Source organism: Bradyrhizobium sp. LeoB3, assembly GCF_055456055.1.
Genome location: NZ_JBVBEF010000055.1, coordinates 1 through 56372, shown reverse-complemented (window position 1 = coordinate 56372; position 56372 = coordinate 1). Strand labels below are relative to the sequence as shown.

The 56372-nt window shown below is 63.7% G+C and carries 56 protein-coding genes (1 of these 56 running past the window's edge); 21 read left to right on the top strand and 35 right to left on the bottom strand.

Going from position 1 to position 56372, the window contains the following annotated elements:
- The 3 genes from ACZXDY_RS28925 to ACZXDY_RS28915 all read left to right on the top strand — a co-directional run.
- Positions 1-687 carry the 3' end of an amidase gene (locus ACZXDY_RS28925; protein WP_464347840.1) on the top strand. 723 nt of this gene lie to the left of the window's left edge, so the window shows 687 of its 1410 coding nt (coding positions 724-1410); its start codon lies off the left edge, out of view; the stop codon is at positions 685-687.
- Positions 688-1445: 758 nt separating this feature from the next.
- Positions 1446-2819: a cation diffusion facilitator family transporter gene (locus tag ACZXDY_RS28920; protein WP_464347845.1), complete on the top strand. Its 1374-nt coding sequence runs from the start codon at positions 1446-1448 to the stop codon at positions 2817-2819.
- A gap of 197 nt (positions 2820-3016) precedes the next feature.
- Positions 3017-5332: a sensor histidine kinase gene (locus ACZXDY_RS28915; RefSeq protein ID WP_464347839.1), complete on the top strand. Its 2316-nt coding sequence runs from the start codon at positions 3017-3019 to the stop codon at positions 5330-5332.
- Between the two features lie 42 nt (positions 5333-5374).
- On the opposite strand, the gene mdoH is transcribed toward ACZXDY_RS28915, so the two are convergent.
- From mdoH to ACZXDY_RS28900, 3 genes are all read right to left on the bottom strand, one after another.
- Positions 5375-7510: a glucans biosynthesis glucosyltransferase MdoH gene (gene mdoH / locus ACZXDY_RS28910; protein WP_464347838.1), complete on the bottom strand. Its 2136-nt coding sequence runs from the start codon at positions 7508-7510 to the stop codon at positions 5375-5377.
- Positions 7498-8952 (bottom strand): glucan biosynthesis protein G, encoded by a 1455-nt coding sequence (locus ACZXDY_RS28905; RefSeq protein ID WP_464347844.1) that lies wholly within the window; start codon positions 8950-8952, stop codon positions 7498-7500. Before ACZXDY_RS28905 ends, mdoH begins: the two co-directional genes overlap by 13 nt.
- A 306-nt stretch (positions 8953-9258) precedes the next feature.
- Positions 9259-10173 carry a LysR family transcriptional regulator gene (locus tag ACZXDY_RS28900; protein ID WP_028167966.1) on the bottom strand — a complete coding sequence of 305 codons (915 nt, stop codon included), beginning with the start codon at positions 10171-10173 and terminating at the stop codon, positions 9259-9261.
- Positions 10174-10410: 237 nt separating this feature from the next.
- Between ACZXDY_RS28900 and ACZXDY_RS28895 the strand changes: the two genes are divergently transcribed.
- The 5 genes from ACZXDY_RS28895 to ACZXDY_RS28875 are packed head-to-tail and all read left to right on the top strand — an operon-like array spanning position 10411 to position 16362.
- A complete protein-coding gene (locus ACZXDY_RS28895; protein WP_464347837.1) occupies positions 10411-10887 on the top strand; it encodes a formate dehydrogenase subunit gamma in 477 nt (158 codons plus the stop codon).
- Positions 10884-12440, top strand: a complete 1557-nt coding sequence (locus tag ACZXDY_RS28890) for a formate dehydrogenase beta subunit (RefSeq protein WP_464347836.1) — start codon at positions 10884-10886, stop codon at positions 12438-12440. Before ACZXDY_RS28895 ends, ACZXDY_RS28890 begins: the two co-directional genes overlap by 4 nt.
- 10 nt (positions 12441-12450) lie before the next feature.
- Entirely contained in the window at positions 12451-15327 is a 2877-nt protein-coding gene (fdhF, locus tag ACZXDY_RS28885) for a formate dehydrogenase subunit alpha (RefSeq protein ID WP_464347835.1), read from the top strand.
- 2 nt (positions 15328-15329) lie between these two features.
- A complete protein-coding gene (gene fdhD / locus ACZXDY_RS28880; protein ID WP_464347834.1) occupies positions 15330-16160 on the top strand; it encodes a formate dehydrogenase accessory sulfurtransferase FdhD in 831 nt (276 codons plus the stop codon).
- Positions 16150-16362 (top strand): formate dehydrogenase subunit delta, encoded by a 213-nt coding sequence (locus ACZXDY_RS28875; protein WP_028167971.1) that lies wholly within the window; start codon positions 16150-16152, stop codon positions 16360-16362. The genes fdhD and ACZXDY_RS28875 overlap by 11 nt, the downstream gene beginning before the upstream one ends.
- A gap of 200 nt (positions 16363-16562) precedes the next feature.
- Here ACZXDY_RS28875 and ACZXDY_RS28870 read toward each other — a convergent pair whose 3' ends face one another.
- The 10 genes from ACZXDY_RS28870 to ACZXDY_RS28825 all read right to left on the bottom strand — a co-directional run bounded on the left by ACZXDY_RS28870 (position 16563) and on the right by ACZXDY_RS28825 (position 31196).
- Positions 16563-19523 carry a bifunctional [glutamine synthetase] adenylyltransferase/[glutamine synthetase]-adenylyl-L-tyrosine phosphorylase gene (locus ACZXDY_RS28870; protein WP_464347833.1) on the bottom strand — a complete coding sequence of 987 codons (2961 nt, stop codon included), beginning with the start codon at positions 19521-19523 and terminating at the stop codon, positions 16563-16565.
- Positions 19520-20980 (bottom strand): ATP-binding protein, encoded by a 1461-nt coding sequence (locus tag ACZXDY_RS28865; protein ID WP_028167973.1) that lies wholly within the window; start codon positions 20978-20980, stop codon positions 19520-19522. The genes ACZXDY_RS28870 and ACZXDY_RS28865 overlap by 4 nt, the downstream gene beginning before the upstream one ends.
- A gap of 84 nt (positions 20981-21064) precedes the next feature.
- On the bottom strand, positions 21065-21745 hold the full coding sequence (locus tag ACZXDY_RS28860; RefSeq protein WP_027581499.1) for a response regulator transcription factor: 681 nt from the start codon (positions 21743-21745) through the stop codon (positions 21065-21067).
- Between the two features lie 324 nt (positions 21746-22069).
- Entirely contained in the window at positions 22070-23653 is a 1584-nt protein-coding gene (locus ACZXDY_RS28855; RefSeq protein WP_028167974.1) for a Do family serine endopeptidase, read from the bottom strand.
- A gap of 230 nt (positions 23654-23883) precedes the next feature.
- Positions 23884-25227 carry a methyl-accepting chemotaxis protein gene (locus ACZXDY_RS28850; protein WP_464347832.1) on the bottom strand — a complete coding sequence of 448 codons (1344 nt, stop codon included), beginning with the start codon at positions 25225-25227 and terminating at the stop codon, positions 23884-23886.
- A gap of 269 nt (positions 25228-25496) precedes the next feature.
- Positions 25497-25994, bottom strand: coding sequence for a cytochrome c-type biogenesis protein (locus ACZXDY_RS28845; protein WP_464347831.1), 498 nt, complete (start codon positions 25992-25994; stop codon positions 25497-25499).
- Positions 25994-27976, bottom strand: a complete 1983-nt coding sequence (locus ACZXDY_RS28840) for a heme lyase CcmF/NrfE family subunit (protein ID WP_464347830.1) — start codon at positions 27974-27976, stop codon at positions 25994-25996. The genes ACZXDY_RS28845 and ACZXDY_RS28840 overlap by 1 nt, the downstream gene beginning before the upstream one ends.
- Positions 27973-28461, bottom strand: coding sequence for a cytochrome c maturation protein CcmE (gene ccmE, locus ACZXDY_RS28835; RefSeq protein ID WP_130227469.1), 489 nt, complete (start codon positions 28459-28461; stop codon positions 27973-27975). Before ccmE ends, ACZXDY_RS28840 begins: the two co-directional genes overlap by 4 nt.
- Before the next feature lie 29 nt (positions 28462-28490).
- Positions 28491-29597, bottom strand: coding sequence for a c-type cytochrome biogenesis protein CcmI (gene ccmI, locus ACZXDY_RS28830; RefSeq protein WP_464347829.1), 1107 nt, complete (start codon positions 29595-29597; stop codon positions 28491-28493).
- Between the two features lie 195 nt (positions 29598-29792).
- Positions 29793-31196, bottom strand: coding sequence for a hypothetical protein (locus ACZXDY_RS28825; protein WP_028167980.1), 1404 nt, complete (start codon positions 31194-31196; stop codon positions 29793-29795).
- A gap of 149 nt (positions 31197-31345) precedes the next feature.
- Here ACZXDY_RS28825 and ACZXDY_RS28820 point away from each other — a divergent pair, with 149 nt between their 5' ends.
- From ACZXDY_RS28820 to ACZXDY_RS28810, 3 genes are all read left to right on the top strand, one after another.
- On the top strand, positions 31346-31606 hold the full coding sequence (locus ACZXDY_RS28820; protein WP_464347828.1) for a hypothetical protein: 261 nt from the start codon (positions 31346-31348) through the stop codon (positions 31604-31606).
- A 134-nt stretch (positions 31607-31740) separates the two neighbouring features.
- Positions 31741-31989, top strand: coding sequence for a hypothetical protein (locus ACZXDY_RS28815; protein ID WP_464347827.1), 249 nt, complete (start codon positions 31741-31743; stop codon positions 31987-31989).
- A gap of 17 nt (positions 31990-32006) precedes the next feature.
- Complete coding sequence (locus ACZXDY_RS28810) at positions 32007-32207, top strand: hypothetical protein (protein ID WP_464347826.1); 201 nt, start codon at positions 32007-32009, stop codon at positions 32205-32207.
- An 80-nt stretch (positions 32208-32287) separates the two neighbouring features.
- Here the strand turns inward: ACZXDY_RS28810 and ACZXDY_RS28805 are convergent, their stop codons facing one another.
- The 4 genes from ACZXDY_RS28805 to ACZXDY_RS28790 all read right to left on the bottom strand — a co-directional run bounded on the left by ACZXDY_RS28805 (position 32288) and on the right by ACZXDY_RS28790 (position 34031).
- Complete coding sequence (locus tag ACZXDY_RS28805; RefSeq protein WP_464347825.1) at positions 32288-32467, bottom strand: hypothetical protein; 180 nt, start codon at positions 32465-32467, stop codon at positions 32288-32290.
- An 81-nt stretch (positions 32468-32548) separates the two neighbouring features.
- Positions 32549-32968 carry a hypothetical protein gene (locus ACZXDY_RS28800; RefSeq protein WP_464347824.1) on the bottom strand — a complete coding sequence of 140 codons (420 nt, stop codon included), beginning with the start codon at positions 32966-32968 and terminating at the stop codon, positions 32549-32551.
- Complete coding sequence (locus ACZXDY_RS28795) at positions 32968-33195, bottom strand: hypothetical protein (protein ID WP_464347823.1); 228 nt, start codon at positions 33193-33195, stop codon at positions 32968-32970. The genes ACZXDY_RS28800 and ACZXDY_RS28795 overlap by 1 nt, the downstream gene beginning before the upstream one ends.
- Positions 33196-33197: 2 nt before the next feature.
- Entirely contained in the window at positions 33198-34031 is an 834-nt protein-coding gene (locus tag ACZXDY_RS28790) for a glycoside hydrolase family 19 protein (protein WP_464347822.1), read from the bottom strand.
- A gap of 107 nt (positions 34032-34138) precedes the next feature.
- Between ACZXDY_RS28790 and ACZXDY_RS28785 the strand changes: the two genes are divergently transcribed.
- Entirely contained in the window at positions 34139-35185 is a 1047-nt protein-coding gene (locus ACZXDY_RS28785) for an FkbM family methyltransferase (protein ID WP_464347821.1), read from the top strand.
- On the opposite strand, the gene ACZXDY_RS28780 is transcribed toward ACZXDY_RS28785, so the two are convergent.
- The 16 genes from ACZXDY_RS28780 to ACZXDY_RS28705 form a co-directional block, all read right to left on the bottom strand.
- Complete coding sequence (locus ACZXDY_RS28780) at positions 35182-36804, bottom strand: pectate lyase family protein (RefSeq protein ID WP_464347820.1); 1623 nt, start codon at positions 36802-36804, stop codon at positions 35182-35184. The two genes, ACZXDY_RS28785 and ACZXDY_RS28780, sit on opposite strands and share 4 nt — an antisense overlap.
- A gap of 70 nt (positions 36805-36874) precedes the next feature.
- Entirely contained in the window at positions 36875-37456 is a 582-nt protein-coding gene (locus tag ACZXDY_RS28775) for a DUF4376 domain-containing protein (RefSeq protein WP_464347819.1), read from the bottom strand.
- Positions 37437-38789 carry a hypothetical protein gene (locus tag ACZXDY_RS28770; protein WP_464347818.1) on the bottom strand — a complete coding sequence of 451 codons (1353 nt, stop codon included), beginning with the start codon at positions 38787-38789 and terminating at the stop codon, positions 37437-37439. Before ACZXDY_RS28770 ends, ACZXDY_RS28775 begins: the two co-directional genes overlap by 20 nt.
- Positions 38790-38804: 15 nt before the next feature.
- Positions 38805-39569: a hypothetical protein gene (locus tag ACZXDY_RS28765; protein WP_464347817.1), complete on the bottom strand. Its 765-nt coding sequence runs from the start codon at positions 39567-39569 to the stop codon at positions 38805-38807.
- A gap of 10 nt (positions 39570-39579) precedes the next feature.
- Positions 39580-40128, bottom strand: a complete 549-nt coding sequence (locus ACZXDY_RS28760; protein WP_464347843.1) for a hypothetical protein — start codon at positions 40126-40128, stop codon at positions 39580-39582.
- An 18-nt stretch (positions 40129-40146) separates the two neighbouring features.
- A complete protein-coding gene (locus ACZXDY_RS28755) occupies positions 40147-40494 on the bottom strand; it encodes a hypothetical protein (protein ID WP_464347816.1) in 348 nt (115 codons plus the stop codon).
- A gap of 18 nt (positions 40495-40512) precedes the next feature.
- The gene (locus ACZXDY_RS28750) at positions 40513-40899 is read right to left on the bottom strand and encodes a phage tail tube protein (protein WP_464347815.1); all 387 of its coding nucleotides are present in this window, start codon (positions 40897-40899) and stop codon (positions 40513-40515) included.
- A gap of 24 nt (positions 40900-40923) precedes the next feature.
- Positions 40924-42435 (bottom strand): phage tail sheath C-terminal domain-containing protein, encoded by a 1512-nt coding sequence (locus tag ACZXDY_RS28745; RefSeq protein WP_464347814.1) that lies wholly within the window; start codon positions 42433-42435, stop codon positions 40924-40926.
- Positions 42436-42438: 3 nt separating this feature from the next.
- Positions 42439-42684 (bottom strand): DUF2635 domain-containing protein, encoded by a 246-nt coding sequence (locus tag ACZXDY_RS28740; protein ID WP_464347813.1) that lies wholly within the window; start codon positions 42682-42684, stop codon positions 42439-42441.
- 12 nt (positions 42685-42696) lie between these two features.
- Complete coding sequence (locus ACZXDY_RS28735) at positions 42697-44271, bottom strand: hypothetical protein (protein WP_464347812.1); 1575 nt, start codon at positions 44269-44271, stop codon at positions 42697-42699.
- A gap of 12 nt (positions 44272-44283) precedes the next feature.
- Positions 44284-45948, bottom strand: coding sequence for a hypothetical protein (locus tag ACZXDY_RS28730; protein ID WP_464347811.1), 1665 nt, complete (start codon positions 45946-45948; stop codon positions 44284-44286).
- Between the two features lie 68 nt (positions 45949-46016).
- On the bottom strand, positions 46017-46313 hold the full coding sequence (locus ACZXDY_RS28725) for a hypothetical protein (RefSeq protein WP_464347810.1): 297 nt from the start codon (positions 46311-46313) through the stop codon (positions 46017-46019).
- A 22-nt stretch (positions 46314-46335) separates the two neighbouring features.
- Positions 46336-46755 (bottom strand): hypothetical protein, encoded by a 420-nt coding sequence (locus ACZXDY_RS28720; RefSeq protein WP_464347809.1) that lies wholly within the window; start codon positions 46753-46755, stop codon positions 46336-46338.
- A gap of 17 nt (positions 46756-46772) precedes the next feature.
- Entirely contained in the window at positions 46773-47870 is a 1098-nt protein-coding gene (locus ACZXDY_RS28715; RefSeq protein ID WP_464347808.1) for a hypothetical protein, read from the bottom strand.
- Positions 47867-48274: a hypothetical protein gene (locus ACZXDY_RS28710; RefSeq protein ID WP_464347807.1), complete on the bottom strand. Its 408-nt coding sequence runs from the start codon at positions 48272-48274 to the stop codon at positions 47867-47869. Before ACZXDY_RS28710 ends, ACZXDY_RS28715 begins: the two co-directional genes overlap by 4 nt.
- Before the next feature lie 21 nt (positions 48275-48295).
- Entirely contained in the window at positions 48296-49072 is a 777-nt protein-coding gene (locus ACZXDY_RS28705) for a major capsid protein (RefSeq protein WP_464347806.1), read from the bottom strand.
- A gap of 379 nt (positions 49073-49451) precedes the next feature.
- Here ACZXDY_RS28705 and ACZXDY_RS28700 point away from each other — a divergent pair, with 379 nt between their 5' ends.
- From ACZXDY_RS28700 to ACZXDY_RS28675, 6 genes are read left to right on the top strand one after another with little or no spacing between them, the layout of a single operon-like run.
- Complete coding sequence (locus ACZXDY_RS28700) at positions 49452-50015, top strand: hypothetical protein (RefSeq protein WP_464347805.1); 564 nt, start codon at positions 49452-49454, stop codon at positions 50013-50015.
- On the top strand, positions 50008-50376 hold the full coding sequence (locus tag ACZXDY_RS28695; protein ID WP_464347804.1) for a hypothetical protein: 369 nt from the start codon (positions 50008-50010) through the stop codon (positions 50374-50376). The genes ACZXDY_RS28700 and ACZXDY_RS28695 overlap by 8 nt, the downstream gene beginning before the upstream one ends.
- Complete coding sequence (locus ACZXDY_RS28690) at positions 50373-50597, top strand: hypothetical protein (RefSeq protein WP_464347803.1); 225 nt, start codon at positions 50373-50375, stop codon at positions 50595-50597. Before ACZXDY_RS28695 ends, ACZXDY_RS28690 begins: the two co-directional genes overlap by 4 nt.
- Positions 50594-50785: a hypothetical protein gene (locus tag ACZXDY_RS28685; RefSeq protein WP_464347802.1), complete on the top strand. Its 192-nt coding sequence runs from the start codon at positions 50594-50596 to the stop codon at positions 50783-50785. Before ACZXDY_RS28690 ends, ACZXDY_RS28685 begins: the two co-directional genes overlap by 4 nt.
- A gap of 11 nt (positions 50786-50796) precedes the next feature.
- A complete protein-coding gene (locus ACZXDY_RS28680; protein ID WP_464347801.1) occupies positions 50797-51810 on the top strand; it encodes a tyrosine-type recombinase/integrase in 1014 nt (337 codons plus the stop codon).
- Entirely contained in the window at positions 51803-52252 is a 450-nt protein-coding gene (locus ACZXDY_RS28675) for a GIY-YIG nuclease family protein (RefSeq protein WP_464347800.1), read from the top strand. Before ACZXDY_RS28680 ends, ACZXDY_RS28675 begins: the two co-directional genes overlap by 8 nt.
- A 122-nt stretch (positions 52253-52374) precedes the next feature.
- Here ACZXDY_RS28675 and ACZXDY_RS28670 read toward each other — a convergent pair whose 3' ends face one another.
- Positions 52375-53748, bottom strand: a complete 1374-nt coding sequence (locus ACZXDY_RS28670) for an ATP-binding protein (protein ID WP_456645068.1) — start codon at positions 53746-53748, stop codon at positions 52375-52377.
- A gap of 116 nt (positions 53749-53864) precedes the next feature.
- Positions 53865-54536 (bottom strand): response regulator transcription factor, encoded by a 672-nt coding sequence (locus ACZXDY_RS28665; protein WP_028167982.1) that lies wholly within the window; start codon positions 54534-54536, stop codon positions 53865-53867.
- A gap of 235 nt (positions 54537-54771) precedes the next feature.
- Here ACZXDY_RS28665 and ACZXDY_RS28660 point away from each other — a divergent pair, with 235 nt between their 5' ends.
- From ACZXDY_RS28660 to ACZXDY_RS28650, 3 genes are all read left to right on the top strand, one after another.
- On the top strand, positions 54772-55173 hold the full coding sequence (locus tag ACZXDY_RS28660; protein ID WP_464347799.1) for a VanZ family protein: 402 nt from the start codon (positions 54772-54774) through the stop codon (positions 55171-55173).
- Positions 55174-55335: 162 nt separating this feature from the next.
- Positions 55336-55545, top strand: a complete 210-nt coding sequence (locus tag ACZXDY_RS28655; protein ID WP_028167983.1) for a hypothetical protein — start codon at positions 55336-55338, stop codon at positions 55543-55545.
- Positions 55546-55670: 125 nt separating this feature from the next.
- Positions 55671-56372 (top strand): phosphohexomutase domain-containing protein (locus ACZXDY_RS28650; RefSeq protein WP_464347798.1); only part of this gene is annotated, 702 nt, incomplete at its 3' end.

Here is a 56372-nt window from a genome sequence, read left to right as displayed (position 1 = left end):
GCAACGAGCACCGCGCAGTTCGATGCGGGGGTCGGGCGCTCGCCCCATCGTCAGCTCCGGGTGGGCTGGCTGGTCGAGCCCGGCTTCGGGCCGGTCGACCCCGAGGTCGCCGCCACGGTGAAGGGGGCCGCCGAGGCGCTCAAGGACCTGGGCTGTTTCGTGGAGCCGGTGCGCATCCCGGCGCTCGAGCGTGACTTCGCCCTCGACGTGTTCAACCGCCTTCACGTGATGGAGATGAAGCCTGCATTCGCGGAGGCGACCGCCGGCCGCAGTCAGGACGAGCTCTATAAAATGGCCAAGACCATGCTCTCGCTGCCCGATACGTCCATGAAGGACTACATCGACGCGGAACAGGCCGCCGAGCGGCTGCGCGACGGCTATGCCGACTATTTCAGGACATACGACGCGCTGATCACCCCGGTCCTGCCGATCCCGGCCCACAAGCATGGCGTCGCAAAGTTCGTCATCAACGGCAAGACCGTGGACGCCACCTACCTCCAAGGCGCCACCGTGCCGCTCAACGTCACCGGGTTGCCCGGGCTGTCGATGCGGTTCGGCACTAGTAAGGAAGGACTGCCGATCAACGTGCAGCTCGTCGGAAGCTGGCTCGCCGAGTCGACTATCCTGCATCTTGCCTCCCTACTCGAGAACGTGAGCACCGTGCGCGACCTGCATCCGAACCTCTGAGAAGAAGACCTCTAACCGAACGCGAGCGCCGGCATCGTGTGACTCCGTAGCGATGCCGGCGTTAGCTGAATCAACAATCGACTGGAAGTCGGAGTTTGCGCCGTCTCATCCGTCCTCTCTTCGACGGGCAAATCAGCAAAAACCTGTCCAGTCCGCGCGGAAAAAATATTTCTGTTTTTCCGAAATGCAAATCAGTCTATTAATCCGCGCGTCTCACCCGATTGAGGGGCGCTTCGCGATCGTCACGAGTGTTGCGGTGGGATGCGGTGGACGCGGATTGCGCGACGGACGAGTGCGCATGAGGCGGACGGCGAAGTCGTGTGGTCCTGACGCCCCGACGCTGGCGTCAAGTCCGTGAGAAGCCAACGCTTCTGGCGGGCGACGGTGGCAAGAAGCCCGGTCTCACCGAGGAGAGCACGATATAAGCCGTAAAACCATTGCGCAGGGAATGCCGGAGTGCCTCCGCTGAACCTGTATGCTCGTGTGCGCTTCTTTGTGCACTTATGCACACGAGACCGCGGGTGCAGCGCGCGCCCGGCGTTCCCTGCGCCCTCTTGGTTCTGGGCGAATGATTTTGCAAAGCTCGGGTGAAACACGCCGCGAGACTGTGGACCTGCATCTGAAATGTGTCTGGTGAACTCACGCGAAACATTTTCTGGATTCGGAATAATTCGCAACAACCTGCTGCTGCGAGTGAGTGGCGATTGCGACTGCGATCGGCGCTTGATGTTGGCGGGTGGGCTGCTACACCGCTGGCGATGAGCGCTCACAACGTCAAATCCTCGGTCGCAGCGATCTCGGTCTTTGCCAGCGGTGGCATGGCCGTGGCGAAACTCGTCGTCGGGATCGCGATCGGATCGCTGGCGCTGATCTCGGAGGCCCTGCACTCCTCGGTCGACCTGATCGCGACCATCATCACCTGGGCAGTGGTGCGGGTGTCCGACCTGCCCGCGGACGAAGAGCATCACTACGGCCACGGCAAGCTCGAAAGCATCTCCGCGCTCGGCGTGATCGCCCTGCTCTACGTGCTCGCGGGCGGCATCCTGGTCGAGGCCTATAGCCGGCTGAGCGAAGGCGCGCCGCCGCCGTCGATCTCCGCGATCCCCTTCGTGGTCCTCATCATCGACATCGTCGTCAACCTCTGGCGAGCGCGGGCGCTGCATCGTGCGGCGCGCGAGACCAAGAGCCAGGCGCTCGCAGCCGACGCGCTGCATTTCGCCTCCGACGTGATGGGCTCCTTTGCCGTCATCATCGGCCTCATTCTCGCCGGCCTTGGCTTCTGGTGGGGCGACGCTGCCGCGGCCGTCGCCGTCGCCCTCATGATCGCGCTGCTCGGCTTCCGGATGGCGCGCTCGACCGTGGAGACGCTGACCGACCGGGCTCCGGAAGGCGTGCTTGAGAGGGCGACCGCGGCGATCCGGAACGTGCCCGGTGTGGTCGAGGTCGAGCGGCTGCGCGTGCGCATGGTCGGGCCGACCTATTTCATCGACGCCATCGCCAAGGTGCCGCGCACCATTCCGATCGACCGCGTCGAGGAGATCAAGCGCAGGGCCAAGGCCGCAGTCACTGAGGTGCTTGGCGATGCTGACCTCACCTTCGCCGCGGTGCCGGTCGCACGCGACAATGAGAGCGTGCGTGAGCGCATCATGGTGATCGCGCGCAATTCCGGGCTTGCCATCCATCACGTCACCGTGCACGCGCTCGGCGAGAAGCTGATCGTCAGCATCGACCTCGAGGTCGACGGCGAGATGGAACTCACCGCGGCCCATGCCATCGCCCACGATCTCGAACGCGCGATCCGCGAGGACTTCGGCGAGGACGTCGAAGTCGACACCCACATCGAGCCGCTCGAGCCGGAACTGCCATGGGGCAGCAACGCCGCGCCTGATCGCGTCGAGACCATCAGACAAGCGCTGACGCGCTTTGCCGCCGATGGCCCGATCCATGACATCCACAATGTGCGCGTCCGCGACTCCGACGCCGGCGAGATCGTCAACTTCCATTGCCGTGCCGCGCCCTCGATGAGCGTCATCAAGGTGCACGAGGAAGTCGACGCGATCGAGCGCGCGCTCCGCCGCGCCTTCCCCACCATCAAGCGCGTCATCAGCCACGCCGAGCCGCCGCACAGGTAGGAACACACATCGACGTTCTCGTTTCGGACTCGATTTGCGAGCCGCGATTCTGTCTTGGGCAAGAATTATTTCGCATTAACGAATCGTTGACTCTCGACACGCCGGGAAAACTGGATTCAAATCATAATGATTCGGGAGCAACGTGGGGTTGGCTTCCGAACCGTGTGGCAAATCAGATTGCGGTGGGGGTCTAGGGCATGACGCGTGCGCATGCGGCGAACGCGTGCGTTCAATCCGATTCGATCAAGGGATTGGCGCAATCGATCGCGAAACCAGACTACCACAGGCTCTTGACCGCTGAGCCTGCGTTGCGCCGAGCCGTGCCCACGCTGATCATCGCCTTCCTGGTCACGATCTGCCTCGGCGCCTTCGTCCAGGTGGTCGACCAGAGCCGGCAGAAGCGCGCCGCGCTGAAGCGCGACCTCTCCGCCCTCTCCGATATCCTCGCCGAGCGGCTCGATCGCCTGACCTCGAGCCGCCGCGAACACCTTGGCAATATCGAGCAGTTGCAGAACCTGTTGCCCGATCTCATTCCGTCCTGGGGCATCGCCAGGGGCCGCCATGTCATCGTCACCAGCGCCGATCATCGCGTGCTCGCCCGCGCCCCGATCGACGGGCTCGGCGAGAACGACCGGGTGTTCGACATCGTCTCCACCGCGCAACTGCTCGTCGCGCCGAGCCAGCAGGGCATCCTCGCCGACATGATCCTGCCGAACGGCGACAGCGCGCTGGCCATCTCGGTTCAGGTGAAATCGCCGCCCGGCCAGGTGGTCGTGATCCAGGAGATGAACGAGCCGATCTGGGGATCGGACGCCGCGCTCTCGGTCACGCTCTCGGCGACCACGGGCTTCGTCGTGCTCATCCTCGGCTTCGCCTTCCACTGGCAGTCGACCCGCGCCCGCGAGGGCGATCTCATCAATGACGCCGTCCGCGGCCGGATCGACACCGCGCTCAACCGCGGCCGCTGCGGCCTGTGGGACTGGGACCTCTCGCGCGGCCGCATCTTCTGGTCGCAGTCGATGTTCACGCTGCTCGGCCTCGAATCCCGCAACGACCTTTTGACCTTCGGCGAGGTCAACGCACTGGTGAAATCGGACGACATCGATCTGTTCGACATCGCCGACCAGCTCATCTCCGGCAAGATCGACCACATCGACCAGTCGTTCCGCATGCAGCACACCGAGGGCCACTGGATCTGGCTGCGCGTGCGCTGCGAGCTCAGCCACGCGTCAGCCGATGGCGGCCTGCACCTGATCGGGATCGCGGTCGACATCACCGAGCAGAAGAGCCTCGCCGAAAAAACTGTTGAAGCGGACCTGCGGCTGCGCGACGCCATCGAGACCATTCCGGAAGCCTTCGTGCTCTGGGATGCCGAGGACCGCCTCGTGCTCTGCAACTCGCACTTCCAGCGCCTGCACAAATTGCCGGATTCGGCCGTTGCCCCCGGCACCTCCTACGAGACCGTGATCGAGGTCGGCAGCATGCCGGAGGTCCGCACGCGGTTGCACGAGGCCGGCGTGCCGATGCCGGGCGCGCGCACCTTCGAGGCGCAGCTCGACGACGGGAAGTGGCTGCACATCTCCGAGCGCCGCACCAAGGACGGCGGCTACGTCTCGGTCGGCACCGACATCACCCGCATCAAGGCCCACGAGCAGAAGCTCGTCGACAACGATCTGCGCCTGCGCGCCACCGTCGTCGATCTGAAGCGTTCGCAGACCGAGCTCGAGCGGCAGGCGATCGAGCTCGCCGACCTCGCGGAAAAATATTCGCAGGAGAAGACCCGCGCCGAGGAAGCCAACGCCGCCAAGTCGAAATTCCTCGCCAATATGAGCCACGAGCTGCGCACGCCGCTGAACGCCATCATCGGCTTCTCCGAGATCATGGGCAGCGGCATGTTCGGCGCGCTCGGCTCGGACAAGTATCAGGAATATTGCCACGACATCCTCACCAGCGGCAAATATCTGCTCGACGTCATCAACGACATCCTCGACATGTCGAAGATCGAGGCCGGGCGCATGAAGCTCGATTTGGAGCCGCTCGATCTGTCGAGGACGCTCGCGGAATCGCTGCGCGTGGTGTCTGGACGCGCCCAGGCCAAGCAGCTGACGCTCGATGCCGACATCGAACGCACGATTCCCGTGGTGGCCGATCGCCGCGCGATCAAGCAGATCGTCGTCAACCTGCTCTCCAATGCGGTGAAGTTCACGCCCGACAACGGCCGGGTGATCGTGCGCAGCCAGGTGCTGGACGATCAAATCGTGATGCTGATCGCCGACACCGGCATCGGCATCGCGCAGGACTCGCTGCAGCGCCTCGGCAAGCCGTTCGAGCAAGTCGAGAGCCAGCTCACCAAGACCTATCAGGGCTCGGGTCTCGGCCTTGCGATCGCACGCTCGCTGACCAGCCTGCATGGCGGCTCGATGAAGCTGCGCTCCAAGCTCGGCGTCGGCACCGTCGTCCGCATCGCCCTGCCACGCAACGCCTTTGCAGCGAGGATGCGGGAGGCGGCGTAGCTGTTCCGCTGTCGTCCCGGGTCAAGCCCGGAACGACGATCGTCAGGCGGCCTTGGCCGGCAACTGCAGGACGCTCTCAAGCAACGCCCGGTCGTTCAACACCGCCAACGTCTCGCGGGCGGTGAGAGAGGCGACGGCCTGCTCGAAGGTGTCGCTCGCCTCAACGCGGGCGCGGGCTGTTGCGAGCTGCGGGTCGATTTCCTGCGGTCGCCGGCGCGCCGGTGGTGGGAGCGAGCGGAGATGCTGCGTCAGGAATTGCGGGTCGCGTTGCAATTCGACCAGCGCGCGGCCGCGATCGACCGCAGGCGATGCGGCCAACTCGTTTGCGCGGGTCAGCACGGCCGGCGGCGCGACTTCCTCCGGTGTCGCAAACAGCGCCTTCATCCGCGGCTTCGCCGTATAGGCGCCGATCGGAATGGCAAACAACAGCCCGACGATGACCGGCGACATCCACAACAGCAGCGGCAGAGAGACGGCGTAGGCGCTCGCGGCCATCAGTACGCCGAAGGCCGTGGGCACTCCATACTTGCGATAGAGCTCGCGCCGCTCGACCGAGCCGTCGTCGCGGCGCTGCGTCTGCCATCCGGCATCACGGCCAATCAGGATCTCGATCACCGCGATCGACTGGAACACCATCATCGCCGGTGCGATCATGGCGGAGATCAGCACTTCGACGATGACACCGAGGAAAGCGCGAATGGCGCCGCCGAACCGCCGTCGCGTGTCCCGCTGCGTCAACAGCAACAGGAAGCCGAGCAGTTTCGGCACGATCAGAAGCGCCATGGTGGCGCCGAACACCCAGGCCGCGAGAACGGGGTCCTGCGCAGGCCAGTTGGGAAATAGCGCAAACCCCTTCGGAAAATATTCGGGGCGGACAAAGCGGGCCTGCAACGAGATCAGTATGCCGAGCAGCAGGAACGTAAACCACAGCGGCGCAGTGATATAGGAGCCGATCCCGGTCATGAAATGCAGGCGCGAAATCCAGTGCAGTCCGCGCGTCGGCAACACGGCGAGATGCTGCAGGTTTCCCTGGCACCATCGCCGGTCGCGCGCCGCGAAATCCAATAGCGAAGGCGGCACTTCCTCGAAACTGCCGCCGAGCGTCGGCGCCATATAGATGCCCCAGCCGGAGCGGCGCATCAGCGCGGCCTCGACAAAGTCGTGGCTCAGAATATGACCGCCGAACGGCTTTCGTCCGTGCAACTCCGGCAGCCCGGCCGCCTCGGCGAATGCCCGCACCCTGATGATGGCATTGTGCCCCCAGTAATTGCCTTCGGAGCCGTGCCACCAGGCTACGCCCGCGGCGATCATCGGCCCATAAAGCCGCCCGGCGAACTGCTGCAGGCGGCTGAACAGGCTTCGCGCATTGACGATGATCGGCAACGTCTGCAGCAATGCCGCCGCGGGGTTCGCTTCCATCGCATGAACCATCCGCACCATCGTCTCGCCGGTCATCAGGCTGTCGGCATCGAGGACGATCATGAACTGATAGCCGCTGCCGAAGCGGGAAACCCACTCGGCGATGTTGCCGGACTTGCGCGCGACATTGTTGGCGCGGTGACGGTAATAGAGCCGATCGGAACCGCAGGCTTGCCGCAGTTTCAGGAAAGCGCGCTCCTCGGCGATCCAGATGTCGGGATCGGTGCTGTCGCTCAGCACGAACCAGTTGAAGTGCTCACCATGCCCGGTCGCCTCGACGGACTCGTAGATCGCACGCAGCCGGGCCATCAACTGGATTTCGTTTTCATTATAGGTCGGCAACAGAACCGCCGTCCGGCTCGCGATATCAGGCAAGGAACCGCTGGCGGCGATTTGCAGCGCGTTCCCTCCTCTGCCGAGCAGGACGAAAAAGCCCGCAAGAGCGGAAGCAAACGAGAAGCCGATCCAGGCGAGCAAGGTCACGAACAGCGCGAGCACCATCCATTCCAGGACGGTCACGCCCCCGACTTCGAGCACCTTGTACATCTCGTACGCGCCGGCGCCGGTGAGCGCGATAGTGGCTGCAAAGACAAACGTCCGCCGCAGCCACATGCTTGACGCCACCGGTACAGGCTGCCGCGTCGCCTGCGGCGCGCGCGCGAAGTCCGATGTGATCATCTCGAGCGGATCTTCGCGTGGCAGGAACCCGCCCGCCAGCGCGTCCGGCGTCAGCGGCGACGACGTCGCTACGGAGCCCATCGATAAACCCACACTTCGGAAAGAGGTTTATCGTCTTGCACCAGCAACGCCCGAAGCTCGACGGGCGTATCCTTCTTCACCGCGCATTGGAAGCTGAGCCGCCATCCACCCGTGTCGGGGTTCGGTTGGGTGACGATGTTGGTGATCTCGGACTTCTCGGCGCTCACGACGCCCTTGATGCTGCTGGGATCGATTCCCTTCAGGTTGTCGCCGACCAGATCCAGCACGAACAATTTGCTGTCCTCGCCACGCGCGCCGATACCGGTGCGCACGAAGCGAGCGAGCGAATGAGGCTTCGGCATATCCGGGCCCCAATGCAGACGATAGGTGAAATTGTTTTCACTCTTGGCCTTCAGCGGCGCCTTGGGCCGCCAGAACGCTGCAATGTTATCGTGGATTTCCTCCTTGGTCGGAATCTCGATCAGCACGACGCCGCCCTCGCCCCAATCGCCGATCGGTTCGACCCAGAGGCTCGGGCGAGCCTCGAAACGCGACTCGATATCCTCATAGGCGGCGAATCTCTTCTCGCGCTGCATCAGCCCGAAGCCGCGTGGATTGAGGTCCTGGAAGGTGCTGACCTGAAGATCCCGCGGATTGCTCAGCGGACGCCACAGGCTTTCGCCCTTGCCGTTGAAAATCGCGAGCCCGTCGGAATCGTGCACCGAGGGGCGAAAATCGTCGACATCGTTGCGGTCATTGGGACCGAAGAAGAACATGCTGGTCATTGGCGCCAGCCCCGCGTGCTCAAGATCGACCCGCGGATAAAGCGACATCTCGACGTCGAACACCGTGGTCTCGCCGGGCCGCAAGGTGAAGCGGTAGCTCGCGGCGCAGCTCTTGCTGTCGAGCAGCGCGTGGATGACGAGTGAGGTCGCGTTGGCTGCGGGGCGCTCCAGCCAGAACGCCTTGAAATAAGGAAACTCCTCTCCCTTCGCCTCTCCAGTGTCGATCGACAATCCCCGCGCCGACAATCCGTAGGTTTCACCCTTGGCGACGGCACGGAAATAGCTGGCGCCGAGGAAGACGCAGACCTCATCGAAATAGTCGGGCCTGTTGATCGGCGCGTGGATGCGAAAGCCGGCAAAGCCGAGATTATCAGCGGCGAACGTCGGCACATTGTCGCCGAACGAGAAGTCGTCCTTGCGATAGCGGATTTCGCTCGCCTGGCCGTCGACGACTTCGAAGATGCTGACCTTGTTCTTGTAGAAGAAGCCGCGGTGAAAGAACTGCGCCTGGAACGGCAGCTTTTCGGCACGCCACAGCGCGCGTTCCGGCATGAAGCGGATCGAGCGATACTGATCGTAGTTCAGATCCTTCAGCTCGGACGGCAGCTTTTCATCGGGCGCCTCGAACGATTTGCTCGCGAGGCTGCGCGCAAGTTCCCGGACGGTGGACGGATCAAACGGGACGGCGGCGACGGTTTCGGTTCCCGGAAACAACATGAGTGTCGGCAGCACTGCCGAGCCTTGCAGTAGCTGGCGACGATTCACGGGAACTCCCAGATGTTTGAACCAAGCGTAGCATTGCAACAGTCGACCCGTCGGCAAAGTTCCCTTCGATGCTGCAAGGCGAGAAGAGATTTCAGTTCAGACAATCATCGCTGGGCTTTGGGGAAAATCAGCATTCTGCCGCTATTCGGCCGCCAGAACGGCCTGAATTGAGCGGCGATTGAAATGTGAATTGGAGGAGACAGTCAGGCGCCCTGACGGCCGCGCCGTGACGCGCGCGTCAACGTAGTGACACGTGGGTCACGCGCTGTGATTGGGAGATACCGACTCCAGCGTGGGCGCGACTTCGCGGGCGACCTGGACCAGCGCGGCAATCAAGGGCGTCATCGGGTCGCGCTGCGGGATCACCAGGCCGATGCTGTAGTTCACGACAGGGTCGACGATCGGAATGCTGCGCACGGCATCGGCGAGGCCGAGTGTCTCCGCAAGCTTTGCCGGCATCACGCTTGCCCAGCGGCCGGTCTTCACATGGGTGTAGAGCACGAGCAGCGAGTTCGACGTCAGCGTCGGCGTTGCTTCCGCGCCGACCGAACGAAGTGCGCGATCGATGATGCGGCGGTTCTGCATGTCGGGGGTCAGCAGGCAGAGCGGCACCTGGCCGACCTCTTTCCATGTGACGGTGTCGCGATCGCCGAACATGGCATCGGGCGATGTCAGCAAGCGGTAGCTCTCGCCATAGAGACGGATGGTGCGAACCTTGCCGATCGGCTCGTTCTCGATATAGGTCAGCCCGGCATCGACCTCGAGGTTCTCCAGGAGGCCCAGCACGTCGGACGAGGTGCAGGATTGGATGCGAAAGCGCACGTCCGGATGACGGGCGCGAAACGGCGTGGTCAGTGAAGCCACCATGCCGAGCGCGGTCGGGATCGCCGCGATCCGGATCTCGCCGGAGAGCTTGTGCTTCAGCCCATTGATCTCCTCCCGCATCGCGCGGGCATCGCCGACGATACGGCGCGCCCAATCGAGCGCGCGCTCACCCTCGGGCGTGAAGCCCTGAAAGCGGGAGCCGCGTTGCACCAACATCACGCCAAGGAGATCCTCGAGCTGCTTGAGGCTCGTCGACATCGTCGGCTGCGTGACGCCGCACGCCTCCGCCGCGCGGCCGAAATGCCGCTCCTTTGCGAGCGCCAACAGGAGTTCAAGCTTGTCGATCAAGAAGGCCTCATCAGCTCTGGCATGCCACTTCGAATATAACGATCACAACCGGCGCGAACACGAGAAAAAGCCGTAACGGACAAGGTGCCGTGCTACCAATTCTATTTGTATATCGATCGATTTCATATCCAAATCGATCGCTGTTCACGATCGCAGCATGAGACAGCTTTATTGATATCTAGATCGATTCCAACTCTCATAGGAGCGAGTAAAAACCCTCCGATTTGAGAGATGTGGATGACGTCGGCCTACGAACCCTGGAACGAAGCGCGCGGCGCCGAGATCATCGCCGAGCATGCCAAGCTCGAAGGCGCGACGCTGGTCATCCTGCACGCGCTGCAGGAGGCCTTCGGCTACGTGCCCGAGCCCGCGATCCCGATGGTCGCTTCCGCGCTTAATCTCTCGCGTGCCGAAGTCCACGGCGTGTTCACCTTCTACCATGATTTCCGCAAGGCGCCCGCAGGCCGTCATGTGCTGAAGCTCTGCCGCGCGGAGGCCTGCCAGGCCGCCGGCGGCGATGCGCTGGCCGCGCGCGCCGAAGCCAAGCTCGGCGTTGCGCTCGGCAATACCACGGCCGATGAGCGCGTGACGCTGGAGCCGATCTACTGCCTCGGCCTCTGCGCCACCGCGCCATCTGCGATGCTGGATGGCCGCCTGGTCGGCCGGCTCGACGAAGCGCGCCTCGATGCGCTGGTGAAGGAGGCGCAGCGATGACGATGCGACTCTTTGTCCCCCGCGATGCCGGCGCAGTCGCCGTTGGCGCCGATGAGGTCGTGACGGCGCTGGAGCTCGCCGCCGAGCAGCGCGGCCTCGTGATCGAGATTGTCAGGACCGGCTCGCGCGGGCTCTATTGGCTGGAGCCGATGGTCGAAGTCGCAACAGCGGCGGGCCGAGTTGCGTTCGGACCGGTGAGCGCTGCGGACGCGACCTCCCTGCTCGATGCGATGGCCGCCGATGGGCCGCATCCGCTGCGCGTCGGCATCGCCGACGATATCCCCTGGCTGAAGCGCCAGACCCGCCTGACCTTCGCGCGCTGCGGCGTGATCGATCCGCGCTCAGTCGAGGACTATCGCGCCCATGGCGGCTACAGGGGCCTGGAGCGGGCGCTGACGCTCTCCCCCGACGAGATCCTAGCCGACGTCACCAGCTCCGGCCTGCGCGGCCGCGGCGGTGCCGGCTTCCCGACCGGCATCAAGTGGAAGACGGTCGCGCAGGCCAGCGCCGACCGAAAGTACATCGTCTGCAATGCCGACGAAGGCGACAGCGGCACCTTCGCAGACCGCATGATCATGGAAGGCGATCCCTTCGTGCTGATCGAGGGCATGACGATCGCCGGCATCACGGTCGGCGCCACCAAAGGCTACATTTACACCCGCTCCGAATATCCACATGCGGTCGAGGCGATGAATGCCGCGATCGCAGCGGCCAAGCGCGCCGGCTATCTCGGCGCCCGCATCGGCGGTTCCGCGCACAGCTTTGATCTCGAGGTGCGCGTCGGCGCCGGCGCCTATGTCTGCGGCGAGGAAACCTCGCTGCTCGAAAGCCTCGAAGGCCGCCGTGGCATCGTGCGCGCCAAGCCGCCGCTGCCCGCACACAAGGGCCTGTTCGGGCGGCCGACGGTGATCAACAACGTGCTGTCGTTCGCCGCGATCCCGTTCATCCTCGATAACGGCGCCAAGGCGTACGCAGATTTTGGCATGGGCCGCTCACGCGGCACGATGCCGATCCAGCTTGCCGGCAATGTGAAGCATGGCGGTCTGTTCGAGACCGCATTCGGCATCACGCTCGGCGAACTTGTCGACGAGATCGGCGGCGGCTCCTTCACCGGCCGTCCGGTGCGCGCGGTGCAAGTGGGTGGCCCGCTCGGCGCCTACTTCCCGCGCGCTCTCTTTGATACGCCGTTCGACTATGAGGCTTTCGCTGCACGCGACGGATTGATCGGCCATGGCGGCATCGTCGTGTTCGACGACAGTGTCGATATGCGCAAGCAAGCGCGCTTTGCGATGGAATTCTGTGCGATCGAATCCTGCGGCAAGTGCACGCCCTGCCGGATCGGCTCGACCCGCGGCGTGGAGACCATCGAGAAGATCATCCGCGGCGAGCGCGTGGCCGAAAACCTCGCCCTCGTCGAGGACCTCTGCAACACCATGAAGTTCGGCTCGCTCTGCGCGCTCGGCGGCTTCACGCCCTACCCCGTGCTGAGTGCCCTCAGGCATTTCCGGGATGATTTCGGCCCGGCACCGGCCCGCTTAGAGGCCGCGGAATAGGAAAATCGCCATGTCATTGATCGAGGAAATCGACTTCGGCACGCCGCGCTCCAAATCGGAGACCATGGTCACGCTGACCATCGACGGCAAGCCCATTACGGTGCCCGAGGGCACCTCCATCATGCGCGCAGCGATGGAAGCAGGTCACCAGATCCCGAAGCTGTGCGCGACCGACACGGTCGACGCCTTCGGCTCCTGTCGCCTGTGCCTGGTCGAGATCGAGGGACGCGCGGGCACGCCGGCGTCCTGCACCACGCCGGTGGCGCCAGGGCTGGTCGTGCATACCCAGAGCGAGCGGCTGAAGAAGCTGCGCAAGGGCGTGATGGAGCTCTACATCTCCGACCATCCGCTGGACTGCCTGACCTGCGCCGCCAATGGCGATTGCGAATTGCAGGACATGGCAGGCGCAGTCGGCCTGCGCGACGTGCGCTACGGCTATGAGGGCGACAACCATGTGTTCGCCAAGTCCGCTGGCGCGGTCAATCCGGCCTGGATGCCGAAGGACGAGTCCAATCCTTACTTCACCTACGATCCCTCAAAATGCATCGTCTGCTCGCGCTGCGTCCGCGCCTGCGAGGAGGTGCAAGGCACCTTCGCACTGACGATTGCCGGCCGCGGCTTCGACAGCCGTGTCTCGCCGGGCATGAGCGAAAGCTTCCTCGGCTCCGAATGCGTCTCCTGCGGCGCCTGCGTGCAGGCCTGCCCGACCGCGACGCTGACGGAAAAATCGGTGATCGAGATCGGCCAGCCCGAGCATTCCGTGGTGACCACCTGTGCCTATTGCGGCGTCGGCTGCGCCTTCAAGGCGGAAATGCGCGGCGAGGAAGTGGTGCGCATGGTGCCGTACAAGGACGGCAAGGCCAATCGCGGCCACTCCTGCGTCAAGGGCCGCTTCGCCTGGGGCTACACCAACCACAAGGAACGCATCCTGAAGCCGATGATCCGCGAGCGGATCGCCGATCCCTGGCGCGAAGTGTCGTGGGACGAAGCGTTCTCGTTTGCCGCCGCGAAGTTCAAGGCGATCCAGCAGAAATACGGCCGCGACGCGGTCGGCGGCATCACGTCGTCCCGCTGCACCAATGAAGAGACCTATCTGGTGCAGAAGCTGATCCGCGGCGGCTTCGGCAACAACAATGTCGATACCTGCGCCCGGGTCTGCCACTCGCCGACCGGCTATGGCCTGTCGCAAACCTTCGGCACCTCGGCCGGCACGCAGGACTTCGACTCGGTCGAGGAGACCGACGTCGTGATCGTGATCGGCGCCAACCCGGCCTCTGCCCACCCCGTGTTCGCCTCGCGCTTAAAGAAGCGGCTGCGGCAAGGGGCAAAACTGATCGTGATCGATCCGCGTCGCACCGAGATGGTGGAGTCCCCTCACCTTGAGGCGCTGCATCTGCCGCTGATGCCGGGCACCAATGTCGCTGTCATGACGGCGCTCGCGCACGTCATCGTGACCGAGGGCCTCGTCAACGAAGCCTTCGTGCGCGAGCGCTGCGACTGGAGCGAGTTCGAGGAATGGGCGGCGTTCGTTGCGCAGCCGAACAACAGCCCGGAAGCCACCGCGATCCTGACCGGAGTCGACCCGAAGGATGTCCGCGAAGCCGCGCGCATCTACGCCACCGGCGGCAACGGTGCGATCTATTACGGGCTGGGGGTCACCGAGCACAGCCAGGGCTCGACCACGGTGATCGCGATCGCCAACCTCGCGATGGTGACAGGCAATATCGGCCGCCCCGGCGTCGGCGTGAACCCGTTGCGCGGCCAGAACAACGTGCAGGGCTCCTGCGACATGGGCTCGTTCCCACACGAACTGCCGGGCTATCGCCACATCTCAACGGATGCGGTGCGTGACCAGTTCGAGGCGATGTGGAACGTCAAGCTCAACCCTGAGCCGGGCCTGCGCATCCCCAACATGTTCGACGCCGCGATCGAAGGCACCTTCATGGGCCTCTACGTGCAGGGCGAGGACATCCTGCAATCCGATCCCAACACCAGCCATGTGGTGGCGGCGCTGTCGGCGATGGAATGCGTGATCGTGCACGATCTCTTCCTGAACGAGACCGCGAATTACGCGCACGTGTTCCTGCCGGGCTCGAGTTTCCTGGAGAAGGATGGAACCTTCACCAACGCCGAGCGTCGTATTCAGCGCGTGCGCAAGGTGATGACGCCAAAGAACGGCATGGCCGACTGGGAAGTGACGATCCGCCTCGCGAAGGCGATGGGCTTCGAGATGCATTACAACCACCCCTTCGAGATCATGGACGAGATCGCGGCGCTGACCCCGACCTTCGCCGGCGTCTCGTACGCAAAACTCGACGAGCTCGGCTCGGTGCAGTGGCCCTGCAACGAGAAGGCGCCCGAGGGCACGCCGGTGATGCATATCGGCGGCTTCGTCCGCGGCAAGGGCAAGTTCATCGTCACCGAATATCTCGCAACAGATGAGCGCACCGGGCCACGTTTCCCGCTGTTGCTCACGACGGGGCGCATCCTCAGCCAGTACAATGTCGGCGCGCAGACCCGCCGTACAGAGAATGTGGTCTGGCACAGCGAGGACCGGCTCGAGATCCATCCGCACGATGCCGAGCAGCGCGGCGTGCGCGATGGCGATTGGGTGCGCCTCAAGAGCCGCGCCGGCGAGACCACGCTGCGCGCGCTCATCACCGATCGTGTCGCGCCGGGCGTGGTTTACACCACGTTCCATCATCCGGACACGCAGGCCAATGTGATCACGACCGACTATTCGGACTGGGCCACGAATTGTCCGGAATACAAGGTCACCGCCGTGCAGGTCTCGCCGTCGAATGGTCCGTCCGACTGGCAGAAGACCTATGAGGCGCAGGCGAAGCATTCACGCCGGATCGCGCCGGTCGTGGAAGCCGCGGAGTGAGGATGCACGATCCCGTCACCAGCGCGAAGCGGCAGGTCTCGCGCGACGGCAGCCTCAGCGAAGGCACGCGCCAGATCCCCGAGGAGACGGCGCTGGCGCTGACCTATAATGGCGGCACCTACGCCGTGATGATGGGCACGCCGCAGGACCTGCGCGATTTTGCCGTGGGCTTCAGCCTCAGCGAAGGCGTTGTTCAATCCGCCGAGGAGATCGAGACGCTCGACGTCATCGAGCTCGACGACGGCATCGAGCTGCGGATGTGGCTGGCGCCCGAAAAGGCCGCGCTGATCAATGAGCGGCGGCGGCATATCGCGGGCCCGACCGGCTGCGGCCTCTGCGGCATCGACTCGATCGCCGAAGCGGTTCGTCCGGCGGCAATCGTGCCGAAGGGCCGCAGTTTCTCGCCGCGCGAGATCATGGCCGCGATGGCCGCGATCGCCCCGCTGCAGGCGATCAACCTCAGGACACGCGCAGTGCATGCCGCGGCGTTCTGGACGCCGGCGCGCGGCATTGTCGCGCTGCGCGAGGATGTCGGCCGTCACAATGCGCTCGACAAGCTTGCCGGTGCGCTGGCGCAGGCCAAAGTACCTACCAGCGACGGCATGGTGCTGTTGACGAGCCGCGTCTCGGTCGAGATGGTGCAGAAGACGGCAACCATCGGCGCGCCGCTGATGGTCGCGGTGTCCGCGCCGACAGCGCTTGCCGTGCGCATGGCCGACGCCGCCGGCATCACGCTCGCGGCGATCGCACGCGCCGACGGGTTCGAAGTGTTCACACATGCGGAGCGGATCGTTCCCCACGCCGATAGCAGGAAAGCCATCCATGTCGCCTGACCGACTGATCTACATGGCCAACCAGATCGGCAAGTTCTTCCAGAACCAGGGGCATGAGCGCGCGGTGCCGGGCATTGCCGAGCATATCAAGAAGTTCTGGGACCCGCGGATGCGGAAGGCGATCTTCGCCCATCTCGACGCCGGCGGCGCTGGGCTTGATCCGTACGTCCACGAGGCGCTCAAGAAGTTGAAGAAGGCATAGGCCACAACACTGAATGGTGGCACGCGTCGCTTTGCCCACCCTACGGCGCTGTCGTCCCGGCGAACGCCGGGACCCATAACCACAGGATCGCGTTGTGGCGCGCGCAAGCGGTTGCGGCGGAGCACATTACAAACGCCTGTGGTTATGGGTCCCGGGTCAAGCCCGGGACGACAGCGAATTTGTAGCGATCGGCGCCGCGCCTAACGTCCGCCGACGATCGCGTTGAACACGCGGCGGACTTCGCTCTGCGTCTCGCGCACGCCGGCTTCGAGGGCGGAGAAATCCGGCGTGTCGCCTGCGCGCGCCATCACGCGTAGCAGATCGTCACCGGCAGTTTCGGGATTGAATTTGCCAATCACGCAAAGGCGCAGGATCTGCGTGAGGTCGTGATAGAGCCGCGCGGCCGAGCGCAGCACTTCGGCCTCCGACTGGCCGAGCACGCCGAGCTTTGCGGCGTTGTCGAGCACCTGCAAAGTGGAGACGCTGAGAATGTCGGGCTTCTCGGCGGCGTGCACGAGTTGCAGATATTGCGCGATGAAATCGATGTCGATGAGGCCGCCGGCGGCGAGCTTCAGGTCCCAGATGTCGTCCTCGCCCTTCTCGAGCGCGATCGCGCGCCGCATCTCGACGACGTCGTTGGCGGTTTTGCCCGCATCGCGCTTGCGCGTCAGCACGCGGCGGATGATGTCTTCGATCTTCTCGCGGAACGCCGGCGATGACGAGATCACGCGCGCGCGCGTCAGCGCCATGTGCTCCCAGGTCCAGGCCTCGCGCTCCTGATATTCGGCGAAGGAATCGAGCCGTGATGCCAGTGGACCGGCGCGGCCCGATGGGCGCAGCCGCATGTCGACCTCGTAGAGCACGCCGTAATTGGTTCGTGTCGTGAAGGCGGAGATCAGGCGCTGGGTGAAGCGGGCAAAATACTGCGCGCCGTGCAGCGCGCGGTCGCCGTCGGAGTCCGGGCGCTCGTGGTCGTAGTCGTAGAGCAGGATCAGGTCGAGATCGGACGACGCCGTCATCTCGCGGCTGCCGAGCCGGCCCATGGCGAGGATCGCGGTCTCCTGGTCGTTGATGCGGCCGTATTGCGTGGCGAACTGGTCGGTGACAAGGCCATGCACGGTGTGCACGATGCCTTCCGCGACGTCGGCGAAGGCGACGCTCGCCTGCTGCGCCGACACCGTGCCGGAGAGGATCCTCGTGCCGATCAGGAACAGGCTTTCCTGGCCGAACAGCCGCAGGCGGTCGAGGAAGTCCTCGTAGGAACCGGCGTCCTTGAGCGTGATCGCGAGCCGCTCCGACAATTCGCGCTGGTCCGGCATCGCGCCGAAGAAGCGCGGATCGATCAGCCCGTCCATGATCTGCGGCTGCCGCGCCAGCATGTCGCCGAGCCGCGGCGCGGCGCCGAGGATCAGCGCCACCAGCGCGACCAGGTCTCGGTTCTGGCTCAGCAGCGTGATCAGCCGCCCGCCCCGCTGCAGCGCCCCAAGGAAACGGTCGAACGCCACAACCGCGGCGTCCGGCTCCTCGGCATGCGCGAGGCCGTCGATCAGGCCCGGAATGAACTCGAGGAAAGCATTGCGCGTCGCCTCCACGCGCAGCGCGCGATAGTCGCCTTCGATCCATTGCTGCACGGTCTTTGCGACCGCGACCGGCTTCTCGAAGCCGAGACTGACGAGATGCTCGAGCAGCCGCTGGTCTTCGGGGCCGGCGCCGTAGTTCAGCTTCGGCAGCTTTGCCGTGCCGGTCGGCTCGTCGCCCTCGAAAAGCTTGGCGTAATGGCCCTGCACGATGTTGAGATGCGCGAGCAATTCCATCGCAAAGGTGGCCCTGCTCGTATAGCCGAGGAAATGAGCAAAGCGCTCGATCGCCGCGGGATCTTCCGGCAGCGTGTGCGTCTGCTCGTCGGCGATCATCTGCAGACGATGCTCGACGCGGCGCAGGAACTGATAGGCCGCGGTGAGCTCGTCACGCGCCTCAAAGGTGATCCAGTTGCTGGAGGCCAGCATCGCGAGCGCCTCGAGCGTCGGCCGCACCCGTAATTCCGGATGCCGCCCGCCCGCGATCAACTGCTGGGTCTGGGCGAAGAACTCGATCTCGCGGATGCCGCCGCGGCCGACCTTGACGTTGTGGCCCTCGACCGAGATCTCGCTCTGGCCGCGGTAGGTCTGCATCTGCCGCTTCATGTCGTGGACATCGGCAAGCGCGGCGAAGTCCAGATGCTTGCGCCAGACGAAGGGGGCGATTTCCGCAAGCAGCACCTCGCCCGCCCTGCTGTCGCCGGCGCAGGGGCGCGCCTTGATCATCGCGGCGCGTTCCCAGGTGCGCCCTTCCCGCGCGTAATAGTTCAGCGCCGAATCGGTCGAGATCGCGACCTGCGTCGACGCCGGATCGGGCCTCAGCCGCAGGTCGACGCGGAACACATAGCCGTCGCCGGAGCGCTGCTGCAGCATGCGCGCCATCGACTGGGTGACGCGGACGAAGAACGGCTGCGGTTCGATATCCTCGGCCAGCGAGGTCGCAGCCGGATCGTAGAAGACGATGAGATCGATATCGCTGGAATAGTTCAGCTCGCCCGCGCCCATCTTGCCCATCGCGAGCACGATCAGCCCGCTGCCCTCTTCGGGACGGTCGGGGTCGGGCGCATGGAGGCGGCCGCGCGCCATCTCCTGGCGCAGCAGGTAGCGCAGCGCCGACTGCACGGACGCGACCGCAAGGTCGGTCAGCGCGGCGGTGACCCGTGTGACCGGCCACACGCCGCCAATGTCGCAAAGCGCGATCAGGAGCGCCGCCTCCGCCTTCATGCGGCGGAGCAGTTGCATCACTTCGGCCTCGCCTGAGGCGGCGAACACGTCGTGCGACGTCTTGTCGATCAGGTCGGCCAGATGCGGCTCCGGGTCGCAGGAGAGCAACCGGATCAGCCGCGCCGGATCGGCGCGCACGAGCTCGAACAGGAACGGCGAGCATTCCGCAATGCCGAGCAGGATGCGCTTGGCGAAGGGATAGCCGAGCAGTTCATCGAGCGCGGCCGATTGCGCCGGCTCGAGTTCGGCGAGCCAGTCTGTCAGGCGCTGTTCGGCTTGGATGGGCGCGGACACATACGGTCCGTCCGCGAACCGCGCGGCCAGACGATGTCCCGCGGAGCCCGGCGCGGAAGCGTTCATGCCGCCTTCTGTGGCACATCCTGCGTTTGGGCCGCAAGCCTGTCAGCCGCGCCGGCACGCGCCGGCAGCACCAGCGTCGCAACCAGCCCGGGATGGGCGTCGCCGAGCCTGAGCTCGCCGCCGTGCAGTGTCGCGACCGCCGCGGCGAGGCTGAGCCCAAGCCCGGAACCCGGCAGCGTGCGGCTCGCCTCGAGCCGGACGAATCGTTCCACCGCATGCTTGCGATCGGCCTCGGGAATGCCCGGACCATGATCGGTGACGCTGAGCAGCACGGAGTCGGACTCGCGCCGCGCCTCGATCAGGATTTCCTTGGCTGCGGCGGCCGCCTCCGGGTCGATCGGCTGCACCACCGGCTTGCCATATTTGATCGCGTTCTCGACGAGGTTGGCGAGCGCCTGGCTGATCAATTCACGGTTGCCGTGCATCGCGCTGGGCGCGGTCTTCACATGCAGGCTCATGCCGTCGTCCTCGGCGAGCGGCTCGTAGAGCTCATGGATGCCGGCGGCAACGTCGGCCGCGTCGAAATCATCCATGTTGCCGCGCGCCTGACCGGACTCAGCCCGCGCGATCATCAAGAGTGCATTGAAGGTACGGATCAGGCCATCGGATTCCTCGATGGTGCGCTCCAGCGCCGCCCGGTAATCGGCCTCGCTCCTGGCGCGCGCCAACGCCTCCTCGGCGCGGTTGCGAAGGCGCGTCAGCGGGGTCTTGAGGTCGTGGGCTATGTTGTCGGAGACCTCCTTCAGCCCCGTCATCAGCGCCTCGATGCGCTCCAGCATGGCGTTGAGGTTTTCGGCGAGACGATCGAGCTCGTCGCCGCTGCGGCCGACCGGCAGGCGGTCGGAGAGATCGCCGGCCATGATGCGCTGGGCGGTACCGGTCATGGCATCGATCCGCTGCAGCACCCGCCGCGCGACGAAGATGCCGCCGCCGATGCCGAGCACGACCACGACGAGGATCGACCATTGCGCGGCCTTGGCGACGATGCCGAACAGCCGCCGCCGCTCCTCGAGGTCGCGCCCGATCAAGAGCCGGAAGCCATTGGTCATCTCGGTGACCCGCACCAGCGCGCGGTGATCGGTGTTGTCGTTGTCGTCGAGCCGCCGATAGGCCGTCTCGGTCCAACCCTGCATTCCCATCACCCCCGGCGCCAGCGAGCCGACATTGCCGGCGATCGCCTGCCCGTTCGGTGCGGTCACGAGATAGAGGTTGGCGCCCGGCCGCAGCGCCCGATTGCCGATGGTGAACACAAGGCCGCGCAGGCCACGCCGGTTGTAGATCTCGGTGACTTCGCCGACCTCGGCATTGACCGTGGAGGTGATCTGCTCGGTGATCAGGCGGCGCGTATTCCAGGCGAAATAGCCGAGCAGCGACGCTGCGAACAGCGCAAACAAAAACAGATAGACCAGCGTCAGCCGGAACGCCGTGGTGCGGATCAGTTTACCGAATGCCGTCACGGATGATGCTACCCAAGATGTTGCTGTTGCGCGTTGCTATCCGATGCTCCCAAGCACCGATGCAGCTACGTCTTTCGGACTCAGCTACCGTATCCCGTCGCGGATCATGTACCCTGCCCCGCGGATCGTGTGCAGCAAGGGCCGCTCGAAGCCCTTGTCGATCTTGGAGCGCAGGCGCGAGATGTGCACGTCGATGACGTTGGTCTGCGGATCGAAGTGATAGTCCCAGACATTCTCGAGCAGCATGGTGCGCGTCACCACCTGCCCTGCATGCTTCATCAGATATTCGAGCAGGCGGAATTCGCGCGGCTGCAGCGTCAGTTCGTCCTTGCCGCGGGCGACGCGGTGCGACAGGCGGTCGAGCTCGAGATCGCCGACCCGATAGACCGTCTCTTCCGCCGGGCCGACATTGCGGCGCGACAGGACTTCGACGCGCGCCAGCAATTCGGCGAATGAATAGGGTTTCGGCAGGTAGTCGTCGCCGCCGGCGCGCAAGCCCTTGATGCGGTCGTCGACCTGGCCGAGCGCAGAGAGGATCAATACCGGCGTGCGGTTCCCCTTTTCGCGCAGCGTTCCGATCAGGGACAGGCCGTCCCGCTTCGGCAGCATGCGGTCGACGACGAGGACGTCATAGTCGCCGCTCTCGGCCATCGACAGACCTTCCTCGCCGTCGTCGGCGAGGTCGGCGATATAGCCGACTTCGCGGAACGCCTTGACGAGATAGTCGGCGGATTCGCGATCGTCTTCGATGATCAGGAGGCGCATCTGGGGTGCGGCTAAAGGTGCGGTGGCGGTCACGGGATTGGTTTCCTCTCAGCATGGCGCGACCGCCCTGCACATGCAAGACGGCCGCGCGCGTTCGCGTTGATTTGCATGATCCTTCCGGAAAACCGGCTTCCGCTTTTCCGGATCACGCTGGAGGGGAAAGAGTGGGCGGTGAAGCTGGGGGACTTCACCGCCCTAGGCCTTCCGACGGAGGGGGGCGCATTCCACCGGAAGGTAGCAAGAGGGGGCGAGCATTGAGGCTCGCTCCCCAGGAAGGGCCGTCGGCGGGGGCGACGATTGCCGGCGACGCCTTCCATCTCGTATTTAACCCTTCGCCAGCGGCACTGCCACAAAGCGCGACGAACCGCCGCTCTTTACACGCATCAAAACGCTGTTCTTGTTGTCGTTCCGTGCGGAGGTGATCGCATCGCGCACATCACCGGCGCTGGTGACGTTCTTGCCGGCGACTTCAAGAATGACGTCGCCTTCCTTGAAGCCGCGCTCGGCCGCGGCGCTCTTCGGGTCGACCTCGGTCACCACGACGCCGTCCTTGCCGGCGCCGGCCACGCTGTTGGCGGGGGCCACCGTCAGGCCGAGCTTCGGCACGTCGGTGCCGCGGGAGGAAGAGCCGCGATCGCTGTTGTCGTTATCGGCCTTGGCCTCAACCGTGTTCGGCAACTGGCCGAGCGTGAGGTTGACGGTCTTCTCCTGGCCCTTGTGCAGGACGTTGAGCTTCACCGCATTGCCGGGCGCCAGGCCGCCGATGGTGCGGGCGAGCTCGCGCGCATCCTTGACCGTTTCGCCGTTGACGGCGGTGATGACGTCGCCGGACTCGATGCCGGCCTTGGCCGCCGGACCGTTGGCCTGGGGCTCCGCCACCAGCGCGCCTTCGGCCTTCTTCATGCCGAGGCTGTCGGCGATGTCGGAGGTCACCGGCTGGATCTGGACGCCGATCCAGCCGCGGCTGACCGTGCCCTTGTCCTTGAGCTGGGCGACGACGCTCTTCACCGTCGCGGCCGGGATCGAGAAGGCGATGCCGACGCTGCCGCCGGAGGGCGAGTAGATCGCGGTGTTGACGCCCATCACCTCACCGGACACGTCGAACGCCGGGCCACCGGAGTTGCCCTTGTTCACGGGCGCGTCGATCTGGATGAAATCGTCATACGGGCCGTTGCCGATGTCGCGGCCGGAGGCCGAGACGATACCGGCGGTAACCGTGCCGCCGAGCCCGAAGGGGTTGCCGACCGCCAGCACCCAGTCGCCGATCCGCGGCTTGGTGTCGGACAGCTTGGCGAACGGGAAGTTGGAACCACCCTCGACCTTGACTAGCGCGAGGTCGGTACGCGGATCGGTGCCGATCACCTTGGCCGAATAGGTCTTGCCGTCATCGGTCGTGACCTCGACCTTGTCGGCGCCGTCAACGACGTGGTTGTTGGTCACCGCAAAGCCGTCAGCCGAAATGAAGAAACCCGAACCCTGGCCGGTCACGATGCCACGGCCACGCGGTCCGCCGCGCATGCCCGGGGGGAGCCCATCCTGTCCACCGAAGCGACGGAAGAAACGCTCCATCGGCGAACCCGGCGGGAACGGCGAGTCCTCGTTGCTGTCGTCCTTGGCGAGCTTCTCGCCGATATTGACCTTGACCGAAATCACCGACGGCTTCACGCGCTCGACAATATCGGCAAAGCCGACCGGCTGCTGAACCTTGCGGACCTCGTTGTTGACCTGCGCCTGCGCCGGGCTGGCGAACAGATCGCTCGGCGTGTGCTGCGGGCTCAAACCATAGCCGGCGACGCCGAGGCCGGCGACGACCGAAGCCATCAACGCAAATCTGCGGGCCGAGAACAGCGAACGCCGCGGCGCGCGGTAAGACGGCAGAGACGAAAGATCGGTGGGTCGTTCGGTCATTCTAAAAATCTCCAAGAGCCAGAACTCGAAAGGTGCGGGGGCAAGCACCGGACGTGTCTAAACATGGGGGCGTCAGCCTTACGGCGCGCTGGCTGCGGAATTAAACTTTTGTAATAGAGACGAGGCCGGGTGCGGCAGGATATCGCAGCTCCGCCAATGGGTTAGCCGCGAGCTGAAGGAGCTCGCGGCAAGTCCCGCCCGCAGGTTCCAGGTCGCAAAATCGCGAGCCGTCAGACTGCCCTGACGCTGGCAATGAAACCCTCGACCTCGCGCTTGAGGATGTCGGCCTGCTGCGACAGGTCGACCGCGGAATCCTTGGCCTCGCCGGCCATGCGGCCGGTGTCGGACGACGTCGTGGTGATCTGCACGATGTGGTTGGTGACGTCCATGGTTCCCCTCGCCGCGTCCTGGACGCTCCTGGAGATGTCCTGGGTGGCGTTGCGCTGGCGTGCGGTGTCGACGTCGATGCCCGACATGATCGAGCTGATTTCGGCGATCGTGTTCGAGATCCCGTCGATGGCGCCGCGGGTTTCCGCCGTAATCGCCTGGATGCTTGTGACCTGCTGCGAGATCTCCTCGGTCGCCTTGCTGGTCTGGCTGGCCAGGTTCTTCACCTCGGAGGCGACCACCGCAAATCCCTTGCCAGCCTCGCCGGCCCGCGCGGCTTCGATGGTGGCGTTGAGCGCCAACAGGTTGGTCTGCGAGGCAACCGTCTGGATCAACTGCACGACGGCCCCGATCTTCTCGGCCGCGTCCGAGAGCGCGTGGATGGTGTCGGCGCTCTGGCGCGCCTGCGCCACCGCCCCCTCGGCACGCTGGGTGGCGTCGGTGACGCGCTGGCTGATCGCCGCGATCGAGGTCGTCATCTGCTCCGCTGATGTCGCCACCGTCTGGACGCTGGTGCTGGCCTGGCCGGCTGCGCTGGCAACCGCGCTCGCCTTCTGGCTGGTCTCGTTGGCGGCGCGCGACAGCGTTTCGGCGTTGCCCCTGAGGCGGACGGCCGATGCGGCAACGCTGCCGACGACATTGGCGACGAGGCCGTTGAAGTCGCGGATCTTCTCGTCGAGATAGCGAGTCCGCTCGCGCTGGTTGTGGGCGTCGCGCAGTTCCTGGTCGGTCAGCCGCTGGCGTTCGATCCCGTTGGTCTTGAACACTTCGAGCGCGCCGGCGAGCAGCCCGATTTCATTGCTCCTGCCGAGACCCGGAATTGGCGTCTCATACCTCTGCTCTGCCACTTCGCGCATCGCATGCACCATGGCAGCCAGCGGCCGCATGACGCCGTTCCGAACCGCGAGATAGGTCGTGACGCAGACCGTAAGCGCGATCACGGCGATCGCACCGCAGGCGATCAGGAAATAGGAGAACGCCGTCTGCGCTTCCTGATAGATTTGCATGGCGTGCTCGCGGCCCGGGCCGCTCAGCGATTTGAACTCAGCGGCAAGCGCCGTGATCTCGTTGTTGAGGTAGAGCACGGCGATGAAGCCCGTGCCGCCGCCAATCCCCAGCAGCATCAGAAGTGCAACGACGACGGATGCGACGAGAAAGCGGATAGTCAAATTGCTGTTCGAAAACATCGGCTTGCTCAAGAGCGTTACGACGAAGCATCATCACGCTCGATCTCTTTGTGAGCACGATCTTCGCGGATCATGTTCTGGAGGAAGGGGCGAGCCTAAGTTCCGCACAAAAGGTCAAGATTAAATGAACGCCGCGGCAGATGCCGACGCGTGTGGACCTCGGTAACAGTACGTAGGTCAAAGCGTTTTCGAGCGAAGCATGCCCTCGGACTTGATCCGAGGGTGGGGACCGGTTCGCGTGAAGAAAACGCGTCGAAAGCAAAAATGCTCTAGCCGCGCCTTTCCTCTGGCGCTTCCTCCGACACCAGAGCGGCCAAACGGCTTTCTTCCTCGGGGGTGAGACCGGCACCGGTGGAGGCTGCCGAAGCGGCCGGCCGGCGGCGGCCAAACCGCCAAAGCGCCACGCCGCCTCCGACCAGGACTAGCGGCGGGACCAGCCAGAGCAGCAGCGTATGCGGATTGAAGCGCGGCTTCAGCAGGACGAATTCGCCGTAGCGCGCCACCAGGAAATCGATCACCTGCCGATCGCTGTCGCCGGCCGCGATCCGCTCGCGGACCAGGATGCGCAGGTCGCGCGCCAGCGGCGCCTCGGAATCGTCGATCGACTGGTTCTGGCACACCATGCAGCGCAGTTCGCGCGACAGCTCCCGCGCCCGCGCTTCCTTGGCGGGATCGGCCATGATCTCGTCAGGCTGCACGGCGAACGCCGCCGGTGCGCCGAGCGACACGGCGAACGCCAGCACACAGGCTGCAAGCGCCCTCCGCATCACTCCGCCGCCTGCAATGCGCGCGTGGCCTTGGCCGGCTTGGGCGCACCGACGCGCAGGCGCCGGTCGGACAGCGACAAGAAGCCGCCAAAGGCCATCAGCACCGGGCCGAACCAGATCAAGAGCACCATGGGCTTGTGATAGATGCGCACCGCGATGCCGCCGTCGGCGGCGATATCGCCGAGCGAGATATAGAGCTGGCTCACCCCGCGCGTCAGCAATGCGGCCTCGGTGGTGGACGCACCGCGCGTGGTGAAATTGCGCTTCGACGGCGTCATGACGCTGAGCGTCTTGCCGTCGAGGCCGACCGTGAACCTCGCCACCATCTCGCGGAAATTCGGTCCCTGGCGCTGGCCGATATCGTCGAGCTTCAATTCGTAGCCGGCGACTTTCGCGGAGTCGCCCGGCTTCATGGTGCCGATATATTCGCTATTCCAGGTGGTCTCGCAGACGATCCCGATCAGGGCGATACCGACGCCGGCATGGGCGAACGCCGTGCCCCACGCCGCCCGCGGCAGGCCGCGCGCCCGCTGCACGGAGGTGCCGAACGGAACCCGGAACAGCCCGATACGCTCGGCGAGGTCGGTGAGCGCCCCAGCGACGACGAATACCGCAAGCCCGATCGCGAGCGGCGCGAAGCTGGCACCGCCGCGCGTCCAGGCCCACAGCACCGCGATCGCAATCAGCGCGACGATCCCGGCCGCGGTCAGGCGCTGAGCGGCGCCAAGCAGGTCGCCGCGCTTCCAGGCCAGCAAGGGGCCGAACGGCACGGCGATCATCAATGGCACGAACAGCGGCCCGAAGGTCAGGTTGAAGAACGGCGCGCCGACCGAGATCTTGTCGCCGGTCAGGACCTCGAGCGCCAGCGGATAGAGCGTGCCGATGAACACGGTCGCACAGGCCGTGGTCAGGAACAGGTTGTTGAGCACCAGCGCGCCCTCGCGCGAAATCGGCGCGAACAGGCCGCCCTGCTTCAACGATGCGGCCCGGACCGCATAGAGCGACAGGCTGCCGCCGATGAAGAGACAGAGGATCAAGAGGATGAACACGCCGCGCGCCGGATCGGTCGCAAAGGCGTGCACCGAAGTCAGGACGCCGGAGCGCACCAGGAAGGTACCGAGTAAGGACAGCGAGAAGGTCAGGATCGACAGCAGGATGGTCCAGACCTTCAGCGCGTTGCGCTTCTCCATCACGACCGCCGAATGCAACAGCGCCGTGCCGGCGAGCCAGGGCATCAGCGAGGCGTTCTCGACGGGATCCCAGAACCACCAGCCGCCCCAACCGAGCTCGTAATAGGCCCAGTACGAGCCCATCGCGATGCCGAGCGTAAGGAAGATCCAGGCCAACAGCGTCCACGGCCGCACCCAGCGCGCCCAGGCGGCATCGATGCGGCCCTCGATCAGGGCGGCGACCGCGAAGGAGAACGAGATCGAGAAGCCGACATAGCCGAGATAGAGCATCGGGGGATGCACGGCGAGGCCGATATCCTGCAGCACCGGGTTCAGATCCCTGCCCTCGATCGGCGGATTGGCGATGCGCAGGAACGGATTCGAGGTGAGCAGGATGAAGAGATAGAAGGCGCTTGCGATCCAGGCCTGCACGGCGAGCACATGCGCGCGCAGGGTCAGCGGCAGGTTGTTGCCGAAGGCGGCGACGAGGCCACCGAACAGCGCCAGGATCGACACCCAGAGCAGCATCGATCCCTCGTGGTTACCCCAGACGCCGGTGATCTTGTAGATCAGCGGCTTCATCGAGTGCGAGTTCTCGAACACGTTGACGACGGAGAAATCCGAGGTCACGTGCAGCATCACCAGCGCGGTGAACGAGGCACCCACCAACAAGAGCTGGGCGAGCGCGGTGGAGCGCGCGACGTTCATCAGCGCCACATCGCCCCAGCGCGCGCCGAGCATCGGCACAATCGACTGGATCAGCGCCAGCCCAAGCGCCAGCACCAGCGCGTAATGTCCGGCTTCCGCGATCAACGCATCGCCCCCTGCACCGGCTGCGGCTCGGCCGAGGCGCTGGGCTTGCCGTAATCGTCCTTCCAGTGGCCCTGCTTCTTCAGGGCGTCGGCGACCTCCTTGGGCATGTAGGTCTCGTCATGCTTTGCGAGCACGGTGTCGGCGCGGAACACGCCGGATTGATCCAGCGCGCCCTCGGCGACCACGCCCTGCCCTTCGCGGAACAGGTCCGGCAAAATTCCCTTGTAGGCGACCGGCAGCGTGGCGCTGCCGTCGGCGACCTCAAACGTCACCGCGAGGTTGTCGCCGCGCTTGAGCGAGCCGGGCTGCACCAGGCCGCCGAGGCGGAACCGCTTCCCGGCGGAGATATGCTTTTCGGCAACCATCGAGGGCGTGGAGAAGAACACGATGGAATCGCGCAAGGCGCTGAGCACCAGCGCGGCCGCCACCGCGAGCACCGCGAGCGAGCCGCCGATCATCACCAAGCGCCGCTGCTTACGCGTCATGGTTCCCTATGGTCCTGTCTGTGCGCATGTCATCCATCCAGCCCGAGATTCTTCAGGCCTTCATTGAGCTGGCGCAAGCGTTCGGCGTCATTGGCAACCGCCTGGCGGGCATCGGTGAGCGCGGCAACCGCCTTGTCGCGCTCGCCCATCACTATATAGGCGCGCACCAGCCGCAGCCATCCCTCGACATCGTTGCCGTCCTGCTTCAGGCGCGTGGCGAGCCGGTCGACCATGCCGCGGATCATCGCGGAGCGGTCGTCCGCGCTCATGTCCTTGGCCGCGGCCATGGTCTCGTTTGACAGCGCGGGCGCGACGACACCGCCGCCGACCCGCGTCAGCGAGGCCTGCACCAGCGATCGCCACGGCGCATCCGCCGGCGCCTTGGCGAGCATCGCGCGCCAGATCGAGGCTGCGTCGTCCTTGCGGCCGTCCTGCTCGGCGGCGAGCCCGAGGAAGTAGTTCGCCTTGGGATCGTCGGCGTTTTGCGCCACGGCGCGCTCGAATTCGGCCTTGGCCTCCGCGGTGACGACGCCTCCGGCCACACCGGTCAGCGCCTCGCCAAGATCGGCGCGGCGCTCCGAACTGTCGCCGTTATAGGTGATCGAATTGCGATAGGCGCGCACCGCGTCGTCGTAACGGCCGAGCCTGGAGAGCACCGGCGCCAGCACGTTCCAGCCGCGGCCATCGGTCGGATTCTTCTCGAGATGCGCCTCCACCTGCGCCAGCAGATTGGCGAGCGGCTGATTGACGTCTGCCATGCGGCTGCGCGCGGCGAGCGGAAAATCGCCGAGCTGTGGCGAGCCCAGCGCAAGATAGAACGCCGCCGCCATCACCGGCAGTCCGACCAGCGCCGCCACGGCGGCCGACCGCCGCAGCGGCAGGTTGGCTTTTGGCGCCGCCGCAGCCTCGCCGTCCACGGCGGCAAGCAAGCGTCGGCCGATCTCGACCCGCGCCGCCTCGGCTTCCGACGCCCCGATCAAGCCCGAAGCAAGATCGCGCTCGATCTCGGCGAGTTGGTCCTTGTAGACATTGGCCTCGCTGCCGCCTGATGTCGCAGGCGTCGCGCGACCAAGCGGCCAAAGCACGGCGAAGATCGCCGCGACCGTCATCAGCGCGAACACAAACCACAGTGTCATCAACGAGTTCCCGGGCGAACGGCACCGAAAGCTGGTACCGATGTGCCGCTTTACACCACCGGCGGGAAGCGGAGCAATTGACAATTGCTGGATCGGAACCGCCCTCCGTAACCAACCGGAGGGAGAAATTGCGGGAGCAACCGAATTGCGCGACCCCGATATCGGATCGCAGAAGGAAAACCGTAAAAATGACGATCAGCCAGCGCGGGACGACTTGCGCTCGCCGGTCATCGCGTTCTCCGCGGCGCGGTTCATCAGCGAGGCGTAGTCATGGCCGAACAGGACCTCGCAGAACCGGATCGCTGCGCTGGCCTGCTGCTGCCGATAGCCGCGCACCCGGTGGTCACCAGCGCGCAAGGACTGCACCAGCGCTTCCGTCGACTTCTCGACATATTGCTGCAGGTCGGAATAGGTCCGCAGCGTCACCTCGTTGATCGCGAGCTCGCTCGCATAGGTGCGGCACACCGCGACGAAGTCGATGAGCGCGGCGACCTCCTCGACTTCGGTCGTGTCGATCATGGCGGCGGCGGAGATATCCTTGTCCGGGCGCTGGCGCAGGATGCGGCGGACCCGGCCGGGAACGCTGTCGATCTCCGATTGCATTGAATTGGAGATATCGGCCCGGATCGAGGCCAATTGCTTGCCCCAGGTGGATTCGTTGCGCAGGTCGAGCTCCGTGCGCAGGCCGCGCACACCGTCATGCAGCGTCTTCAATTGATCCCCGACATTGTCGAGATGACCGCGCCGGATATCGCTGCGCAGGCAGGCTGCGAGATAGGAGAGATCGTGCAAGGCGATCGTGACGGCAACACCATAGGGCGTGGCGGCGACGCGGATCTCGTCGTCGGAAGCCGCCATCTTGATCGCGAGGCGGATGATCTGCCAGGGCGCGACCAGGCGCTGCATCACCAGCGACAGCGCGAAGGGTAGCAATTGCGGCGTCTGCAGCGAGGGGACGTTGAGCGCGGCGGTGACAGAGGCGATCTGGGTGTCGCCGAACATCCGGAGTTGGCTCGGAAGCCGGCTGCCGAGCGTCTCCAGTGCCTCGCGCGCGCGCAGCACCAGCCCGATCGACACCAGGTCTTCGACCACATTGGGCGGGCCGACGCGCGACAGCGCCCGCTGTTTGTCATCACCGGGCACTGGCGTCGCGACCTTGACGATCGCCTCCGCTGCGGCGACCTGATATTTGCGGGCTGCGGCCTCGGCGGCCGAAGTTGCACCGCTGTCGTGCGCCTTCACAAGCGCGGTCTCGAATTCGCGGGTCGCATCAGGCGCGCCCTCGCGGCCGAGCCACTGCCATATCGGCAGCAGCGAGGTGCGGCGGACCTGTCCCGGCCGGATCGGGAAATTGCCTTCGGCGAGGAACGGCTCGAGCGGACGGAACAATAGGCGCGCCGGATCATCGCCCCGGGGGCGCGTCTCCTCCTCCTCGGCCCGGCGCACGATCTTGCGCAACTGCTCAAGCACCAGGGTGGCGACGCTGACGTCCTCGCCGCGCTCCACTGCGCGCTCGAACTCGCGCATCAGCAGCGCCTGCGATTGCGGCGGAAGCTGCGCGAGATAATCCCTCAGCCGCTCGGTTGGTGTCTGGCTCATGGGCCTGGGGTGATTGAATGCTCGTGATGGCGACGCAGGAAGGCATCGGCTCGGCATGATAGGAGGGCGCGCGTTAAGAAGGCGTTACCGTAAACTTAAGAAGAATCAAAGGCTTGTACTTCCTAACTGACACAGAGAGCCCAATTGAAATGATTGAGGAAAAAAGCCGAGTGACTAACGGCGGCATGAGCGAGAAGCCGCTTTTCATCCCGCTTAAAACCCAATGGTTTCGAGAGTTCGAAGCCGGGACCAAGGACACCGAATACCGGGCCTATGGGCCGCGGTGGAATGAGCGCACGTGTCGGGTTGGGCGTGAGGCGGTGATCTCGCACGGCTACAGCGGAGCGAGGATGCAACGGCGTGTGGCTGGCTTCACCAAGCTGCCGCGCGACCGGGCGCCGGAGGGATGAGCGACATTCCAGCTTGGGCCATTCGGCTCTACGGACTGATTTGCACCGTGATGGGTGGCCTCATTGGCTGGCTGCTTCACGCCACCCTGATCCCCTGACTTTCACCGCGCCAGATTGGAGATTGGAGAAGAGAAATGAGCGACAAGGAATTTTCGAAACAGGATCGAGCCGCGCTGCAGCCGTTCGCTGAGGAGTTCCACCGGATGGGCCAGATCGTGCGCGCCATGTCGGATGATGAACTGGCGAAGCTGCAAACCGCTGTGAACAATGCGGGCACTACGAATTGCTGGGCCAGCGCCTATCAGGCAGCGCAATTTCTCAGACGGGAGGTCGAGACGGAGATCTACCAGCGCAAGCTGGCTAGCGCCGCCCCGAGCAAATAGCAGGAGGAGATGGGGAGATGAGCGAACTCACCGAAATCGAGATCAACGTTCTCAAGCTAGTCAACAGCTATGGCGTCGATCTTGACTTGAGCGGGCCGCGGGTGAGCCGAACGGTTCAAGCCGCCGCTCGTGAATTGCTGCGCAAGGGGCACCTGACGGGACAGGTCAAGCACCTGACATTGACCGGCAAGGGCGAGATAGCCCTTCGAGATCAATAACGATGCCCCGCCTCACCCGCGTCGGCTCATGGACCTTGGAATCACCTCACCCGATACTGAGTAGCAGCACCGATCGGTCATCAGACAGAGGAGAATGACGCAATGGGATATCCTTGGGCCTGCTCTACGCTCTTGCGCCAGCGGCGGAGGTGGCTGAAGTCAGCCTTCAGCTCCTTGTAATCGTCCTCCTCAATGCCAAGGCGGGAGAGTGTTGCCGCAACGGTCTTGGAAACGATTTCTTCAACTTCTTCGTGCGTCATTCGCTGCAGCTCGCATTGAAAGGCCTTTCAGTGTGAGTCAGGCTCGTTGCGGGCGTTCCAGCGCCTGCGACGGGCCGTCCTTTAGTTCTTGCGGTTCACCCAAGCGGTAACCGCCGCGACGCCGCCAGTGGTGACGAAAATGCCTTTGATGATCGTGTCGCCCCACTGCACCAACAAATCGTATTTGATCATGGGCGTGGACCCAAGGCCGAGGCAGTAGTCGTAAACGATCACCTTGTTGATGTAGAAGATGAAGGGGAACGCGAACCCAACGACAACAAAGGAGAGCACGGGAGAGCCGGCGATAACCGCGAGCCAACCTACTTTGGTGGAGTTGGCTTGCTGCTCGGCGGCGAGCATCGCCTTTGCGGCCTCAACATCGCCACCGACGCGCGCGGCGTATATCTGCACCTTGGCGTCGTAGTATTTGTTGGTGAAGTTGGTGATCCCGCCCATGATTGACGGGATGGCCTGGAAGAATGCGAGGATGCCCGCCAGCATCAGGCCTTCGCCTTCCGCGCGTTGTAGGCCGCAACAATGCCCTTCGTGACCGCAACGCCGAAGGTGATCTGCATCGCACGCCGTTGCGTCATGACCTGTGTAAGGTCAATGCCTGCGATCTGGTCGAGGTAGTCAACCGCGATCGTCAGAAAGCCAAGGATCATTCCGACCAGAACGGTGATCCAGTTATAGATCCAGAGAGCGAAGGCTTTGAGCTTGTCAAGCATGATCATTTCCCTTTCTTCCAGATGAGGAATGCTGCAACCGCAGCAACTGCAACGGCAGCGACCACGGCGAGGATGATGTTGGGGTTCACGCCGGCCTGATGGGCGACGGTTGCGGCCGCGCCGCCGGCGATGACAACGGTGCCGCCGGTCTTGGCTGGGGTGGCTGGCTTGGCCGGTGCAGGCTTTGGCGCCTCAATCGTGGAAGAGGTCGGAACAGCCACATTTGCCGCCTTCCACTTGGCCAGCCACTCCTTGCGATCGGCGAGGCCGACCGTGCCGCCATTCAAACGCTTGGTGACATTGAGGATGTCGTCAGCCTTCGCGTAAGGCATGCACCCGCAGTTGATGAAGTCCGAGACGGCGCATTCCAGGAAGTATTTCGGATCGATCAGGATGTCGGGGTTATTGACGACATCGAGCCCGGTCTGCTTGGCGACGCGCTCATAACCTTCCCTGCCCGTCGTCTGGGAGCCGCCGCGGCCACGGAAATTCCAGCCATCGTCGGAGCCAACGCGGTTGCCCATGCGGCCGTTGTAGACTTTGTTGGCAAGAGCCTTCGGATTGTTGGCGTATGGCGCGGCGCTCGCGACGCTCGGGAAGCGCGAAGGCCAGACCTCGGTCATCCGCTGGGCCGAGTAATTCAGGTTCTCCACAACATCATGGCCCGCACCGCATTCATGGCTGATCTGCGCCATGACGTGAGCCAGAACGAGCGGAGAGGTGATGCCGTATTTGGCGAACACGGCCGGCGCTGTTGCGGCAATGCCGTCTCGCAGGCCCTTAACCTTCTGATCCCCGTTCGGCCACAGGTTATAGAGCGCGTTGATGAAGGCCATGGATTCTCCAAAGAAAAAGCCGCCCGGATGGCGGCTGGTTTCGGCTTGCACGGCGCGGTTGTGGCGGGTTAGTGTCCCACGCGCCGAAATTGGAATAGGAAGCTGGAATGCGCAGCCAATTAAAAGCCGCAGTTAAGCGGCTCGTCTCTCGTCTGTCCCCGCCCGCCAGCTATGAAAAGACACACCTGAACGATAATCAGGTGTTTCTCGGCTATCCTTTCGGCGATCTAGCCGCACTCACGAAATACATGGTGCCGGCCACGGGGGCTCACCCCGGCTTCCATGTCGATTGCTTTGGCATCAGGACGCGCTACTCGTACTTCCCGGGCGCCGACGATCGCCAGGCTGTCCAGCCCGGCCTGCCATTCCCCGACAATACCCTTTACGGTGAGGCGGTCGAATTTCTGTCCACCTGCCGCGCGGTAGACGCGGCGGTCGACGAAATGGTCGTATATGAGTTCGGTGCTGGCTTCGCGCCTTGGCTTGTCTGCACCGCCGCAATGGCGAGGCATCGATCCCTAAAGCTCAAGCTTGTTGCCGTGGAGGCTGATGCCGAACGGCTCCCGTTGATCGAGACGCATCTGTCCGACAACGGCATTCCACTTCCCGGCACACCTCACCCAACCATCTCGACCAAAATCATTCGAGGTGCGGTGTCGGACAAGCGAGAAACAATTAGCTTTTCCGCCCAAGGCATCAAGGATTGGGGCGGTGCCGCCTCAAAAGAAGACAGCGGGCCAGACTATCGCGGCGCGACCGGCAATCGCGTATCAGTACCCGCCTTTCCGGTCGCCGATTTGATCGAGGGCGAGCACGTCGTTGATCTCGTTCACATGGACATTCAAGGGGCTGAATACACGAGTATCGCAGCCTCGCTCGATGCCTTCTGCTCCAAGGTCAAGAGCGTGGTGATTGGAACGCACAGCCGCGTCATCGAAGGTCAGTTGATCAACCTTCTCCGTCGCAACGGCTGGATTCTGATCTATGAAAAGCCTTGCAGATTCCATGCTTCCAGTCAGTTGCCGGACGTCACCGGCGCGACCTACTTCGATGGCACGCAGTTCTGGATCAACACGCGCCTATGGCCTGCGAATTTCAAGTGGCGGCCAGAGCTTACGCCGCAAGCAGAGGAGGCTCTCGCGGCCATTAGTTAGAGGTATGGCGCGATACCAGTGATATTGGTGCCGGATATGACGCTGGCCGTGACGGCACCCGTAGACTGAAGCGGGCCTACAGTGCCATTGCTGGCCGCAGAACCGACAATAACCCTCTGAGTCGTGCCGCCAGCGCCGTTGGTAATGGTGACGGCGCTGACCGTGAACCCGATGACGCTATCGATCTGGGCACAAACATTCGCGCCGCCCGGTAGCCCTTGGTAGCTGCCGCCGGTCATCGACACATTGATCAGCCATGGTCCGTTGGCGTCATGCGGGATAAACAGTCCCTGCTGCCCAATGAGCTCGTTGCCGCTGAGGACAACCGCCTGCAGTTGCCCTGATGCGGTTTGCCTCGCGATTCTGACACACGCCCCCTGGATGCCCTCGATGCTGTTGCCGATCATATAGAAGCCGGTTGTGTTGACGCCGTTTTCGATCGAGACCTCTACCGCAGTTGGCGCTACATTGATCTTGTTGCCAATCATGCGGAGACCGCCAGAAGAAAGGAACCTAACGCCGGAGATGCCAGAGCCACCGATCTCGTTGTTCAGCATTCGGCTGTCGCCGCTGTCGCCGTTGTTCGCGTTCCTGATTTGGACGCCGACATTGCAGGCGTTAATCTCTGAGTTCTGCAGAACCCATTTCGAAGCTCGATCAAAGGATATGCCAGTGCTGCAGCCCACAATGAATAGGCAGTCGAAGACGCTGCCAGTATTTTCGGTGCCCGCCACCGAGGAAGTGACGAAGACGGCGGCAAATGTATTCGCGGTAATTGCCGTCGAGTAGATGCTGAAGTTTCTGAGGTAGACCGGAACGCTGGTATCGATGTTGATGGCGGTCGAAGGAGATGTCGGCTGGAATAGGATGCCGGTGCCTCGCCCTGCGCCTTCGATCGCAAAACTGGCGCCCGGGCTAATGTTTATCTGTCCGGTGGTCCTGCAAGAGCCTGGGAAATAAGCTACTCCGCCTATTGATGCGGCGGCATTGAAGCACGCCTGAATGGCCGCAGTGTCGTCTGTGGTGCTGTCGCACTTGGCCCCAAAGAACCCGACACTCAGCCTCTGGTTCTTTGACAGATTCCAGAAGGCGCCATCTGCGGATTGCCTAGCACCAAGCCCGCCCGCCACTCCACGCACGTAGATCGCGCCTGCGCCGGCATCGCCATCGGCGGCATAGCCGGATGTGACAAAAGATTTGACGGCTGAGGGGAAGGTTGTGCTCGCAATGGCTGTGGCAACTGCGCCTTGCGGTTCGTGTGGCAAAATCGATGGGTCGACCCACGCTGGGTCTCCCGACCCGTTCATTTGCAGCACATAACCCGCCGCTCCGGCCGGCAATCTTGTATTCGTCGTGGCGTTACGTACAATCAGATCGCCGCGCGTCGTGGTTGGGGCAAGCGCATTAAATGCGGCTGCCGTCGTGCCTTGGCCCGTGCCCCCGCGCGCCACGGCAAGGGTGCCCTTGTCAATATTGTCCGCATCGGTCGTATCGACGTTCTGGACGTTCTCGAGGCCCGTAACAACGTGGGACTCGTCCCATGCCGGGCCGTCAACCAACACTAACGCGTTAGCAGGCGCACCAGTAACCTTGTTGTGCCTGATTAATACGTCTGCCATTTACAAACCTTCATAAAGAAAAACCGCCCAGAGGGCGGCGGGGCGGGATTGGTGTTGACGCGGGGGTAGATCAGTCGAACGCGGCGTCGACCTGGATCTTGGTGGTGATTGTCCCCGCGGCGATGTCTGCTGCCACTTGCGCCTCGATCGCAAAGCAGGACTGAACATGCTCGCCGACCTGAGACGCCGCCGCCGTGATGCCGGCCGCATCGAGCTCGACGAATGAGCCATCGGCCACTTTCCACTGGAATGTGACGGACGGGTTGATCTGCCCAAGCATAACCGCAGCGGTCATCTTGGACTGCGTATCGCGATCCGACGGATAGACGACACCATTGACCTCAACGCCGCCGGTTTCCTTTCGGAAGCGGACGTCAGCCGCATAGGACGTCAGGTCGGCGAACAGGCCGTAACGCGTCAGGACATCTTGCAGCGCCGCGGCAGTTTGCTGTCCGGCTGCATCCCTCGGCCAAGCGGTTGCCGAGTTTCCGGCAGCAAGCCATGAGACAAAGACCGGATCGTTAGCAGAGACGATTGACGCTGACGCGCTGGCAAACACACGACCATCGTCAGCCAGCCAATACCAGTTGCGTGGATTATAGTTAGACATTAAGACACCCACTTCTTGTGATTTAGATGTATTGGCCACCACTGCTACTGTCCTCCACCCCGGCCACGGTGCCGGGGTAGAAGTTGACCCCGCTGCCGTCGGTAAGAATGACGCCGTTTGCTGTTGCGGAGAACTTCGGGCCGGATACGTTGGCCGCGCCCGTGATTGGCGTGTACTTCACATAAGAGATGCCGCACCCGGTCGCGAATACAAAGCCAGTGCTGAAGTTAACCGCCGCGGTGACGGCGCACGAGACCGGCGTTCCACCCTGCCTGATGTATGACCCATTGCCCGCGGCAATGTGGTCAGCGCCGCCGCCTGATATTGTGATCGGGCCCAAATAAGTGATGTTCGAGGCGCCGTCGGCCGTGCATTGATGATCAAGGACGCTGCCAAAGTCCACGTTGAAGACGGTAATAGACCCGCCCCTCACGGCCCAGACGCCATTGCTTGTTGCGCCGGGAGTGGCGCCGCGACTGGACGATGTGACCTTAAAGCCGGTGATAGTATAGCCCCGCCCTTCGGCCCCAAAGGCTGATCCGTCAGCCGTTGAGATCAGACACGAAGCGGGGGTCGTGGTGTTGCCAATGTAGTTGATGGTTCCAGCGCCGTTGATCGCCCCGCAAAAAACCTTCGCATAGGTGCCGTTGGCAACATGAATGTTGATGGCGAAGCCGTTGAGATTGAAGAGTGCGGTAGTGTCCTGCGCCTTCTGCAAGCTCGCGAACGCTGTGCTTGGAGACAGGCCGTTATTCGAATCCGACCCGGTGGCGCTGTTGACGTAGTAATCCCGCGGCGCCGTCAGAAAGACCGGACCACGCACGTTATTGATCTGGAAGTTGGTGCCGTCATAGACCAGCTCAACCACGTCAGCGGCCGCCCACTCGAGGCCGACGAGCGCCACGCCGCCGCCTTTGACGATCGCCTTATTGCCCAGTCCGTTCACATTGATGACGCTCGGGCCGGTTGGTGCGTTCGCCATTCTGATGCGAAGCGACATGCCGGCCTTGTATTCGGCGGCCGGCGGCGACAGCGCCACGGTCACCGTGTTTGCTGTGCCGCTGCTATCGAGGGCAAACTGGGGCTGGCCGCGCTGGATCATGTGCTGCATGGATTTCAGCAGCATGCTGTCGTCTGAGTTATCCTGAGTGACGATATCCGTGGATAGTGCCGTCAGCCCGTTGCCGCGTATGGCGTTGCGGAACTGCGCAATGAGTCCATTCAGGAAGCCGGCCTGAATCTTCGTGCCGTCATTGGCCGATGGCGAGGAGCAGTCCTTGGTCCACGTGTCACTCGCCCCAAAGGTTCGCGTATCCAGCGGGCGGAGCGTGGTGGAATTCGGCGCGTTTGCCGGGCCGACGATGTCGAGAGCCATTTTGTCCTTACCTGTTTATAGTTCAGGGCCCGTGTCAAAGACGGCGCTGTCAAACAAAGCGACGTCAAACACAGGCAGTTCAAAGGTGACGAACACTATCTTGACGTGCGCGTGCACAACGCGGCTAAGAACGCATTCCAAGGCGGAGATATCGGGATCGCAGTTGAGGCCCTGCCCGGTCTCGAAGTTGCCAACAAAGGGCCGGATGCCTTGCGGAGCGACGAAGGCGGGGCTTGCATTCAAATAGACGTTGATCTGCAGTATCAGGCCATCGGTTGGCAGCGGGCCAACCTGGTCACACCCAACTTGACTGCAGCCTGCCTGTGCCCCGCAGTTGTTGAGTGCGGCAACGCATTCGATCTTCCAGCCTGCCCGAGCAGCAATCTCCGCGTAGTATTCGCAGCGCGTGCCGCCGATCGCAGCTACCTTCGTGCATAGATCCGGAAACGGGTCGCAGTCGTCAGGAAGACCATACTCGATCATCCACTGATCGTGCGTTTCCGAGTGCGTCTGGCACCAGAACTCAAGCCGCAGCGCACAGAGCCGGGTCTCGATGTAGTTGCGCACCGCCGCGATGGCCGCGGTATAGCCCGCCTGCACAAAGCCGGTTGGCCACGACAGCGGCAATCCGACGAGAGAGCCAAGCCAAGCCAGATAGTTGCTGACGGTGGTGCCGCCATCGTTAACCGGCCATGCGCGCCCGCGCGGCCATAGCGCTGCGGTGGCGAGGAAACTCTCGATAAATGTCGGGCAGTGGAATGGCTTCGGCTCCTTCGCCATCACCGCCTCCTTAGTTGAAACTGACGGTGCCGATTACGGCCGTCTCCCCGACTTGCAGAACGGTGTCGGTTGTCGGCGCTACCAGGTCAAAACTTTGGACGCCGGAGGCGTTGGCAATCGCCTGATAGATCCATGACAGCGAGAACTCCGCCGGCGTCGCCAGATACGGCATCCCGCCATGCGGCGTGTCCTGACCGGCCACGCGGCCGAGGCGCAGGAATGCGGCGCGAAGCTCGGTCATCACGGCTTCGCGTGCCGCGGTGGTGTCAGGTACGAGATTGTCGATCGTGATGTCGATCGCATGCGGGACAGGCGCGGCCACGGTGACGACCGCGCTCGCGGGCTGAACGCTGGAAATATAGTCGCGCACCGCATCAACGGCGGTTTCGTCTGGGATGCCGTTCGAGAAGGTGCCGTCCATGAACACGAACACGCGAACCGTGCCGGGTCCGGCATACAGCCGCTCAACGAACACCCGCGTCACGCCCAGCGCCTGCCGCCCCCAGATCACGTAATCGGACGGTGCCCCGCCGTGCGGCGGGTTGCCTGACGAGACCAGCAGTGAACACCATCTCGTCTACGATTGCGGTGTAATGGCCTTGCGCGCTGCCTGAAAAAAACCGAAGACAGCTTCCTTCAGTTGGAGTGCATCTGCCAGCGAGACCTGCTCGAGCAGCGCACGGTCCTGCGGGCTGACGAGCAGCCGCTCGATATAGGCTTGGACAACGTCGTCCTTCTCGGCTTGGTAGATCATGCCGCCTTCGCTGCGGGCGAACGCAGCCGGCTCGCCCAGCAGCATGATGTCCCGGTACTTCGGCTCCCGAAGAACGATCTCGCGGATCTGCGTGATCCGGTTCTCGCCCGTGGTCGGGTCCGTCAGCGGGCCCTCGATCGGGTTCTTCAGAACGATCGTCGCGTTTGCCATGTTCCCCTCCTACTGGTCTTAGCTGGCGATGTTCTTGTAGGCGTCGCCGGCGATCGACAGGCCGGAGATCTCGCCGGTGGACGTATCCATCTGCGGATCGCCAACGAAGAAGGCGCCCGAGATCAGGTGCGTCCGCCCGGTGTCCTGCTCGATGAAGGTGCAGCCGAAGTTGGTCGAGGCGAGCACGCGCTCGTCCCAGATCAGCAGTTCACCGTTGACATCCACGAAGCGGTCGAAGGTCAGTTCAGCCGTGCGCGCTTTCGCCGCCACGGTGCGGTAGAGCGAGCCGTCCTGGTTGACGCCCTGCGCCACCGTCATGTTCGCCGGCGCGAGCGTGATCGTGCCGCGTGCGGAATAGTTGTTGCCGTTGATCGTGACCGATACACGGCCGCCGGAGGTATGCATGGGGAAACCCTCTTACTCTGGTGATTAGGCCGGGAACTGCAGGAAGGTGGTCGCGTTGGCGGCGAACACGCGGAACTGGTTGACCACGTCGACCGGCAGATAGGCGTTGACGCGGTTCGGATCGCTCGACCGCTCGACCACGAGCGACTTGGCGAACAGGTCCGGGTTCTCAACGAGGCCGCCCTGCGTGAGCTCCTCATAGACGTGGATGCACTCGGCCTTGAGGATCTTCGCCGTGACGATCGCCGGCTGGCCGGACGGATTGTCGTCGGCGAGCGCACAGCGGCCATACTTCTGCGTGATGCGCTGGCGCATGTAGCGGACGAAGTAAACCATCTGCAGCCGGGTCTCGATATCCAACCAAGTGATGTCCGGCTGGCCGTAGCTGTTGGTCAGGTACGAGGTGACGACCCGGTCCATCATGACCGTGCCGTCCGCCTGGACCTTGAAGCCGGAGATGCCGTCCTGATAGAGCGTGTTGCGCTGGGTGATCGAGAACCAGTTGACGCGCGACTGCGGCGGGCGGATGCCGACGAGGTCGAGCGTCTGCACCGGGACGCTGATGCGATAGGCCTGATCGACCTCACCGCCCAGGTTCTTGTCGAAGGCGATGCGCGCGCCGTAGGCGGCGGCCCAGCGCCACGGCGGCGAGGGGCTGTCGACCACGCCCATGATCGAGCAGTTCGGATCGTTGCGGCCCATGCCGAACGAGGCAAGGTTCGCGAACGAGTCGAACATCACGGTCAGGTGGTGACCGTAGAGCTGCTGGATCGGGGACCAGCGGCCGGAGGTCATGCCAAGGAAGTCCTTGATCACGTCCAGCGACGTCGTGTCGCTGTACGGAGAGCAGATGTAGTCGAACTCCATGTCGCCGAGCGCGGCCAGGCCGGCGCCGAGCGTCGGAACGCCCGTTCCCGCGGTGCCTGCGGCAATGGTCAGATGCGTCTGCAGCGGGCCCTCGTCGCCGACCAGATCCTTCAGCACCGAGAACTTGGCCGCGAGCGCGCCAGCGTTGCGGTGGGTCAGCGTGACGACGTTGGTGCTCGCCGCCGCGATGACGGGGAACGCCAAGGAGCGGCCGAACTTGAAGTAGCCCTGATTGATCGCGGCGGCGAGGTTGGTCGCCACCGTGGCATTGGTGTCGGTCGGGGCTACACCGGTGCTCACCTTCTCGCCGCCGATATAGACCGACACGGTGCCGCCGTTGCCGAGGATGGCGCTGGCGATCGTGATGGTCCAGGTCTGGGTGGTGCCGGCTGGATCGGCCAGCGGGAGCATCCAGATTTCACCGAACGGGTTGTTCTGCCGCGCCCAGATCGCCATTTCGGCCAGCATCGAGCCGGTACCGACCAGGGGCTGCGGATCGCCGCTCAGAATGATCGGAACGTTCGCCGACGCCGTGGCGCCGGAGGTAGTCTTCTGACCGACCAGCAGCGTGCGCGAGGGCCCCTGAAACGGGCTCTGCCCCGCGTTGACTTCCGCATAGAACAGCGGAACGCGGAGGTTCGAGGGAATGTTCTGGAACGCAACGGCCATTGCTTAATGCTCCTTGGAAGGCCGCGACGGCTTGGCCGGTGCGGGTTTCGGTTCGGTGATGTCTGGAATGCTTGCGGCGCTCGAGGGCGGGTCGCAGAGGACCAGATCGCCGGAGATCAGCATGCGGTTGTAGTAGTCGATGAGCGGGACGCTCTCGCCTTCGGCGCGGATCGGCCGGAAGCCGTTCTCTTGCTCAGCACGGCGCACGCGTCCGCCTTCGCGAGGCTTCGCGAATACGTATTCAGGCATTTACGGAGATCCTCAGATCAGGAGAGCGGCCGGCTCTCTGCGGTTGGCAATGACGTGCACCGCGCTCGCGCTCACGGTGAGCGGAGCCAGCGTTGCTGCGACCGTGGCCTTGTCGACCACGACGATGTTGGCGCTTGCGAGCAGCGCGCCGAGCGTTGGGCTTGCCGCAGCCCTTACGGGCACGGTCGCCGTAGCTGCCGCGGTCAGGGCAGCGAGCGCCGGCGCCGTGGTGGCCCGCACCGTCGCAGTGGCTTGCGCCGATGCAGTCAGGTTCGCGAGCGTCTGATTGACGGCCGCGTTTGTCCCGGACCCGATGGTCGCGGTGACGGTGAGGCTTCCCAGCGTCTGGTTGGCGCTCGCCGAGACGCGGACGGCGGCGGCGGCCGTGCCTGTCAGCGTACCCAGTGTCTTGTTGACCGTTGCGGCGACCGGATCGCTTGTCACCGCCACGGCCGTGACTGGCGCGAAGGTTGCCGATGCGCTCCCCGAGACCGTGACGGCGGCCTGTGCCGTCGCCGTCATCGCGCCCAGCGTCTGGTTTACGGACGCATTGACGTTCGCGGCGCCGGTGGAAACCGTCGCGGAAACCGTGAGGCTCCCGAGCGTTGCCCCGACACTTGCGGCAACCTGGTTGGTTGCTGCAGCGGTGGACGTCAGAGCCGCCAGGGTTGGCGCTCCCGATGCCGCTACACGCACCGTTGCGGCCGCTGAGGCGGTCGCTGGTGCGAGTGTTGGCGCGGCGCTCGCCGAAACCCTTACCGTTGCTGTGGCCGCTCCAGCGAGCGCTGCAAGCGTCTGAGCGGCCTGCGCCTGAACCCTCACCGCAGCCGCCGCGCTGGATGTCAGCGCGCCGAGCGTCTTGGCCGACGTCGCCGCGACAGGGTTGGACGCCGCAGCCGATGCGGTGAGCGTGCCGAGCGTCTGGCTTAATGTCGCCGAAACTGACGATCCTGACGCCGCCTTGAAGGAGATAATCAGCCCGGATCTGGACTGTAGATTTGGGAATGTAGAAGTCGCGCCGCTTGAATAAGCCGTGGTTCCGTCGCCCGTGACCAGACGATAAGCCAAACCGGCGATATCGTTAGTGCCGCCACCTCCCGTGCCGGCCGAATCGATCCCGGTGAAGCTGTTTAGCCAGCTGCCCCAAGTTTCTCCCGCCAGTGCGTTCGCCGCCGAGCCCCCCATCATCGCGCAAAGAAGGCGAGCCCCGACGCCTGGGATGATGCTGGGTGTCGTATAACTGCCGGTTGTCGACTGCACGAACTGGCCGGCTGAAATATCATAGGTCGACGACGTATCGATGCCGGAGAATTCGGCAATAACCCATGCACTGTTGGTCGCGGACCCGATCGTGTACTGGAAGCTTGTCTCTCCGGTCGAGATTCTCCACCAGAGATATCCACCATGGAACGTCTGCTGTTCCATGCCGGTGGACTGGGTCCAGCCCGCGCCAGGCGTTCCGTTATAATCGTCTGCCGCAAACCCGAGAACGATCAGGTTGCCCGCGGTCGTCGCGCTCGGGAACGCCGCCGTCACCGTTGCGGCGGCCGACGTCCCCTTATTGGATTGGGCGAGCGCGACGGCCACGGCTTCTCACTCTTAGCTTATCCCAACCCCAGGATTGGGAATGAGCGCACCGGGCACCAGAACGCCGTTCTCGATGGTTGCGTAACGGCAATTGTTCCAGCTCTTAATGGTCAACAATGCATTGGCGCCAACCTGCTGGAACAGAACTGCATCATACCCGAACGGCGCAACGAAGAACACATTGTCGCAATAGACGTCGATGTGCGCCGGAGTATCAGCCACGATCCGCAGGCCAAACGGCCCGCCATTGAAGATCACATTGTTAAGGATGACGGTGCCGCCCCAATTGTCAGAGCACCAAAATCCAGCCGTCGCGGCTTGTGTATATGCCTTGAAGTGCGTGTTAGTGATGGTGATGGTGCCGCGGTCGCCTGGAGAGTAAACTTGTATCACGTCGGCATGATCGTCGCCGATGCCCTTAGCCTCCAAGTAGCAGCTATCAATGGTGGCGCTCGTGGTAATGCGAACGCACTCGCGTGAATTCACGCGGCAGAAGCTTAGGTTGTGATCGCTGTCGCCCAGCAACACGATCGACGCAATAGCGTCGGTCTGCTCCTGAATGCTTGTGCGCGTCAAGTTCTGATTGCTGTTCAGAGTGAGCGGGCTGGTTCGCTCCGTCATGCCCGTGAACATCGGGTCATTAAAAGAAAGCGGGATGGTCGACCGCTGCGCCTGGGTTGAAGCCACCACCGTGGCTGATCCGTTGCCGCCGCCAACAGCATTGGTCGCCCTACATGTCAGCGAGTAGCTGCCAGCTGTAAGCCCCGAGGCACCAGCAGCCGTCACCGTGACCTTGCCGGTGTTGTCGATCGCGAAGTAACCGGAAGTGTTACCCGCGGTGATCGCCCATGAGGTTGGCGACCCGGATGCGGTCATCGTGCCGACGGTCTGGCCGCTGGTCGCGGGCACCGTCATGTTGAAGCTGCCGTTGGTGACGACCGGTGCAGACGGTGTCGGAGGCGGTGCAGACGCCGCCTTGAATGCAGTCAGGAGCGCGGTCCATGCCCCGGCCGGGTTTTGCGTGAAGTTGATCGCCTGCGCGCCATGGGCCGGCTGGATCATGTAACCGGCCGCATTGCCGTTCTGGGTCGCGTCGATTAGATGCCACGGGCTGTTGGCGCTCGATACGCTCTGAATCGCCGCGATCACACCGACGAGAAGGTCTCCATCATTAACCGTCGTCAACGACGGGTCATTGAGCGCTGTGGCGGAGGTTGTTGCCGTATGGCTGGCTTCCGCCTCGATCACGGCAGAGCTGGCCGCACCGGAAAACTCGGCGATCCAGATGCTCATATTGGAGGATGCGCTCGCAGTGACCGTGAAATTCTTCGACGTGCCGGCGGGCACGTTTGGCAGGTAGAAGATCGCGGCAGCCTGTCCGTTCGCGGAGACCGGCGAGGCTGGCGACTTGGTGTAGGCATGTCCGGCCCCATCACTGAAGGCCGAGAATGTGACATTAGCCACCGTCGCCACGACGCAGGCAACGACGAGGTTGCCTGGTGTCGGGTTGTTCGGCAGGCTCACGGTGCCGGTGGTGGCAGCCGTGCGGAGGACGCTGGCTACCTGCCCCGTGACGGGCGCGATCGGGGCGGCTGCAGGTGCATTCACAACTGGATTTGCAAGCACGATCTGACTGGTGGAACCATCGTCAGACATTACCGTAAGCGTGACGGACATTGTGGAAGCCTATCGTTGGCTGGTTTATTCCCTATTCCTGCCTGGGACCTGTAGGGGAGACCGCGCTGTTACGCGGTCGCCGTCGCACTCTTGCCGTCAGCGGCGATGCTCCAGGTGCGGCCCGAGCTGTCCGCGATGGACGTGACGCGCACGTTCTGGTGCGCGGTGGTCGTGACGTTCACGGTCTCGGCCGGCATCGCGATGCTGGAGGTCGTGCCGTCGGTCGACTGCAGATTGAGGGTCAGCGCGCCCAATTGCTGCTGCGAGGAGGTGGTCACGGTGTAGTCACCACTGATGGTGACGGTCATGACGTCACCCTGGTTGTAGCTGGCCTTGTCGTAGGACGCGGAAACATTCCAAGCCATTTCGGTTCTCCTGGTGTGTGGATTACGGGTTGCCGTCGGTCAGCGTGAACGATGTCACGTTGACGATCTGGCCGGATGAGATCGAAAGATTGTCGAGGGTCATGTCGCCGCCGCCGCCGGTCGCGGTGCAGGTGCCCTGCATGTGGCAGGTGGTGCCGGTGCTATCGACGAGGCGGAAATAACCAGCATTCGTGCCGGTGGATGCCCCGGGAAGGCCGGTGCCGGCGATCGGCGTGTTGTTGAACGACTTCGAGCCAGATGCCGCGTTCGCCGCCCAGTCGGAAGCCAGCGTGTCCTCGAGCAGCTTAGTTCCGGTCGATGCCGCCGCGCAGTTCGCCGGCATCGAGCCTGACCAGATCTGAAGCTTGGCCGCAGTGCCGACGGTTGTTTCGATCGCGTCGAGGCGCGCGTTGCGCGCGGCAACGGACAGTTGAATCGCCATTGAATAGTCCTTTGGGGTTAGCGGTAGTCTTGACCGACGACGTTGCCGAAGATCTCAGCGCCGTTCGTGCCGGTGGTGAGCACAACGATGTCTTTCGCGCCGGCGCCCTGCGTGACCGTAGGCTCGGTGCCGCCTGCCCAGTCGGTGTTCTGCCAACCGGTGATGGAGAAGGAGCCGGTGTTGGTGATCTGGATGATCAGGCGGCCCGTCCGGCCTGTGGCGGGCCAGTTCGTGACGTTGATCGACGTGACGTTCGCCGACAGAATGAGTTGCTGGAACGTGCCCTTGGCATAATCCATGGTCACGCTCGCACCGGCGGCAACCACCTGCGGCACATCGAGCGCACTGCGGATTTCCACCGAAACGTCGAACATATCGAACGGGTCCTGACCGGCGGTGTTGGCGACCGTGGTGTCCATACCTCGAAGCTCTGGCGCCTGCAGCGGCGACAGCGAGGTGGCAAGCGCATTGCAAATGTCACGCGCGCGACCAGGCGGCAGCGACTTGGCAACCGTCTTGAGTGGGTCGGGCAATATGTCGAGGCCGGTCGGTATGTCGTCGACGCCATTGCCGATGAACACGCGGACCTGGTCGTCTGAAACTTCTGTCTCCATCGTCAGGACGCGCGCGGCGATCTTGACGCCGGTCTCGTCGAGCACCTGCCGGTGACAGTCGTATTTCCATGAGCGGCTGATCGAGCGAAACAGCGCGCAACTTGAATCCGGGTCGTAAGCGAGGCGCTGTAGGATCTGGTACTCGAGCAGGTCGAGCGAAGCCTCGTGCTCGCCGTCGGTGGCCGGATAACCCGGGACGAACTCGCTCCCGCCGTCCTCAGTCGGGAGGTCGAAGCACTGTACCATGGCGAATTCGAACACGATGTTGACGCGCCGGCGGTACGGTGGGCCGCCGTTCTGCGTCGACAGCGCGTCGCCGCCGTCCTCGTCCGTCAGAACGATGATGGTTGGCTTTGCGTCGTCTTTGTATGACTCCGGCGAGAAGTCGCTAATCCGGCTGTCGTAGACGCGATTGGCCGCGATCGTCGGGCCGCTGTTGCCGTCGGCACCTTTCAAGGCATTGAGCGCCGCCAGTCGCAGAGCGGTTCTGGCAAGGCTCATGGACGCGGCGCCTTATTGGACAACTGAATGATCGTTCTGCCCTGCCCATCCGGGAACGGAGCAATGATCTGAAACGTCGTGTTGTCGAGCTTGCGGACCAGCTTGTCGCCGGCTCTCGGCATCCAAGCCAAATCCACCTCATAGAGAGTCGCGGACGGAAACGACGCCGCCCAGTTGTGGGCGTTGTCGTCCTGAAGGGCTCCGCGGGCCACCGGCGGCTTGCTGTCCGCCGGCCCATCCCATGTACCCTTGATGCCGAGGATCGCTGTACGTGTGCCATCAGCCCTTTTACGGGCATCCACGTCGGCCTGCGCCGCCATGGGGATGATGTCGAATAGCTCGCCGAAGGCCTTCTTGACCGACGCCGCCAGCCTTGCGGTGCGCGCGGGGTTTGGGTCGGCCATCGGCGAGACTCAATCGGGAGATCAGTTCGAGGTGGTGCCGCGGAGAAGGGTCTTCGGGCGGGTGCAGAGGGAGATCGCGTTGGTCTGGATCTCGATCTGGCGGCCCTTGCCGTTGTCCATCTGGTACTGGCGCATGTAGCGCGGCAGGCCGACGGTGTTGACAGTCTCCTCGTAATCGGCCGGGCCGAACCAAGTCTGGAACAGGTCCGGCACGCCGACCGGGACGAACTGAACGTCAGAATCCGCGATGAACGGGGCGGCACCGGCGTTGGCAGCCGTCGCCTGCGCACCGGTGCGGTAGCGCTTCCAGGTGATGCCGCCGAACTCGAAGGTGTCCATCGGAACGCCGCGGAGCTCAGCCGCCGCCGTCCAGTTGATGTACAGTTCCTTGACCGACGGATGGTCGATCAGCTCGCGCCAGAAGGTCTTGCCGCACCAGCCGACTATGCCCTGATAGGGTACGCCGTCCAGCGCGTTCTCAATGACCGTCTGCACGTCGAGGCAGAGGGGCCGGAGCTTGGTGGTGGAGGTGCCGAGCACGAAGTCGATCGGCGTCGGCAGCGTCACGCCAAACTCGGTGGCAAGGTTGTAGATGGTGTTGCCGTTCTTGTCGGTGATCAGGCCCTTGATGGCACCAACGCGCTGATGCTCGAGGGTTGGAGCGCGCGCAACGCTCGCCGCGTCGCGGGCGCTGAATTCTGACGGGTCGTGCCCTGTACCGACCGCGACTATAGCGGCGACGCAAACGGCTTGCGACGAAAGGGAAAGCGCTGGCGATATACAGACCGGCGATGCCACGGCGCGTAGGATGTCCGATAACAACGGCTCTTTGGCGCTCGGGCATACCTCACAATGCGAGGATGGCGCCTCGCCCGGCCCGTCAGACAGCACTTCCACAACTGGAGGCGAGCATGGCTGACGACAAGCAAATGCCGTGCGGCTACTGTGACGCAGGGGTGTACGCCTGGGGGGCCATAGAAGGCGGTTACAAGCTATTCGGCGAATGCACCACAAGACTTGAGGCGTTGAGAGCCGCGCCGCGCTGTAAGTGCAGGCCGACGCAAATCTGCATGGGGTCGCGTGACTTCATTGCCGCGTCTCAGTTCCCGCTTCCGCCAATCTCGACACATAAAGAGGGTTGATCATGGCTGATATAGTTCAGCGGCTGCGCAAACACGTGAACGACCGCGGTGGCCCGTCGATCGATAACGGCGCTTGGCAGATGATGCTGGATGCAGCGGACGAGATTGAGCGGTTGCGAGCCGACACGGCCGCGTTGCGGGAGGCGTATCGCTACGCGAAGGATCTTCTCGTTAGTTTCGTCGAGGAGCATTGCGACCCGGCGCCGGGCTGGAAGCCGAACGACGACCTGATGGGCGTCCTCTTGCAGCTCGACAATGCCATGACTGTGGTGCGCTCTATCAAGGCCGGATGCGATCCCCGCGCCTCTCACGCTCTGCCCCACCAGGAGGAGGGAGAGAAGGTGGGGATCGACTCCAAGGTTCTGCTTTTGCTCAAGATGATGGAGAAGGCAGACGGACAGATCGACGCCTCTGACATCCGCCATGACCTGTTGAACTATTTCTGCGATGACCGCGGGCGACAGGTTGACACATTCAACCTAGCGGTAAACGCCGGTTACATCCGCACCACGTTTGACTCGATGACGGAAGGATCAGCCGCGTTCTTGACCGACAAAGGCCGCGCCCTCGTCTCTTCGACGGAGGCAGAGCATGGCTGACATTGTGGAGCGACTTCAGAAATATGAAGAACTAGGCCCTCTGAGTTGCTCGGCAATCCATCCGGAGACTCCTGGCTACACTACCGGGGGGCTCTTAGCCGACGCCAGAGAAGCGCGCGAAACCATTAAGAGGCTGCGCGCCGAACTCGCCACCATGAACGACAACCACCGCGCCATGGCCAAGCTGCTGGGTGATACGGGACGGGAGCGGGATGCGTTGCGCAAGGCCCTCACCTGCATCTGCTCAAATGCCATCCGCCACACTGCAGGGTCGGCCTTGGCAACAATGCCGCTAATTTTCGATGTAGCCACCAGGGCCATCCGCTCACTCTCCCCGGCAAGCGCGGGAGGTGAGAAGTGAGCAAAGTTCTGTGGCGGATCAAGGATCGCTGGGAAGACTTCGGATATAGGCTGTGCTGGCGCGGCGATCGGATAAGCGACCTGTGGTGTCGCATCTGGCATCGCTGGTACTGCCCCTACCCGGTTGTGATCGGAAACAACTCGGCCAAAGCCTGCGTCAAGGGCGGTTATTGCGGCTGCTCTAACGCCACTTACCCGACCGAGACGGAGGCGCGGGAGTGACGAGGGCGATCACTTTCACTCAGGCCCAGGTACGGCGTGCGGTGAAGGCAGCCGAGAGCGCCGGGCTGACCGTGCGCCGGGTGCTGATCAATCGGGACGGCTCTATCGTGGTTGATGGCGGGGAATCCGCTTCCGTTCCCGTTGACAGCCCGAAAAAGACCCTCGCAGCATCATGGGATGATGTCTGATGGGGCGGGCTATGGCCAAGATCAAGCTGAAGTACGTCAATGAATACATTGACCGGACGGGAAAGCTGCGCCGGTATTTCAGGCGCGGGGCCGTGCGCGGCACCCTGCCCGGCGTCGTCGGCTCAGCCGAGTTCATGGCGGCATATCAGGAATATCTTGGCCAGACTGGGGGCCATCCGGCCTCCAAGGTAGAGGGCTCCCTTGGCCGGCTGATAACCCAATACTATGCTTCGCGCCCCTTCGCCGACCTAAAACCGTCATCGCGGCGGACTTACCGCTATGTGTTGGAGCCATTGGCGAAGGCGCACGGCCACCGAACGGCCCTGATAACGCACAAGCAGGCGTCAAAGCTCATCCAGGATATGGGCGCGAAATCGCCGGGCATGGCCAACCTCACGAAGTCGGTTCTGCAAAAGCTGTTCAAGTATGCCGTGAAGGAGGGGTGGCGCGACGATAACCCGATGATCGGCATCGATCGATTCAAGGGCGGCGAACACCATACATGGACCGAGGGTGAGCTGAAGACCTATGAGGCTGCATGGCCCATAGGAACGCGCCAGCGCCTCGCCTATGCGTTCCTGCTCTACACTGGCCAAAGGGTCGAGGATGTCGCCGGGCTAACCAGGCGCGACATCACGCCCGAGGGGATACACGTTATCCAAAAGAAAACGGGAGTAGAGTTGACGCTGCCGATACTGCCCGAGTTGGAACTTGCGATGCAGGGCTATCGGTCGAATGGGCTAGCGCTAATTGGGAGGGAGGACGGTAGGCCCTTCTCAGAGCGCGGCCTTTCGCAGCTCATCAAAGCCGCAGTCAAGCGCGCTGGCCTGCCGGCCAAATGCGTGGCTCACGGCTTGCGGAAAGCCAAGATGCGGCGGCTTGCAGAGGACGGGGCCAGCGAAAAGGAGATCGCGGCATGGTCCGGCCATAAGACGCTGCGCGAGATCGAGCGCTACACCAAGGCGGCGGATCAGAAGAGATTGGCCAAGGCCGCCGTGAAGCGAGCGGGTTCGAATAATGCCTAGAAAATCACTTCCATACGTCAACACCTATCGAGACCGGACTGGGAAACTTCGCAGCTACTTGAGGCGCCCGGGAATGCCAAGGGTTTCCCTGGAAGGATCGCCTGGTTCACGCGAGTTCTTTCAGTCCTACGCAGATGCGATGTCTGGGAAGAAAACCGCCCGCCGAGTGCGCAGAGTGCCGTCGGGTCAAATCTACTTTTTGAGCGACGGAGAGCATATCAAAATCGGGTTCACTACAGATTGGAGCCGCCGGCAGAGGGCCTTCCAAACATACGCTGCCAGGCCACTCCAATTGCTCGCCATCCATCCCGGGACGATGAACGACGAGAGAAGACTGCACAGGAAGTTTCGCGATCTCCGAGCGGGAGGCGAATGGTTCCATCAGTCTCCGGAATTACTGAGCTATATAAGTGAAACGGCTAGTGAACAAACGATTGCCTAACGGGACTGGATTAGGCAATTTGAGCGATATTTTCCGCACGATTTCAACGCCTTAGAAGCGAGCGACTTAAGAAGGCGTTTAGGAAATGATGCACGGGCGTCCCTCGCCGCGCCCCTCGGCTGTCAGACTCCCGGCAATTCCAGCTCCGCCCGCAGGCCGCCGATCGGCGCATTGCGGAGCGACAGGCTGCCGCCGTAGAGGCCGGCGAGATCGGTGACGATTGAAAGCCCGAGTCCCGAGCCCGGCTTGGATTCGTCGAGCCGCTGGCCGCGCCGCGACACCTGGGCCCGCTCGGCGGCCGACAAGCCGCGCCCGTCGTCATCGACGATAATATGCAGCCGCGGGCCGGCACCCGGCTCCGCCGGCGGCTCGACCAGGACCTCGATGAAGACCTGAGAGGCCGCCCATTTGCAGGCATTGTCGACGAGGTTGCCGGCCATCTCCTCGAGGTCCTGGCGCTCGCCGCGGAATTTCGCCGATGGGTCGGCTTTCAGCTCGATGGTGATGTCGCGGTCGCGGTGGATCTTTTCCATGGTTCGCCGCAGTGCCTCGAGCACCGGTGCCACTTCGGTGACGGTGGCGACGATGGTGACGCGCGCGGCGATGCGGGCGCGCTCCAGGTGATGCGTGACCTGGTCGCGCATCACTTCGGCCTGCTCCAGCACCTTGGCGGCAAAGGGATCGGGGGCATGCGTCGCGGCCTCGTTGACGATCACCGACAAGGGCGTCTTGACCGCGTGGGCGAGATTGCCGACATGGGTGCGCGCGCGCTCGACGATCTCGCGGTTGGCATCGATCAGCGCGTTGGTCTCGCGCGCGAGCGGCGCGATCTCCACCGGAAACTTGCCTTCAAGCCGTTCGGCGCGGCCGGAGCGGATATCGGCGATCGCCTCCGAAATGCGCTTGAGCGGCGCCAGGCCGAAACGGACCTGGAAGATCGTGGTCAGCAACAGCACGATGCCAAGCGAGGTGAAGGTGCCGCCGAGGTAGTAGTCGAAGCTGCGCGTCTCATCGAATATCTCGCTGGCGTCGCCGGCGACGCCGACCAGGAACCTGCCGTCGCTGCCAAGATCGACCGGACGCTCGACCATGCGCAGCGTCTGTCCTTCGGGGCCGTCGACATAGCCGATGCGAATGCCGGCGGCGGTCAGCTCAAAGCCCTGATCCTCCAGTTTCGGCAACTTCTTGTCCCACAGCGACCGCGAGGCGCGCGTCTCGCCCTTTTCCACGTCGGTGCGCAGGATCTGCCAGTACCAGCCGGACAGCGGCAGTTCGAACAGCGGCTCGCCGAGCTGGAACTGGTGATCCGCCGGCTCATCAGGCGTGGCGACCTCGGCGATCAGGGTGCGGAGATAGAGGTTGAGGCGACGGTCGAAGGCGCGCTCCGTCGCATCACGATACACCGAGGACAGGATGAAGCCGGTGATCGCCAGGATCACCACCAGCCATGCGGTCGCCGACAGGAACAGGCGGGTGGCGAGCGAGCTTCCACGCATCAGGGCATGATCCCGAAAAGGCTGGCCCCGCGCTTGATGCGGGGTGGGCACCGGATTTCGGATAAGATCATGCTGCGATCAAAAAGTAAGCCCGGCGACCAGCGGCGCCGGGGCGGTTACGCGCCGTTCGGCGGCGGCGTCAGCAGATAGCCGAGGCCGCGGACGGTCTGGATGATGTCGACGTCGAGTTTCTTGCGGATGCGTCCGACGAACACTTCGATGGTATTGGAGTCGCGGTCGAAGTCCTGGTCGTAGAGATGCTCGACCAGCTCGGTGCGCGATACCACGCGCCCGGTGTGGTGCATCAGATAGGCCAGCAGCCGGTATTCATGCGAGGTCATCTTCACCGGGTTGCCGGAGACGCTGACGCGGCCGGTGCGGGTATCCAGTGTCACCGGGCCGCAGGTCAATTCGGACTGGGCGTGGCCAGTGGAGCGGCGCAGCAGCGCCCGGATCCGCGCCAAGATCTCTTCCATATGAAAGGGCTTTGCGACGTAGTCGTCGGCGCCGGCGTCGAAGCCTTGCACCTTGTCGCTCCAGCGGTCGCGCGCGGTCAGGATCAAGACCGGCATGGCGCGGCCGTTGCGTCGCCAGGCTTCCAGCACCGAGATGCCGTCCATCTTCGGCAGGCCGATGTCGAGGACGACGGCATCGTAGGGCTCACTGTCGCCGAGATAGTGCCCCTCCTCGCCGTCGAAAGCACGATCGACCACATAGCCGGCATCCGTCAGCGCGGTCGTAAGCTGGCGATTGAGATCCGGATCATCCTCAACGACGAGTAGGCGCAATTTGGCCTCCGATGGCGAGTCGCAGCTTAGCTAAGATGAGACCCACCGGCGTGAACGGGCTATGAACAAGATGAACGGTGTCATGTTACTTTTTGTTCATTTCCGCGGCTTGATAGCAGATTTGGACCGGCTGAACAGCCGCCGGGTTAACGATATCGACTGATAGCGCTGCCATGCGTGCGGCGACGATCGTGCGTGGGTTGAGCTCGGCCCCGTTTTTGCTTAGCAACAACCTATGAATCAACGACTGTCCCTGGGCGCCGCCTGGCTGGTGCTCGCCTTCATCGCCTTCGCGACGCTTTCCCCGCTTCAAGACCGCCCTGTCGTCGCAGGTCCCCAGTTCGAGCATTTCACAGCGTTCGCGCTGATGGGATTTGCATTCGTGCGGGCCTATCCCAACCGGCTGCTCTTGATCATCGCAGTCGTCATCGGCAGCGCGTTCGGGCTGGAAGCCCTGCAACTGCTGACGCCGGATCGGCACGGCCGCCTCGTCGACGCGCTGGTCAAGGCTGGCGGCGGGCTCTCCGGGATTGCCATCGGCCATTTCGCGGAATTGCTACTGCGCGGCCCGCTCAACCGCTTCAGGGGAATACGCCCCGACGGTGCGCAGGAGCCGCCGTCGGCGCTGCAGCCTTAGCGACAAACGCAGAGCGTTTGCGCTGACCGCTTAGGGTTAAAACAGGCGTCACATTGAAATGCCACCATCGTCCGGATAACCTCGGCCGCACAGCGATGCATTGCTGGCATGAGGCTTGCTTCGTCGACAATTTGTAGCGTCCGGGTGGATTGAATTTCGAAAATGAGTTTTCAGCTCGTATGCATTGAATGCGACAGCATCGGCGTGGTGATCGACGATGGTGAACTCGCCCCGCCCTCCGCGATCGTCAAATGCAGCCATTGCTCGGCCGCGCGCGGCACGCTCGGCGAATTGCGCAGCTTGGCGCTGTCAGACCGGCGCGACTTGTTCGATGTCGGCTTGGGCATCGGCACGACGGGCGCGGCGATCTAGCTGAGGCGTTTCTATTTCCGCGATGAAGGACCGCGTGGATCGCGCTCAGCGCGTCGTGCGATCGCGATGATCCTGTCTCGATTTGATCTCCCGAACAACTGACTGTCTCTTAGAAAGACGACTGCATGTTTCCAAGACCAAAACCGGTACTCCTCCCGAACACCTATGCCTTCGAATCCGAGCCGATGGTGAAGCCGACCGGGTTTCGCGAATATGACGCGCGCTGGCTGTTCGGCAAGGAAATCAATCTGATGGGCGTGCAGGCGCTGGGCATGGGGCTCGGCGCGCTGATCGCGGAACTCGGGGTCAAGCAGGAGATCGTCACCGGCCACGATTTCCGCGGCTATTCCGCCGCGATCAAATATGCGTTGATCTCAGGCCTGATGGCTGCGGGCTGCAAGGTGCACGACATCGGGCTCGCGGTGACGCCGATGGCCTATTTCGCGCAGTTCGACCTCGACGTGCCCTGCGTCGCCATGGTCACCGCCTCCCACAACGACAATGGCTGGACCGGCGTCAAGATGGGCGCGAGCCGCCCGCTGACCTTCGGGCCCGACGAGATGACGCGGCTGAAGGAGATCGTGCTCGGCGCGAGCTTCACCAGCAAGGCCGGCGGCGGCTACCAGTTCCACGAGAATTTCCCGGCGCGCTACATCGCCGACCTCACCAGCCGGCCGAAGCTTAAGCGCCAGCTCAAGGTGGTGGCGGCCTGCGGCAACGGCACCGCCGGCGCGTTCGCGCCGCAGGTCTTGGAGGCGATCGGCTGCGAGGTGATCCCGCTCGACACCGAGCTCGACCACACCTTTCCGAAATACAATCCGAACCCG

Coding starts and splice junctions, on each gene's coding strand:
- ACZXDY_RS28850 (WP_464347832.1), bottom strand. CDS start 25,227: ATGTTTTCGAACAGCAATTTGACTATCCGCTTTCTCGTCGCATCCGTC.
- ccmI (WP_464347829.1), bottom strand. CDS start 29,597: ATGACACTGTGGTTTGTGTTCGCGCTGATGACGGTCGCGGCGATCTTC.
- ACZXDY_RS28730 (WP_464347811.1), bottom strand. CDS start 45,948: ATGTCCGTCACGCTTACGGTAATGTCTGACGATGGTTCCACCAGTCAG.
- ACZXDY_RS28855 (WP_028167974.1), bottom strand. CDS start 23,653: ATGACCGAACGACCCACCGATCTTTCGTCTCTGCCGTCTTACCGCGCG.
- ACZXDY_RS28720 (WP_464347809.1), bottom strand. CDS start 46,755: ATGGCGATTCAACTGTCCGTTGCCGCGCGCAACGCGCGCCTCGACGCG.
- mdoH (WP_464347838.1), bottom strand. CDS start 7,510: ATGGGCTCCGTAGCGACGTCGTCGCCGCTGACGCCGGACGCGCTGGCG.
- ACZXDY_RS28920 (WP_464347845.1), top strand. CDS start 1,446: ATGAGCGCTCACAACGTCAAATCCTCGGTCGCAGCGATCTCGGTCTTT.
- ACZXDY_RS28670 (WP_456645068.1), bottom strand. CDS start 53,748: ATGCGTGGAAGCTCGCTCGCCACCCGCCTGTTCCTGTCGGCGACCGCA.
- ACZXDY_RS28655 (WP_028167983.1), top strand. CDS start 55,336: ATGAGTTTTCAGCTCGTATGCATTGAATGCGACAGCATCGGCGTGGTG.
- ACZXDY_RS28790 (WP_464347822.1), bottom strand. CDS start 34,031: ATGGCCTTCATCAACGCGCTCTATAACCTGTGGCCGAACGGGGATCAG.
- ACZXDY_RS28905 (WP_464347844.1), bottom strand. CDS start 8,952: ATGTTGTTTCCGGGAACCGAAACCGTCGCCGCCGTCCCGTTTGATCCG.
- fdhD (WP_464347834.1), top strand. CDS start 15,330: ATGCACGATCCCGTCACCAGCGCGAAGCGGCAGGTCTCGCGCGACGGC.
- ACZXDY_RS28915 (WP_464347839.1), top strand. CDS start 3,017: ATGACGCGTGCGCATGCGGCGAACGCGTGCGTTCAATCCGATTCGATC.
- ACZXDY_RS28890 (WP_464347836.1), top strand. CDS start 10,884: ATGACGATGCGACTCTTTGTCCCCCGCGATGCCGGCGCAGTCGCCGTT.
- ccmE (WP_130227469.1), bottom strand. CDS start 28,461: ATGACGCGTAAGCAGCGGCGCTTGGTGATGATCGGCGGCTCGCTCGCG.
- ACZXDY_RS28805 (WP_464347825.1), bottom strand. CDS start 32,467: ATGACGCACGAAGAAGTTGAAGAAATCGTTTCCAAGACCGTTGCGGCA.
- ACZXDY_RS28800 (WP_464347824.1), bottom strand. CDS start 32,968: ATGCTGGCGGGCATCCTCGCATTCTTCCAGGCCATCCCGTCAATCATG.
- ACZXDY_RS28680 (WP_464347801.1), top strand. CDS start 50,797: ATGGCCAAGATCAAGCTGAAGTACGTCAATGAATACATTGACCGGACG.
- ACZXDY_RS28725 (WP_464347810.1), bottom strand. CDS start 46,313: ATGGCTTGGAATGTTTCCGCGTCCTACGACAAGGCCAGCTACAACCAG.
- ACZXDY_RS28750 (WP_464347815.1), bottom strand. CDS start 40,899: ATGCATACCTCCGGCGGCCGTGTATCGGTCACGATCAACGGCAACAAC.
- ACZXDY_RS28815 (WP_464347827.1), top strand. CDS start 31,741: ATGAGCGACAAGGAATTTTCGAAACAGGATCGAGCCGCGCTGCAGCCG.
- ACZXDY_RS28755 (WP_464347816.1), bottom strand. CDS start 40,494: ATGGCAAACGCGACGATCGTTCTGAAGAACCCGATCGAGGGCCCGCTG.
- ACZXDY_RS28660 (WP_464347799.1), top strand. CDS start 54,772: ATGAATCAACGACTGTCCCTGGGCGCCGCCTGGCTGGTGCTCGCCTTC.
- ACZXDY_RS28860 (WP_027581499.1), bottom strand. CDS start 21,745: ATGCGCCTCCTGATCATCGAAGACGATCGCGAATCCGCCGACTATCTC.
- ACZXDY_RS28845 (WP_464347831.1), bottom strand. CDS start 25,994: ATGCGGAGGGCGCTTGCAGCCTGTGTGCTGGCGTTCGCCGTGTCGCTC.
- ACZXDY_RS28825 (WP_028167980.1), bottom strand. CDS start 31,196: ATGAGCCAGACACCAACCGAGCGGCTGAGGGATTATCTCGCGCAGCTT.
- ACZXDY_RS28795 (WP_464347823.1), bottom strand. CDS start 33,195: ATGCTTGACAAGCTCAAAGCCTTCGCTCTCTGGATCTATAACTGGATC.
- ACZXDY_RS28715 (WP_464347808.1), bottom strand. CDS start 47,870: ATGAGCCTTGCCAGAACCGCTCTGCGACTGGCGGCGCTCAATGCCTTG.
- ACZXDY_RS28785 (WP_464347821.1), top strand. CDS start 34,139: ATGCGCAGCCAATTAAAAGCCGCAGTTAAGCGGCTCGTCTCTCGTCTG.
- fdhF (WP_464347835.1), top strand. CDS start 12,451: ATGTCATTGATCGAGGAAATCGACTTCGGCACGCCGCGCTCCAAATCG.
- ACZXDY_RS28895 (WP_464347837.1), top strand. CDS start 10,411: ATGACGTCGGCCTACGAACCCTGGAACGAAGCGCGCGGCGCCGAGATC.
- ACZXDY_RS28745 (WP_464347814.1), bottom strand. CDS start 42,435: ATGGCCGTTGCGTTCCAGAACATTCCCTCGAACCTCCGCGTTCCGCTG.
- ACZXDY_RS28740 (WP_464347813.1), bottom strand. CDS start 42,684: ATGCCTGAATACGTATTCGCGAAGCCTCGCGAAGGCGGACGCGTGCGC.
- ACZXDY_RS28875 (WP_028167971.1), top strand. CDS start 16,150: ATGTCGCCTGACCGACTGATCTACATGGCCAACCAGATCGGCAAGTTC.
- ACZXDY_RS28770 (WP_464347818.1), bottom strand. CDS start 38,789: ATGGCTCTCGACATCGTCGGCCCGGCAAACGCGCCGAATTCCACCACG.
- ACZXDY_RS28765 (WP_464347817.1), bottom strand. CDS start 39,569: ATGGCGAAGGAGCCGAAGCCATTCCACTGCCCGACATTTATCGAGAGT.
- ACZXDY_RS28695 (WP_464347804.1), top strand. CDS start 50,008: ATGGCTGACATTGTGGAGCGACTTCAGAAATATGAAGAACTAGGCCCT.
- ACZXDY_RS28810 (WP_464347826.1), top strand. CDS start 32,007: ATGAGCGAACTCACCGAAATCGAGATCAACGTTCTCAAGCTAGTCAAC.
- ACZXDY_RS28870 (WP_464347833.1), bottom strand. CDS start 19,523: ATGAACGCTTCCGCGCCGGGCTCCGCGGGACATCGTCTGGCCGCGCGG.
- ACZXDY_RS28780 (WP_464347820.1), bottom strand. CDS start 36,804: ATGGCAGACGTATTAATCAGGCACAACAAGGTTACTGGTGCGCCTGCT.
- ACZXDY_RS28675 (WP_464347800.1), top strand. CDS start 51,803: ATGCCTAGAAAATCACTTCCATACGTCAACACCTATCGAGACCGGACT.
- ACZXDY_RS28820 (WP_464347828.1), top strand. CDS start 31,346: ATGATTGAGGAAAAAAGCCGAGTGACTAACGGCGGCATGAGCGAGAAG.
- ACZXDY_RS28710 (WP_464347807.1), bottom strand. CDS start 48,274: ATGGCCGACCCAAACCCCGCGCGCACCGCAAGGCTGGCGGCGTCGGTC.